Source organism: Streptomyces sennicomposti (assembly GCF_019890635.1).
Taxonomy (GTDB): Bacteria; Actinomycetota; Actinomycetes; order Streptomycetales; family Streptomycetaceae; genus Streptomyces; species Streptomyces sennicomposti.
Genome location: NZ_JAIOAB010000066.1, coordinates 1 through 41,704, shown reverse-complemented (window position 1 = coordinate 41,704; position 41,704 = coordinate 1). Strand labels below are relative to the sequence as shown.

Below are 41,704 nucleotides of genomic sequence, written 5' to 3'. Positions count from 1 at the left end.
TGCGGGGGGCGGGGGCGGGGCTCGCCGCGGGGGGCGCGCTCGGGGCGGGGTGTCCCCCCACGGGCGCCCCCCCGCCCCCCGCCGCGCCCGACGCCCCGCCCACGGGCGCCCCCGCCACCCCCACCGCCGCGGCGCGCTCCGCCGCCCCCGCCCCGCGCGCCTTCCCGCACCAGCCCCCGCAGATCGCCCACGGCCCCCGCGACCGGCCCCGCGTCGCCCTCACCTTCCACGGCCAGGGCGACCCCGCGATCGCCCGCGCCCTGCTCACCACGGCCGAGGCACACGGCGCCCGCCTCACCGTCCTCGCCGTCGGCGCCTGGCTGGACGAGCACCCGGAGCTGGCCCGCCGGGTCCTGGACGGCGGCCACGACCTCGGCAACCACACCCAGCGCCACCTCGCCGTCAACGACATGTCCGAGGCCGACGCCCGCGCCGAGATCACCGGCTGCGCCGACCGCCTGAAACGCCTCACCGGCTCGATCGGCGCCTGGTTCCGCCCCTCCCGTGCCCCGGCCGCCTCCCCGCTGGTCCAGCGGCTGGCCCGGGACGCCGGGTACCCGCACGTGCTCTCCTACGACGTCGACTCCCTCGACTACACCCGGCCCGGCGCCCCGGCCGTCGTCCGCAACGTCATGGCGGCGGCCAGGGCCGGTTCCGTGGTGAGCCTGCACTTCGGATACGCCGACACGGTCGCCGCCCTCCCCGACGTACTCGCCGAACTCGACCGCCGCGGCCTGCACGCGGTCACCACCACGGAGCTGCTGAGCTGATGCCACCCACACCACCCACACCACCCACGCCCGCGTCCCGTCCCCTGAGGGTCCTGATCGCCGGTGCCGTCTGCGCCGTGCTCGCCGCGCTGCCCGCGTGCAGCGGCACGGACTCCGCCCACCACACCGACGAGGCCCTCGGCAGCGAGGCGCCCGCCCGGCCCGAGCAGCCGGGTCGGCAGCAGGCGGATGCCCTGCCCGGCATGCCGCCCGTCCTGGACCCGAAGGACGCCTACGCCGCCGACCGCCCCGGCCGCCTCGCCGAGGCCGTCAAGGACTTCCCCACCCGGATCTACGTCCCCAACACCAACTCCAACACCGTCTCGGTGATCGACCCGAAGACGTACAAGGTCACCGAGACCATCCCGGTCGGCCGCCAGCCCCAGCACGTGGTGCCGTCCTGGGACCTGAAGACGCTGTGGGTCAACAACGACCTCGGCAACTCCCTGACCCCCATCGACCCGAAGACCGGCAAGGCGGGCAAGCCCGTCGACGTGCACGACCCGTACAACCTGTACTTCACCCCGGACGGCAAGTACGCCGTGGTGATGGCGTCCAAGGACCGCCAGCTCGTCTTCCGCGACGCGCACACCATGGACCGGGTCAAGACCGTCCCCGTCACCTGCGGCGGCGTCAACCACGCCGACTTCTCCCTGAACGGCCGCTACTTCATCGTCTCCTGCGAGTTCAGCGGCGAACTGCTCAAGGTGGACACCGCGAAGATGCGGGTCGTCGGGCAGCAGAAGCTGGACGTGCGCGGCGCGATGCCGCAGGACGTGAAGATGTCGCCCGACGGCAGGACGTTCTACATCGCCGACATGGTGGCCGACGGGCTGTGGATCCTGAACGGCGACACCTTCGCCAAGCCCCGCTTCCTGCCCACCGGCAAGGGCGCCCACGGCCTCTACGTCAGCCGCGACTCCCGCGAGATGTACGTCTCCAACCGGGGCGAGGGCACCGTCTCCGTCTTCGACTTCGCCCAGGACAAGCTCACCAAGAAGTGGCGCCTGCCCCACGGCGGCAGCCCCGACATGGGCGGCGTCTCCGCCGACGGCAAGGTGCTGTGGCTGTCCGGCCGCTACAACTCCGAGGTGTACGCCATCGACACCCGCAGCGGGAAGCAGCTCGCCCGGATCAAGGTCGGCAGCGGGCCGCACGGCCTCGCCGTCTACCCCCAGCCGGGCCGCTACTCGCTCGGCCACACCGGCATCTTCCGCTGACACCGCCCGGTGCGGGGCGCGGCAACCCGCCGGCCGGACACGCCTCCGATCAGGTGACGGTCCACCGCCCGCCGCCGCGGAACCGCGATCGTGCTGCGCATGATCACCACTCGTCCGCGGCGGCGGATCGCCGCCGCCGTCCTGTCCGTGTCGGCCGTCCTCGCGACCACGGCCGCCACCGCCCCCACGACCTCCGCCGCCACGACCTCCGCCGCTACGACCGGGGCCGCCGCCGGCCGGACCGCCTTCGCGCGGGCCGCCGCCGCGCCCGCCTGCCCGCAGTTCGCCGACAAGGTCAAGGCCGCCGCCGACCGGCGCGTGGACGTGGACCGCATCACGCCCGACCCCGCCTGGCGCACCACCTGCGGCACCCTGTGGCGCAACGACAACCGGGCCCCGGCGACCATCTTCCAGGAGGGCTTCTTCCCCCGGGACGTGCTGGACGGCCAGTACGACATCGAGAAGTACGTCCTGGTCAACCAGCCCTCCCCGTACGTGTCCACGACGTACGACCACGACCTCTACAAGACCTGGAAGTCGGCGTACAACTACTACATCGACGCCCCCGGCGGCGTGGACGTCAACAAGACCATCGGCGACACCCACAAGTGGGCCGACCAGGTCGAGGTCGCCTTCCCCGGCGGCATCGCCCGGCGGTACATCGTCGGCGCCTGCCCGGTCGACAAGGCCACGAAGACCGAGATCCTCAGCCGCTGCGAGAGCAACCCGAACTACGAGCCCTGGCACTGACCGCCGCCCGGCGTCCCCCGCCGGGCCGTACCGCCCGCACGGCCCGCCCCGCCGTGCCGTTAATCTGACCTGCGTCAGTACGACACGCAAGCCAGATCAATCGCGACACAAAAGGGGCGGACCGGTGGCGGACATCGAGGAAGCACGCAAGCAGTTCGAGCGGATCGACGCGGACGGTGACGGTTTCATCACCGCGGCCGAGTTCAAGTCGGCCCTGGCCCAGGGCGGCGACTGGAACGTCACCGACACCGTGGCGGAGGCCATCATCAAGCAGCGCGACCTCAACGGCGACAAGGTGCTGTCCTTCGACGAGTTCTGGGCGTACCTGAGCAAGTGACGCGGACGGCGAGGGGCGCCCGGCGGACACGCCGGGCGCCCCTCGCCGTACGGCCGCCGCGCGCCCGCCGGTCCCGCGTCCGCCGCCGCCCGCGCTCCTCACCCGTTCGCCGCCGCCCGGAATACCCCGCCGCGTGCGGAGGTTAGGCCTGTCCTGCACAGCCGTGACAGCACACAGGCACCGACCTCCCGGAAGAGCGAGGCGAGCACAGATGAAGATCGGCATCATCGGCGCGGGCAACATCGGCGGCAACCTCACCCGGCGGCTCACCGCCCTCGGGCACGACGTCTCCGTCGCCAACTCCCGCGGCCCCGAGACCCTGACCGCACTGGCCGAGGAGACCGGCGCGACGCCGGTACGCGTCGAGGACGCGGCGCGCGGCGCGGAGATCGTCGTCGTCACCGTGCCCCTGAAGGCGGTCCCGCACCTGCCCGCCGGGCTGCTGGACGGCGCCGCCGACGACGTGGCGGTCATCGACACCGGCAACTACTACCCCGAGCGCGACGGCCGGATCGACGCCGTCGAGGACGACGGCCTGACCGAGAGCCGCTGGACCGAGCGGCACCTCGGCCATCCGGTGATCAAGGCGTTCAACGGCACCTACGCGCAGGACATCCTGGACCGCCCCCGCCCGGCCGGCGACCCCGGGCGCCTCGCGCTCCCGGTGGCGGGCGACGACCAGGCGGCCAAGGCGAAGGTCCGGGCGCTGATCGAGGAACTCGGCTTCGACACGGTGGACTCCGGCGGCATCGACGACTCCTGGCGCCAGCAGCCGGGCACCCCGGTCTACGGCCTCCGGGAAGGCGTCGAGGCGGTCGCCAAGGCCCTCGCGGAGGCCTCCCCGGAACGCCCGGCGGACTTCCGCGCCTGACCGGTGCCCGGGACCGTCACTTCTTGGCCCACTCCCGCAGCGCGTCCGCACTGGAGAAGTTCGCGACGTTGGTGTCGTGCGGTTCGTCGGTGTACTGGTGGAAGAGCCACTTGGCCTTGATGCGGGGGTGGCCGGCCTTGACGTAGTCGGCGATCCACAGACCGTCGCCCGCGTACGAGGTGGTGTCGACGGTCAGCCAGAAGTGGCGGTTGGTGTACAGCAGCACCCGGTTGTTCGGGCGCAGCTGCTTCACCTTGCGGATGAAGCTGTCCTTCTCGGCGTTGGAGGCGTGGGTGCCCTCGGCCGTGTTCTCCCAGTCCACGGCGAGGATGTCACCCCGCTTCTCGGGGGCGTGCGCGACGAAGTACTCGGCCTGGGCGGTGATGTTGCCCGGCCACAGGAAGTGGTAGAAGCCGACGACCAGACCGGCGTCCCGGCCGTGCTTGGTCTGGGCGCTGAGTTTGGAGTTGACGTACGAGCGGCCCTCCGTCGCCTTGACGAAGACGAAGGAGAGCCCGCTCGTGCCGTAGGTCGCGGACTGGTAAGCGCTCACATCGATGCCCTTGAGCATGCAAACTCCCTGAAGGTGCCGTGGGGGAAGGAGTCGTCCCTGAATTCCTGCCCCACCCGGATACGGCCGATCCCTCCCGAGCGCTCGAACATCCGCCCTACCAGCTCACCGCCGACCGCCCCTCGGCTACCGTCGCCCACATGGAGCACGCCGACCACCGCTGGTGCTACAAGGACTTCGACGAGGACTGCCCTCGTTGCTGCTTGGACGCGATCGACGGACGGTCCCAGGAGGCCGCGGATCTCGGGCTGACCTGGGCTTTGGAAGGGCTGGTCGCGGAACACCCCAGCGTGCTCGAGAGGCACCTGCTCGGTCTGGCCGCCGACTCCCCGGAGCTCGTCTTCCCTTCGCACAGCCGGCGACTGGACATCATCGACTGGGCGGCGCAGCTACGGCACCCGGACAGATTCGCCGAGCGCCTCCCGGCTGTCACCGCTGTGCTCGTGGGCGTCGCGCGTGCCCGTGACGAGCTGAGCAGCTTTGACCGGGACGCCCGGGAGGTACTGGACGCGTTCCAAGGTCGCGCGCACCGTGTCCGGGCGGAGCTGTGGCACCACGTCGCCCTGCTCACGGTGGAGAGAACGCCGGTGGCGATCGCCGGACTGCGCGCCCGAGTGGAGGAGATCGCACGTCGCAACCCGCGAGCCTGGGCCGACTCCCTCGACTGGTTGTTCGCCGTCGGCCCTCGGCTGGACGACCTTGATGTGGTCGTCACGCTGACTCTGGCGCAGCCTCGGACCTCCGTGGGAGCCGCGCTGAAGCGGAGCTCGCGCAGTGAGGTGTCCGCGGTTCGCAGGCGCGCTGCGGGCGTCACGGCGCTCGCCGATGGCAGCAGCCCGATCGAAGAGACGCTGCTGAACGCGCTCTCGCAGTCCGTCGACGCCCGGCGCCAGGTGTTCCCGCGGCCACTCGAACATCCCTCCTCGACCTGGCTGTCCAGCTTCGAACTCGAAGACCTTGTACGTGGTGGCGTATCCGCGGCGGTCCGGGAATTCAGTGCGTTTGTGACCCAATCCGGCTCGCAGGACGAGGAGCCACTGACCGCCGGCCTGCTGCGGATGCTGGAGAAGCACCTTGCGACCGCGTCCACGGCAGGGCGGCGGCTGGCGCCCGGAGCACCGCAGGTGATGCTGGCCAGCAGGCAGGAGACGAAACACGCGGAGCGAGGCAACGGCGCCGACATCGGCATCACCCTCGACGTGGCCGCGCCAGGCCGGCTGGCGGCACGGACTGGCGACCTCGTGCAGGTCAAGAAGGCGAAGGCGCTGATCCCCAGCGCGCCGAACAGCGACAGCTGGGAGATCGACGCCGCTCAACTCACCACTCTGCTCGACCGGAGCGCCACCGCGGCCTACTGGCTGATCCCCGACAGCGGCGACGTTCGGGTCGTGCCGGCCAAGTTCCTGGCCGCGGTCCGGGATGGGAAGGCGGGGGACACCGGTTCCTTCACCGTCGGGCACACCGACATCCGCAACAGCGCCATCGGCCTGGAGCACTACCTGACGGATCTGATCACCGGTCTGTGGCTCGGTGGCGGCGGCGCGGTACTGGCCGCCGCAAGCGGCCACGATCCCCGGAACCGGCCCGCCTTCTTCCTGCGCGTCAACGTGCTGCTGCCCTTCCTGGATCCTCCGGGCCGGGGACGCCTTCTCAGGTGACTCGGCGCCGGACCCATGCCTGGCCATGCGAACGTCGACGACAGGGCGAACCGCCCGGGATTCCGCAAGGAAGCGCGGTGCTGTCGAGGAAGCCTGCGGACACGTGCGGCGGCGGCCTCAGATCGGGCCGTGCAGACCGGGAGGCGCGGCGGCGCGATCCGAAGCACCGCTGCCCGGCGAGCCCTCGGCGGGCGGTATGTCCTGGGCCCGCGTCGGCACCCCGGCGTGGCGTTCCGCCGCGACGCGGAGCAGTATCCCGCGCAGCGTTTCGCGGGTGCTGCCCCGTGTCTTCACAGCATGGCAGTTGGGGCAGAGCGCCACCATCTGACTCGGGTGGTCACGGCCCCCGTCCGCGAGTTCCACGACGTGGTCGACCTCGAGGATCGGATGGCGCCGGTCGGTCACATCGGCGGGCTGGCCCGTGCACCGCGGGTTCTCGCAGCGCCCTTCGCTGCGCCCCAGCACCAGACGGCGGGCGGTGAGCGAACGCTTGGGACTCAGCGTCGTACGCCGGACCCGGTCCCGACCGGCTTCCGCTTCCCGCTGCTCGATGAGCCGGCAGCCGCGCTCGTACTCGGCGGCCGTGATGAGCCACGGTTCCGGCTCCGCCGCGGTCGGGCCGGTGACGCCGGGCGTCTCGAGGCCGGCCAGGCCGACATCGGCGAGCAGCGGGGTGTGGTCGAGGCCGTCGAAGAAGGTGCCGACCAGTTCGTCGATCACGGCCAGGCGGGTCACCTCGGAGTCCCGGAACAGCTCGTACAGCGGCTCGGCCAGGCCGCCGACCGGCTGGTTCCCGGTGAACCAGCGGCGTACTGCGGCGTCGCCGTGCGCGCTGGGCCCGGGCCCCGTGTGGCCGTGCAACGTCCAGATCCCGACGCGGTGGAGGGCGGCGACGGGGTAGTCGGGGCGCGGCCGCTCGCCGCGCATGCCGTGCCGGGTGAGGAGGGCCGCGAGGGCCTTTTCGGTCGCGGACCAGGCAAGCAGCCGGGGCTCGCCGCGCGCGGCCCGGCCCATGGCCCACAGCAGGGTGATCGGCTGATACAGGGCGGGATGCCCGGAGGAACGGTTCACCTTGAGGTGCGTGACCCGGTGCAGGAGCTCGTCCGCGGTGGGGCCGGCCGCCGGGGGCTGTTCCGTGACCTCGAAACCGAGGGTCCTCAGCAGTCCGGCGGCGTGCGCCGCGCCGCCGGAGAAGTCGGCCGCGGTCAGCGCCCGCCGACCGGGCAGGAAGCCGTGGGCGGCGCCGACGATCGCCTTGGAGTCGTACTCCCGGCCCCCGTACGACAGCAGATAGCGGCGGGCGCGCCCGAAGCGGTAGAGGTCGAGGAAGGCGTCCCGGCCGAGCCGGTCGCACTCCTCGATCGCCTTCTCGACCTCGCGGCGCGTGATGTCGGTCAGTGCCATGGCCGAAGAGTAGGGGACGGCACTGACACGCCCCCGGGCCACCGGAACCGGGGGCCCGGAGCCCGCTCCCTCAGCACTCGATGATGTTCACCGCCAGCCCCCCGCGGGCCGTCTCCTTGTACTTGACCGACATGTCCGCGCCGGTGTCCTTCATGGTCTTGATGACCTTGTCCAGGGAGACCTTGTGGGAGCCGTCGCCGCGCAGGGCCATGCGGGCGGCGGTGACCGCCTTGACCGCGGCCATGCCGTTGCGTTCGATGCAGGGGATCTGGACGAGGCCGCCGACCGGGTCGCAGGTGAGGCCGAGGTTGTGCTCCATGCCGATCTCGGCGGCGTTCTCCACCTGCTCGGGCGTGCCGCCCATCACCTCGGCCAGGGCGCCCGCCGCCATCGAGCAGGCGGAGCCGACCTCGCCCTGGCAGCCGACCTCGGCGCCGGAGATCGAGGCGTTCTCCTTGAACAGCATGCCGATCGCGCCGGCCGCGAGCAGGAAGCGGACCACGCCGTCCTCGTCCGCGCCCGGGATGAAGTCGATGTAGTAGTGCAGGACGGCGGGGATGATGCCGGCCGCGCCGTTGGTGGGGGCGGTGACGACCCGGCCGCCGGCCGCGTTCTCCTCGTTGACCGCCATCGCGTAGAGGGTGATCCACTCCATCGAGCGGGCCGCCGCGTCGCCCTCGGCGCGCAGCTGGCGCGCGGTCATCGCGGCCCGGCGGCGCACCTTCAGGCCGCCGGGCAGGATGCCCTCGCGGCTCATGCCGCGCCCCACGCACGCCTGCATCACCCGCCAGATCTCCAGCAGGCCCGCCCGGATCTCCTCCTCGGTGCGCCAGGCCCGCTCGTTCTCCAGCATCAGCGAGGAGATCGACAGGCCGGTCTCCTTGGTCAGGCGCAGCAGCTCGTCGCCGGTGCGGAAGGGGTACTTCAGGACCGTGTCGTCGAGCTTGATCCGGTCGGCGCCCACCGCGTCCTCGTCCACGACGAAGCCGCCGCCCACCGAGTAGTAGGTCTTGGTCATGAGTTCGGCGCCCGAGGCGTCGTACGCCCACAGGGTCATGCCGTTGGCGTGGTAGGGCAGCGCCTTGCGGCGGTGCAGGACCATGTCGTCGTCGAAGGAGAAGGCGATCTCGTGCTCGCCGAGCAGGCTGAGGCGCCCGTCGGCCTTGATCTTCTCCACGCGCGCGTCGGCCGTCTCCACGTCCACCGTGCGCGGCGAGTCGCCCTCCAGGCCGAGCAGCACCGCCTTCGGGGTGCCGTGGCCGTGGCCGGTCGCGCCGAGCGAGCCGTACAGTTCCGCGCGCAGCGACGCGGTGCTCTCCAGCAGGCCCTCGCCGCGCAGCCGGCGGGCGAACATGCGGGCCGCGCGCATCGGGCCGACCGTGTGGGAGCTGGACGGGCCGATGCCGATCGAGAACAGGTCGAAGACCGAGATGGCCACGGGGGACTCCTCAAGACGGGGGTGAGGCGAGGGGGGAGGGCGGGGACACCGCGCGGGCGCCGGGATCGCCGGTGCGCGCGGTGTCCCCGGGCGACTTGCTCGTCCGGACCTGCCGGTCCTGGACCTACTTGTTCAGACCCGGGTACAGCGGGTGCTTGTCGGCCAGGGCGGTCACCCGGGCCTTGAGGGCCGCCGCGTCGTACGACGGCTTCAGCGCCTCCGCGATCACGTCCGCGACCTCGGCGAAGTCCTCGGCGGTGAAGCCGCGGGTGGCCAGGGCCGGGGTGCCGATCCGAAGGCCGGAGGTGACCATCGGGGGCCGTGGGTCGTTCGGGACGGCGTTGCGGTTGACCGTGATCCCGACCTCGTGGAGGCGGTCCTCGGCCTGCTGGCCGTCCAGCTCCGAGTCGCGCAGGTCCACCAGGACCAGGTGCACATCGGTGCCGCCGGTCAGCACGTCCACGCCGGCCGCGCGGGCGTCGTCCCGTACCAGGCGCTCGGCCAGGATGCGGGCGCCCTCCAGGGTACGCCGCTGGCGCTCCTTGAAGTCGTCGGAGGCGGCCACCTTGAAGGCCACCGCCTTCGCGGCGATCACATGCTCCAGCGGGCCGCCCTGCTGACCGGGGAAGACCGCGGAGTTGATCTTCTTGGCCAGCTCGGCCGTGGACAGGATCACACCGCCGCGCGGACCGCCGAGCGTCTTGTGGGTCGTGGTGGTGACCACGTGGGCGTGCGGCACCGGGTTGGGGTGCAGGCCCGCCGCGACCAGACCGGCGAAGTGCGCCATGTCGACCATCAGGTACGCGCCGACCTCGTCCGCGATCCGGCGGAACTCGGCGAAGTCCAGCTGCCGCGGGTAGGCCGACCAGCCGGCCACGATCAGCTTCGGCTTGGACTGCTTGGCCAGCTTCTCCACCTCGGCCATGTCGACCAGGCCGTCCTCGCCGACGTGGTAGGCGACCACGTCGTAGAGCTTGCCGGAGAAGTTGATCTTCATGCCGTGGGTCAGATGGCCGCCGTGCGCCAGGTTCAGGCCCATGATCGTGTCGCCGGGCTTGAGCAGGGCGAACATCGCGGCGGCGTTCGCCTGCGCGCCGGAGTGCGGCTGCACATTGGCGTGCTCGGCGCCGAACAGCTCCTTGACCCGGTCGATCGCGATCTGCTCGACCACGTCGACGTGCTCGCAGCCGCCGTAGTAGCGGCGGCCCGGGTAGCCCTCGGCGTACTTGTTGGTGAGGACCGAGCCCTGCGCCTCCATGACCGCGACCGGGGCGAAGTTCTCCGAGGCGATCATCTCCAGCGTGGACTGCTGGCGGCGCAGCTCGGCGTCGACCGCGGCGGCCACGTCCGGGTCCAGCTCGTGCAGGGGCGTGTTGAGAACCGTCATCGCGTCCGTCCTCAGCCCGCGTTCTGCGCGGCGTACTCGTCGGCGCTCATCAGGTCGGCCGGCTCCTCGGCGATGCGCACCTTGAACAGCCAGCCGCCCTCGAAGGGCTCGGAGTTCACCAGCGACGGGTCGTCCACCACGTCCTGGTTGATCTCCGTGACCTCGCCGCTGACCGGGGAGTACAGGTCGGACACCGACTTCGTGGACTCCAGCTCGCCGCAGGTCTCGCCCGCGGCCACCGTGGAGCCCACCTCCGGGAGCTGGGCGAAGACGACGTCGCCGAGCGCGTTGGCCGCGAACTCGGTGATGCCGACCGTCGCGACGCCGTCCTCGGCGGGCGACAGCCACTCGTGCTCCTTGCTGTAACGCAGCTGCTGGGGGTTGCTCATGGCCTGAATTCTCCTGTACGCGGGAGGGTGCTGGTGAATGAGGGACTGCGGAAGGCACGGGTGAGCAGGGGCGGGGCGCCCCTGGATCACGACGGTCCGGTTACGACGGTGTCACTTCTGCCGCTTGTAGAACGGCAGTGCCACGACCTCGTACGGCTCGTGGCTGCCCCGGATGTCCACGCCGACGCCCTCGGCGCCGGGGGCGGCGTGCGCGGCGTCGACGTACGCCATGGCGATCGGCTTGCCGAGGGTGGGGGAGGGGGCGCCGGAGGTGACCTCGCCGATCACCTCGCCGCCGGCCACCACCGGGTAGCCCGCGCGCGGGACGCGCCGGCCCTCGGCGACCAGGCCGACCAGGACCCGCGGCGGGTTCTCGGCGGCGCGCTCGGCGGCCCGACGGAGGGCCTCGCGGCCGACGAAGTCGCCCTCCTTGCCGAACTTGACGACCCGGCCGAGCCCCGCGTCGAACGGCGTCAGCGACGTCGTCAGCTCGTGCCCGTACAGCGGCATGCCCGCCTCCAGGCGCAGCGTGTCGCGGCAGGAAAGACCGCACGGGATCAGCCCGGCGTCCGCGCCGGCGTCGGTCAGCGCCTGCCACAGCTTCTCGGCGTCGGCCGGGGCGACGAACAGCTCGAAGCCGTCCTCGCCGGTGTAGCCGGTGCGCGCGATCAGCGCCTGCACGCCCGCCACCGTGCCGGGCAGACCGGCGTAGTACTTCAGGCCGGCCAGGTCGGCGTCGGTCAGCGACTGGAGGATCGCGGGGGAGGCCGGACCCTGCACGGCGAGCAGCGCGTACGCGTCGCGGTCGTCGCGGACCTCCGCGTCGAAGCCGGCCGCCCGCTCGGTCAGCGCGTCCAGCACCACCTGGGCGTTGGAGGCGTTGGCGACGACCAGGTACTCCGTCTCGGCCAGCCGGTAGACGATCAGGTCGTCCAGGATGCCGCCGTCCTCGCGGCAGATCATCGTGTACCGGGCGCGGCCCACGCCGACGGAGGCGATGTCGCCGACCAGGGCGTGGTTCAGCAGGGCGGCGGCCTCGGGGCCGGTCACCGCGATCTCGCCCATGTGGGAGAGGTCGAACAGACCGGCCCGGGTGCGCACGGCCACGTGCTCGTCGCGCTCGGAGCCGTAGCGCAGCGGCATGTCCCAGCCGGCGAAGTCGGTCATCGTCGCCCCGAGCGAGCGGTGCAGCGCGTCGAGCGCGGTGTGGCGCAGCGGATGGGAGGCGGAACTGCTCATCGGTCGGTCTCCAAGGCGAGGCGGTCTCCCCGCGCCGGCGCGCGCCGGACGTCGGGGAGGACGAGGACAGGGCTCGTGTCCTCCCCATCTGTCATCGGAACCTGAGAGGTTCGCCATGACCGCCGTCGCACGGACGGATCACGGCTTGCACCTTGGGTGGAGCCACTGCGGCAGCGGCCCGCTTTTCAGATGTGCCTCGCCCGCGCGGTAACGGGGCCTGAGAGATTCAAGGGAGGGACTTGCTCCTTCGGCGCCCCGTGCAGACATGCTGCCGGGGACTCTCCCGCGCGGATTCAAGCGGCCGGTATGCAGTTGGCGCGCCCATCATTGCACGGCTCGCCGCCGCCCGGCAGGGCCGCATCTGTAACCGGCCTGTGGCAGAACGCGTACGGAAACAACGGGGACCGCGCATTACGTTCTCTTTACCGAGGGTAGGTGAACCGTCACCACCCAGGGGAGGACGATGACGGTGAACAGGACCGTGCCGGCGTACGCCGCGACCCACGCCCCCGCGCTGCCCGCCGCGCGCACCGGCCGCGCCCGCGCGCACGGCGGGCGGGGCGGCCCCGCGCCCGCCGTCCGCGACCTGCGCGAGCGGCCCGGCCGCGGCCCGCGCGCCCTGCTCTTCGGCCCCCGCGACCTGGTCGTGGTCACCGGACTGCCCGGCAGCGGCAAGTCCACCCTGATCCACCGCGCGGCCGACGGCCTGCGCATCGACTCCCAGGACGCCCGCGACCGCTTCGAGGCCCGCCTGCCCGGCCGCCTCCCCTACGCCCTCTACCGCCCCCTGGTCCGCCTCGCCCACTACGCCGCCCTGCGCCGCGCCCTCGCCACCGGCGAGCCGGTCGTGGTGCACGACTGCGGCACCCAGACCTGGGTCCGCTCCTGGCTGGCCCGCGCCGCCCGCCGCCGCGGCGCCGCCCTCCATCTGCTGCTGCTCGACGTCACCCCCGAAGCCGCCCTCCAGGGCCAGCACCGCCGCGGCCGGGGCGTCTCCCGGCACGCCTTCGCGCGCCACCGCCGCTCGGCCGCCCGGCTGCTGCGCGCTCTCGAGCGCGGCGAGGTCCCGGCCGGCTGCGGCTCGGTGGTGCTGCTGGACCGCGCGGCGGCCGGCCGGCTGCACCGGATCGGGTTCACCGGTGAGGGCGCGGGCGGCACCCGTTAGCCTTTCGGTCACATCAGTGGTTCCCAGCAGGCGGTAGGCAGATGGACTTCCCGGCGGACTTCTCCGCGGACTTTCCGGGGGACTTCCCGGTACCGACACACCCCCAGCCGCACGGCGGCTGGCCCGGCAACGAGCTGGAGGAAGTGCTCTCGGCCTCCCTCGGCGTGCCCACGGCCGGCGCCCGGATCGTCGAGGTGCTGGGCCGCAGCTTCCTGTGGGTGCCGCTGCCCAACGGCGGCGGCCCGCACAGCGGCCCCCTCGACCTGCCCGCCCTGGAGATCGACGGCCAGGCCTACGTGCCCGTCTTCAGCTCCGAGGAACAGCTGCGCCAGGCCGCCGGCGCGCACATGGCCTACACCATCGCGCCCGCCGTCGAGTTCGCCCGCGGACTGCCCCCGCAGATCGGCCTCGCCCTCAACCCGGACGGCGTCGTCGGCATCCCGCTGCCCCCCCAGGCGGTCGCCGAGCTGTGCCGGGCCGGGCGCACCGAGCTGGACGGCCCGGCGGGCGGCGGCCGGGTCCGCCTCTTCGAACCGGACTGGCAGGACGACCCGGTGGACTTCCTCGCCGCCGCCTCGGCCGAGTTCGACCAGGCGGGCGTCGTCGTCAGCGCCCGCCGCTGCCTGGCCGCCATCGAGACGGCCGACCCGGTGATGTTCATAGGCGTCGAACTGGCCCAGTGGGAGGGCGATCTGCGCGCCCGCCCCCTGGACGCCCTCGGCCGCGCCCTGGCCAAGGCCCCGGTCAAGTGGCCGGTGAACCTGGTCCTCATGGACGTGGCCGACGACCCGGTCATCGACTGGCTGAGGGAAAAGGTCCGCCCCTTCTACCAGTACGGCCGCTGACGGCGCCGCCGGAAGGGCGCGGGGCCGTGCCGGTGCGCGGCTTCGCCGCGGGGCGCGACCGGCCGGGCACGGCCCGCACCCGCGAAACCACGACAGCCACCGAGTCAGTGGGCGGCCTTAAGCTAGACGCACAGCTCGGTGAGGAGTTTTACGAAGGGGCGGTAAAAGGGTGAGCGCCAGCGCGAGCGGCACCGCGGCCGGGCACGTGGAGCAGATGCTGCGCCAGGTGGCCCCCGGCCGCTACGACGCCTACGAATCGCTCCTCCACGCCCTCGCCGCCCCCGCCACCGGCCAGGTGTGGATGCTGCTGTGGCACGGTCAGGCCGGCGCCCCCGACGCCCAGTACGGCCACATGGAGGTCGGCGGCCACGGCTACGCGCCCTGCGTCACCTCCGCCCAGGAACTCTCGGCGAGCGGCTGGATGCGCTCGTACGAGGTGGTGGACGCCCTCGACGTCGCCCGCACCCTCTACCCCGACCGCTACGGCCTGTGGCTCAACCCGCACGCGCCGGGCGGCGGCGTCGGCATCCCCTGGCTGGACCTGCGCCGGATCGCGGCCGGACTGGACCGCCAGCCGGCCGGACCCCTCAGACTGTCCGAACCCACCATCGAGATCCCGCAGTTCTACGCCCTGCTCACCCAGAACGCCCACCGCACCCCGGCGCTGCGCTCGCTGCGCCGGGCCTGGGTGCAGCCGGCGTACGGGGCGCCCTACCTCGCCATCGGCCTGGACGTGTACGACGCCTCGCCGCCGGCCGTGGACTCGGTGCGGGCGATGATGCAGCGCTCCATCGGCGCCGTCCCCGACGGGCTGCCGGTCTCCACGGTCGCGATGTCCGACGAGTTCGACCCGGTGGCGATGTGGCTGCGCGCCAACTCCCGCCCGTTCTACGACCGCGACGCCCACGCCGCCCCGGGCGCGGCCGGCGGCTACGGTTACCCGCCGGTCGGCGGCGCTTACTGACCGCAGCGGCCCGGCGTGGCCGCTTTCCGGTTTGCACACAGGATCTTCGCACCACCGCCTCCTCTGCGCGCGTAGATTGTCGGCGATTGGACCCGAACCGCGCGGGATCGCCCTTGTGTCCTAACTGTTCAGCGTTCGGGGTGCGTTACCCACTGTTCGGATAACGGAATCCCCCGGACTGCATCACGGTTGCGCATACTTTCGCCGTCAGCTCTGGCGGGTGATCGTGACCACGCTGAAGACTCGCGAGTCAGACACGAGGTCGACGACCCCGTGTTCAAACGCGAGTTGACGTAACAGCCGGGTCACAGTGGCCGCCACCATCTGCGGCCGGAACCCGGCAACCAAGTACCAAACGCCGCGCACAGCGGCAGGCGCAAGCCGGTCACCACCGGCGAGAGGGGTCGGGTCACTGTGACCGCACCGATCGAGACCACCGGGGCGACAGCCGAAGCACAGCCCGAGGCTGTGCTCGCCGGCGCCGGTGAGGGGCGGATCGAGGGTCGTTCTCTCGGGCAGATCGCCTGGTCCCGGTTCAAGAAGGACAAGGTCGCCGTCACCGGTGGCGTCGTCGTGCTGCTGCTGATCGTCCTGGCGATCGTCTCGCGCCCCCTGCAGGCCCTGCTCGGCCTCGACCCCAACGCCTTCAACCAGGACCTGATCGACCCCAACACCTCGCTGCCCAGCGCCGGCTGGGGCGGCATGAGCCTGGACCACCCCCTCGGCGTGGACCCCAAGTTCGGCCGCGACATCGCCACCCGCATCCTCGAGGGCTCCTGGGTCTCCCTGGTGGTCGCCTTCGGCGCGACCGTCCTGTCCAACGTGATCGGCGCGATCATGGGCGTCGTCGCCGGCTACTACGGCGGCCGGGTCGACTCGGTCATCAGCCGGCTGATGGACACCTTCCTCGCCTTCCCCCTCCTGCTCTTCGCGATCGCCATCTCCGCCACCCTCCAGGGCGGCGCTTTCGGGCTCAACGGGCTGCCGCTGCACCTGAGCGTGCTGATCTTCGTGATCGGCTTCTTCAACTGGCCCTATCTGGGACGCATCGTCCGGGGCCAGACGCTCGCGCTGCGCGAGCGCGAGTTCGTGGACGCCGCCCGGGGCATGGGCGCCAAGGGCCCGTACATCCTGTTCCGGGAACTGATGCCCAACCTGGTCGGCCCGATCATCGTCTACTCGACGCTGCTCATCCCGACCAACATCCTCTTCGAGGCGTCCCTGAGCTTCCTCGGCGTCGGCATCCAGCCCCCGCAGGCCTCCTGGGGCGGCATGCTCCGGGACGCCGTCACCTACTACGAGGTCGATCCCCAGTACATGATCGTGCCCGGCCTCGCCATCTTCATCACCGTCCTCGCGTTCAACCTGCTCGGCGACGGTCTCCGCGACGCTCTCGACCCGCGCAGCCGCTGACGCCTGCAACCCCGAGAGACACGACAAGTTTCCGACAATGGAGGGGAACCCGCCCATCATGCGTAGGTCAGCGCTGGCCGCAGTTGCGGCCATCGGCTCCGTGAGCCTGCTTCTCGCAGGCTGCAGCAAGGCCGATGACAACAAGAACGACAACGGCAAATCGGCTGGGGCCAACGCCGCGACCAAGGACGTCGTCAACGCCTCCAGCAAGAAGGGCGGCACGCTCACCTACGAGCTGTCCGACGTCCCGGACTCCTTCGACCCCGGCAACACGTACTACGCGTACATGTACAACCTCAGCCGGCTGTGGGCCCGTCCGCTGATGACCTTCGAGCCCGGCCCGGGCGAGAAGGGCAACACCCTCGTCCCCGACCTCGCCGCGAGCAAGGGCGTGCCGAGCGACGGCGGCAAGACCTGGACGTACAAGCTGCGTTCGGGCCTGAAGTACCAGGACGGCACCGCGATCACCTCGAAGGACGTCAAGTACGCCGTCGAGCGGTCCAACTTCGCGCGTGACGTGCTCTCCCTCGGCCCGAACTACTTCCAGCAGTTCCTGGCGGGCGGGGACAAGTACAAGGGCCCCTACAAGGACAAGAGCGCCAAGGGCCTGTCCTCCATCGAGACGCCGGACGACACCACGATCGTCTTCCACCTGAAGCAGGCGTTCCAGGAGTTCGACTACCTCGTCGCCGCCCCGCAGACGGCCCCGGTGCCCCAGGCCAAGGACAAGGGCGTCGACTACGTCAAGAGCATCGTGTCCTCGGGCTCGTACAAGTTCCAGAGCTACGACGAGGGCAAGCAGGCCGTCCTCGTGCGCAACGAGAACTGGGACCCGAAGACCGACCCGCTGCGCAAGCAGCTGCCGGACAAGATCGTCGTCAAGCTGAAGGTCAACCCGGAGACGGTCGACCAGGACGTCCTCGCGGGCAACGCGATCGACCTCGGCGGCACGGGCGTCCAGGCGGCGACCCAGGCCAAGATCCTCAACGACTCGTCGATGAAGGCCAACACGGACAACACCTACGGTGGCCGTCTCGTGTACCTGGCGATCAACACCACGGTGAAGCCGTTCGACAACGTCGCCTGCCGCAAGGCCGTGCAGTACGCGATCGACAAGGTCTCGGTGCAGACCGCCGAGGGCGGCCCGATCCGCGGTGAGATCGCCTCCACCGTCCTCCCGCCGGACATCCCGGGCTACGCCAAGGCGGACGCCTACGCGACCGCGGGCAACAAGGGCGACGCCGCCAAGGCCAAGGAGCAGCTGAAGGCCTGCGGCAAGACGGCGATCACCACCAACATCTCCGCGCGCAGCGACCGTCCGCAGGAGATCGACGCCGCCACGGCGATCATCGCCTCGCTGAAGAAGGTCGGCATCAACGCCAACCTGAAGCAGTTCCCGTCGGGCAAGTACTTCACCGACTACGCGGGCGTCCCGAAGTTCACCCAGCAGCAGAACATCGGTCTGATGATGATGCAGTGGGGCGCCGACTGGCCGTCCGGCTACGGCTTCCTGCAGCAGATCCTCAACGGCAAGGCCATCAGCCAGTCCGGCAACACGAACCTGTCGCAGTACAACGACAAGGACGTCAACGCCCTGCTGGAGAAGGCCATCGCGACTCAGGACACCACCGAGCGCAACAGCCTCTACACCCAGATCGACAAGAAGACCATGGACGACGCCGTGATCGTCCCGCTGGCCTACTTCAAGGTCCTGCTGGCCCGCCCGCAGAACGCCACCAACGTGGTCTCCACTGCGGCCTTCAGCGGTCAGTACGACTACCTCAACATCGGCACCACGAAGTAGCAGCCCCGGAAGGCAGGTGAAGGCATTGGCGCCCGCGGGTTCGTCACCCGCGGGCGCCGGCGCCGGCCCCCGTGATCTCGTACATCCTCCGCCGGACGTTCGCGGCAGTGATCCTGCTGTTGGTCGTCTCCGCGGTCACCTTCGCCATCTTCTTCCTGCTGCCACGGCTGGCCGGCCAGACCGCCGACCAGCTGGCTACGCAGTACCTGGGCAAGAGCCCGTCGAAGGCCGACATCCTCGCGGTCAAGCACAACCTCGGTCTGGACCAGCCCCTCTACGTCCAGTACTGGCACTTCATCAAGGGGATCGTGGCCGGCGCCACCTATGACCTGGGTCCGACCACGGTGCACTGCAACGCACCGTGCTTCGGCTACTCCTTCAAGACCCACCAGGCGGTCTGGCCGGAGCTGACCTCCCGCATCCCGATCACCGGGTCGCTGGCCGCCGGCGCCGCCGTGCTGTGGCTGCTGTCGGGCGTGGCGGTCGGTGTCGTCTCCGCGCTCAAGCCCCGCTCGTTCTTCGACCGCGCGTTCATGGGCGTCGCCCTCGCCGGTGTCTCGCTGCCCATGTTCTTCACGGGCCAGCTGGCCATCCTGCTGTTCCGGGTCCAGTGGCCGATCTTCGGCCGCGACTACGTGCCGTTCACCGAGAACCCCTCGCAGTGGGCCAACACGCTGTTCCCCGCCTGGTGTTCGCTGGCGCTGCTGTACTCCGCCATCTACGCCCGGCTCACCCGCTCGGGCATGCTCGAGACGATGAACGAGGACTTCATCCGCACCGCCCGCGCCAAGGGCCTGCGCGAGCGCAAGGTCGTCGTCCGGCACGGACTGCGGGCCGCGCTCACCCCGATCATCACCGTCTTCGGCATGGACCTCGGTCTGCTGCTCGGCGGCGCCGTGATCACCGAGTACGTGTTCTCGCTGCACGGCGTGGGCGAGTACGCGGTGCAGGGCATCACCGACAACGACCTGCCCAAGATCCTCGGCGTGACCCTGCTCGCCGCCTTCTTCGTCGTCATCGCAAATCTCCTGGTGGACCTGCTCTACGCGGCCGCCGACCCGCGGGTGAGGCTCTCGTGACCGAACTCTCCAAGACCGGCGCCGCAGTGAGCGAGCCGGCCGCCACCGAGAAGGATTCCAAGGCCTTCCTCGACGTCCGCGACCTCAAGGTGCACTTCCCCACCGACGACGGCGTGGTCAAGTCCGTCGACGGGCTCAGCTTCAAGCTGGAGAAGGGCAAGACCCTCAGCGTGGTCGGCGAGTCCGGCTCCGGCAAGTCGGTCACCTCGCTGGCCGTCATGGGCCTGCACCGGCTCGGCGCCCGCGGCAAGAACGTCCGGATGTCCGGCGAGATCTGGCTGGACGGCAAGGAACTGGTCTCCGCCGGCCCGGACGAGGTGCGCAAGCTGCGCGGCCGCGAGATGGCGATGATCTTCCAGGACCCGCTGTCCGCGATGCACCCGTACTACACGGTCGGCAACCAGATCGTGGAGGCGTACCGCACCCACCACCAGGTCAGCAGGAAGGCCGCCCGGGCCCGGGCGATCGAGATGCTGGACCGGGTCGGCATCCCCGAGCCGGCCAAGCGCGCCGACTCCTACCCGCACGAGTTCTCCGGCGGTATGCGCCAGCGCGCGATGATCGCCATGGCGCTGGTCAACAACCCCGAGCTGCTGATCGCGGACGAGCCGACCACCGCCCTGGACGTGACCGTCCAGGCGCAGATCCTCGACCTGATCCGGGACCTGCAGAAGGAGTTCGGCTCCGCGGTCATCCTCATCACCCACGACCTCGGCGTCGTCGCCGAGATCGCCGACGACGTGCTGGTGATGTACGGCGGCCGGTGCGTGGAGCGCGGCCCGGTCGAGGAGATCTTCGAGCGGCCCCAGCACCCCTACACCTGGGGCCTGCTGGGCTCGATGCCGCGCATCGACCGCGAGACCTCCGAACGGCTCATCCCCGTCAAGGGCCAGCCGCCGAGCCTCATCAACGTCCCCTCGGGCTGCGCCTTCCACCCGCGCTGCCCCTACGCGGACCTCCCCAAGGGGAACGTCACCCGGACGGTGCGCCCCGAGCTGCAGCAGGTCGACGGCGGCCACTGGTCCGCCTGCCACCTCTCGCCGGAAGACCGTACGCGGATCTGGACCGAAGAGATTGCGCCGAAGCTGTGAGTGAGACGAACAAGACGGACGCCGCGGCCGAGGCCACCGCGCCGGAGCGGGGCGCGGCCGACGACCGCGAGGTGCTGCTCAAGGTCACCGGCCTGACCAAGCACTTCCCCATCAAGAAGGGCATCCTTCAGCGCCAGGTCGCCGCGGTGAAGGCGGTCGACGGCATCGACTTCGAGGTGCGCAAGGGCGAGACCCTGGGCGTCGTCGGCGAGTCGGGCTGCGGCAAGTCCACGATGGGCCGGGTGATCACCCGCCTCCAGGACCCGACCGGCGGCACGATCCACTTCGAGGGCCAGGACATCACCCGGCTGAACGCCGGTCAGATGCGCCCGCTGCGGCGGGACATCCAGATGATCTTCCAGGACCCGTACGGCTCCCTGAACCCGCGCCACACCATCGGCTCGATCGTCTCCGCGCCGTTCCGGCTCCAGGGCGTGACGCCCGAGGGCGGCGTGAAGAAGGAGGTCCAGCGGCTGCTGGAGCTGGTGGGCCTGAGCCCCGAGCACTACAACCGCTACCCGCACGAGTTCTCCGGCGGCCAGCGCCAGCGCATCGGCATCGCCCGCGCGCTCGCGCTCAAGCCGAAGCTGGTGGTGGCCGACGAGCCGGTGTCCGCGCTGGACGTGTCGATCCAGGCCCAGGTCGTGAACCTGATGGACGACCTCCAGGAGGAACTGGGCCTGACGTACGTGATCATCGCGCACGACCTGTCCGTCGTCCGGCACGTCTCGGACCGGATCGCGGTGATGTACCTCGGCAAGATCGTCGAACTTGCCGACCGGACCTCGCTGTACGAGGCGCCGATGCACCCGTACACCAAGGCGCTGATGTCGGCCGTGCCGGTGCCGGACCCGAGGCGCCGGGGGCAGAAGAGCGAGCGCATCCTGCTCAAGGGCGACGTGCCCTCGCCGATCGCCCCGCCGAGCGGCTGCCGCTTCCACACCCGGTGCTGGAAGGCGACGGAGATCTGCAGGACGACCGAGCCGCAGCTGGTGGAGCTGAAGCCGGGGCAGCGGGTGGCGTGCCACCACCCGGAGAACTTCGCCGACCAGGCCCCGCAGGACACCGTCCTGCTGTCGGCGGCGAAGGAGGCGGCGGAGCTGGTCTCGGAGGAGGCCCTGGCCAAGTCCGCCGAGACGTCGGCGGCGGTGGCCGCGGCCGAACTGACCCCGGCCGCCGAGGCGTCCCCGGCCACCGAGGCGTCCGCGACCGAGCCCGCGACCGAGGCGCCGGTCGAGGCCCCGGCCGACGACGAGGCCGAGGCCCCGGCGGAGGCCACGAAGGCTCAGGCCACGGAGAAGGCGGCGGCGGCCGAGGCCCCGGCCGGGTCCGGGGCCACCGAGGAGAAGGCCGTGGACGCCGCCAAGGCGGAAGCCGCCACCGAGGCGAAGACCGAGCCGGTGGCGGACGAGTCCGCCGACGGCGACGCCCCGGCCGGGACCCCGGCCGACAAGGCCGCGCCCGCGGCTGCGGCGCAGCCCGCCGGCGACGCCCCGGCGAAGTCGGCCGAGGCGGACGCTTCTGCCGACGCCGAACCGGAGGCGGCCCCGGCCGACGAAGCCGCGCCCGCGCCCGCGAGCGCGGCCGAGGCCACGGGCGGCGACGAGCCCGAGGCGGAGCCGGCGACCGGGACGGAGGCTGCGGACGTGGCCCCGGCCGAGGACGAGGCGAAGCCCGCCTCGGCCGTCGCCGAGCCCGAGCCCGCCGAGGCCGCGAAGAAGACCGTGGCCGAGAAGACCGCCGCCAAGAGGACCGTGGCCGGGAAGTCCGCCGCCAAGAAGACCGCCGCCGCCAAGAAGCCCGCCGCCGAGGACGCGCAGCCGGCCGAGGGCGGCGACGGAGAAGACGGCGGCAGCGCGCGTCAGGAGTGATCCTCGACTGAGGCATGACAAGTTGGCAAAGTCATGCACATGACCGAACGGGAGAGTGAAGAGTCGTCCCCGTACGTGCGATCCACCGATCGACGCACGCGCGAAGGGATGACCTCATGGCACTCTCCCGTTCGGCACGTCTGGGAGCCGTCGTCACCGCGGCGCTCTCCTTCCTGACCGTCGCCGCCTCCCGCGCCCCCATCCACGGCGCACCCGGCATCGGCGACCCCTACTTCCCCGAACTGGGCAACGGCGGCTTCGACGCCCGCCACTACGCCCTCGACATCGCCTACGACCCGGCCACCGGCCGCCTCGACGGCCGTACCACCCTCACCGCCCGCGCCACGGACGACCTCGCCTCCTTCGACCTGGACCTCCAGCAGCTCACGGTTACGAGCGTCGAGGTGGACGGCAGACGCGCGCGGTTCACCCGCGACGGCGACGAGCTGCGCGTCACCCCGCGCCAGGCGCTGCGCAAGCACCGCGACTTCGAGGTCACCGTCACCTACGGCGGGGTGCCCCAGCCGCTGAGCGGCCCCATCGTCTTCGGCTCGAAGTACGGCTGGATGAAGACCGCGGACGGCGTCTTCGTCGCCTGCGAGCCCAACGCCGCCTCCACCTGGTTCCCCTCCAGCGACCACCCCTCCGACAAGGCGACCTACGACATCCGCATCAAGGCCCCCAAGGGCCTGACCGGCGTGTCCAACGGCAAGCTGGTCTCGACGTACGACCGGGGCGGCTCGACGTACACCCACTGGCGCGAGAGCCGGCCCATGGCCACCTATCTCGCCACCGCCACCATCGGCAAGTTCGACGTGCGCACCGGGAAGACCCCCTCCGGCATACCGATCTACGTGGCCGTCGACCCCGTGCTGAAGAACAGCAACAGCGTCGACGTGTACGCCGTCACCGCCGCGGCCACCGACTACTGGTCGAAGGTGTTCGGGCCGTACCCGTTCGAGGAGACCGGCGCGATCGTCGACGACATGCCGGAGGCCGGGTTCTCCCTGGAGGTGCAGAGCAAGCCGGCGTACTCGGCGGTGCGCAGCGAGACGACCATCGTGCACGAGCTGGCCCACCAGTGGTTCGGCGACTCGGTGTCCGTCGCGCACTGGAAGGACATCTGGCTCAACGAGGGCTTCGCCACCTACGCACAGTGGCTGTGGGCCGAGCACCAGGGCGCCCGCACCGCGCACGACGCCTTCCGCGCCGCCTACGACTCCCTCCCCGCCGACAGCTCCTTCTGGCAGATCAAGGTGGCCGACCCGCAGCGGGACACGATGTTCGCCTCCGCCGTCTACAACCGCGGCGCGATGACGCTCCAGGCGCTGCGCGAACGCATCGGCGACAAGGCGTTCTTCAAGCTGCTCCCGGCCTGGACCAAGGCGCACCGCTACGGCAACGCGAACACGTCCGAGTTCGTCCGCCTCGCCGAGCGCGTCTCGGGGCAGCGGCTGGACGGCCTGTTCGACACATGGCTGTACACGACGGGCAAACCCGCGCTCTAGCCCTGTAGGCCCCACCACGCCTTGCATCGCAAGGCGCACCCCGGATCCTGAGTAAGAATGTGGGGTGCTTCAGCAACTGTTCAGCCCCTCCGTCCAGCACAGCGTGGACATGGTCGGCATCTTCGTGTTCGCCATCTCCGGCGCGCTGCTGGCCGTCCGCAAGAACTTCGACGTCTTCGGCATCGCCGTCCTCGCCGAGGTGACCGCGCTGGGCGGAGGGCTGTTCCGCGACATCGTCATCGGGGCCGTGCCCCCGGCCGCCTTCACCGACCTCGGGTACTTCCTCACGCCGCTGCTGGCCACGGCCGTGGTCTTCTTCCTGCACCCGCACGTGGAGCGCATCCAGCGGGCGGTCTACGTCTTCGACGCGGCCGGCCTCGGCCTGTTCTGCGTCTCCGGGACGACGAAGGCGTACGACTACGGGCTCAGCCTCACCTCGTCGGCCACCCTCGGCCTGGCCACCGCGGTCGGCGGCGGCGTGCTGCGCGACGTGCTCGCCAACGAGGTGCCCTCGCTGCTGCGCTGGGACCGCGACCTGTACGCGGTCCCGGCGATCGTCGGCGCGACGATGGTGGTGCTGTGCATCCACTACGACGCGCTGAGCCCGCTGACCACCGCGCTGGCGGCGGTCACCGCGTTCGTCCTGCGCCTGCTCGCGATGAAGTACCACTGGCGAGCTCCGCGGGCGTGGAACCGGCGTTCGACCGTCCGGGAGGAGTAGCCGGGCCGTGCGGTGCGGCGGGGGAGCCGGGGCCCGGGCGCGGGCCGGCCGCCCTGCCGTCCAGCACCTCGGTCAGCCAGCGGAACGCCGTCGGCACCTGCGGCCGCCACAGCGCCATGGTGTGCCCGCCGGCGCTGCGCGGCAGGAACACCGGGCGCACGGTCGTCGGGGCCTTGGCGACCTGCGCGAGGGCCACCGCGGCCTCGTAGCCGTCGCCGGCCTCGCCGGACAGGTAGAGCGCGACGCGCGGCGGGGTGCGGGCCTCGCGCAGCAGGACGTAGGGGTTGTTCGCCCGGCGCAGCGCCACGCTCTGGGCGGCCAGCGAGTCGCGCTCGCCGATCGGGTCGTTGTAGCCGGACAGGCTGATCGCGGCCCGGTAGCGGTCGGGGTGGGCGACGGCGAGCTTGGCGGCGCAGTGGGCGCCGGCCGAGTAGCCGGCGGCGGCCCAGCCGTCCGGGGCGGGCAGGGCGCGGAAGTTGTCCGTGACCATCTTGGGCACGTCGATGCTCAGCCAGCTGTCGGCGTTGACGGTGCCGGGGATGTTGGCGCAGCCGGTGTCGGCCTTGGCGATCAGGTTGGTGCGCGGGGAGACCAGGATGAAGGGGGCGACCCGGCCGGCGCGCATCAGCGGCTCCAGCTGCTCGTGCACGTGCATCGACCCGAACCAGGCCTTCGCCGAGCCGGGGTAGCCGGACAGCAGCTCGACCACCGGGAACTTCCTGTCCCGGTAGGCGGGGTCGTCGTACTGCGGCGGCAGCCAGACGTAGACCTCCGCGTCCACGCCCGAGACCCGGCCCTTGAGCCGGGTGACGCGGACCCCGCCGGCCGCGTGCATCCCGGGGCCGTCGGCCCGGCCGAAGTCCTGCCTCACCTTGGGCAGTTTCCGGTAGGCGATGCCGCCGGTGCCGTCGGCGCCGAGGTCGGCGGCCTTGCGCACATGGTCGCCGGTGCCGAGCAGGTCGGCCCAGTCGTCGTACAGGTTGTTGGCGTTGTTGACCAGGACGAAGACCAGGGTGACGGCCGTGGCCTGGGTGAACAGCAGCATCAGCGCGCGCACCGCGGCGCGCAGCGGGCGGGGGCCGCGCAGCCGCGTCCACAGCAGGAACGGCAGGGCCAGCGCGACCGCGGCCAGCGCGACGGTCGTGTACAGGAACGCGGTCCCGGTGAGGCTCATGTCCCTCCAGAGGGGATTTCGGGTCGTCCGGTCACGCGCGAGTGCGGAGACTTACCAGGACATTGCCGAAATCTCACCCGGGGCGACGGAGGTGTTCACCTGACCGCAACAAGCAAAGCTACCGCTTAGTATTTTCCTGTTGTACGGTTCGGTCATGTCACAAGCAGCCTCCGCCCCGGCCGCGCGGGCCACCGTCGGCGACAGCGAGTTCGACCGGGACACCGCGGTCGCCCGACGCGCCCCGGGCGTGTACGACATCGACCTCTCCGCCGGCTGGACGATCATCAACGCCGTCAACGGCGGCTATCTGCTCGCCGTCCTCGGCCGCGCGCTCGCGGACGCCCTGCCGCACCCGGACCCGTTCACCGTCTCGGCCCACTACCTGACCGCGTCGCGGCCCGGCCCGGCCGTCGTGCGCACCGACGTGGTCCGCACCGGCCGCACCCTCTCCACCGGCCAGGCCTCCCTCTTCCAGTACGACGACGACGGCCGGGAGGTGGAGCGCATCCGCGTCCTCGCCTCCTACGGCGACCTGGCCGCGCTGCCCGACGACGTGCGCACCACCGCCGAGCCGCCCGCGATCCCGCCGGTCGAGCAGTGCTTCGGCCCGGAGGACGGGCCCGCCCCGGTCGAGGGCAGCTCGGCCATCGCCGACCGCCTGATGCTCAAGCTGGACCCGGCCACCCTCGGCTGGGCGCTCGGCGCGCCCTCCGGCAAGGGCGAGATGCGGGCCTGGTTCGGGCTCGCCGACGGCCGCGACCCCGACCCGCTCTCCCTGCTGCTCGCGGTGGACGCGCTGCCGCCGACCGCCTTCGAACTCGGCCTCAAGGGCTGGGTGCCGACCGTCGAGCTGACCGTCCACGTCCGCTGCCGCCCGGCCCCCGGCCCGCTGCGGATCTCCATCACCACCCGCAACCTCGCCGGCGGCTTCCTGGAGGAGGACGCCGAGGTCTGGGACAGCGCCGACCGGCTGGTGGCGCAGTCCCGCCAGCTCGCCCGCGTCCGGCTCGGCCGGGACTGAACGCACGCCGGCGCCCGCGCCCCGGGCCGCGAGGACGGCTCCTCGCGGCCCGGGGCGTCAGTCGAGCCAGTGCCGGCGGCCGATGCTGATCAGCCGCAGCTGCCGGGTGGCGAGCCGCGTGACCCGCTCGCGCTCGGGCGACGGCGCGGGCGGCGCCTCCAGGAACAGCGAGGCGGTGACCAGCATCTGGTCGACGTAGAGATGGGCCAGCATGAGCAGGTCGTCCTCGCTCCAGCCCGCCGACTGCGGGTCCTTGGCCAGCTCGTCGCGCACCTCCCGGGCGAACCGGGCCAGTTGCTCCTGGATCGCCTCCCGCACCGGCTGCACCCCGCCGTGCCGCTCGCGGGCGATGAAACGCACATGGGCGGGGAACGCGTCCACATGACGGGCGATCAGCCCGACGGCGCGCGCGATGCGCTCCTCGCTGTCGTCCACCTCGGACACCGTCGTCCGGATCATCGGGTGCAGGCCGCCCAGCGCCTCCTCGACCAGCGCCACCCCCAGGTCCGCCGTGCTGTGGAAGTGCCGGTAGAAGGCGGTCGGGGCGACGCCGACGGCGCGGGTGACCTCGCGCAGACCCAGGCTGCTCAGGCTCTGCTCCTCCAGCAGGCCCAGGGCCGCGTCCAGCAGCGCCCGCCGGGTCTTCAGCTTCTGCGCCTGCCGCACGCCGAGAGTGTGACTCATGCCATGCAGTTAACAACTGTTCTCCGGAATTTCCAAGCGATCGCGCACGCTAGACTCGATAGTCAGTGAACAACTGTTACTACAAGCGTTCACCGTACGTTCCCGGGTGCGCCGCCCGCTCCCGGGAGAACGCTGGAGGGGGATTCCGTCCCATGCTGTTCCTCGTCGCCGCACTGCTGCTGTTCGGGGTGACCCTGGGCACCGTGGCCCACGCGCCGCTCGGCCTGAGCGCCGCGGCCGCCGTGGTCATCGCCGTCTGGCTGGGGATCTTCGCGCTCCGCGAGCGCCACACCCGCCGGCGCGGCCCGTCCCACTGACCCCGCGCACCGACCGACGCGGCGCCCCCGGGCGTACCGCTCCGGCGGTCCGCACCAGGGCAGACCGACCGTCCGACCGTAGGGAGCACGCACCATGCACCTCACCGCACCGGCCACCCGCAGCACCGGACTGCACGACGCCGACGGCGCCGCCGTCGCGTCCTTCGTCCTCGGCCTGCTCGGCCTGCTCGTCCTCAACGTCGTCCTCGGCCCCATCTCCATCGCGCTGGCCGCCGTCGCCCTGTGGCGCGGCACGCACCGCCGCGGCCGCGCCCTGCTCGGCCTCTCCCTCGGCGTCGCCGACCTCCTGGTCCTCGCCGCCTTCATGCACGCCGACCACACGGTGTCCTGGGGCTTCTAGGGCCTCTCGTCCGGATCGGGCCGGATCCGGACGGAAGACCCTGGCCGCCGCGTCCCCGGACCCGCGCCCGCCGCCCGGCCGCGGCCGGGGCGGCGGAGACTCGGCGCGACCGCGCCCCGGGGCCAGGGCGGGGCGCCCCGTAGAATCGGGCGCACCATGGCTTACCTCGACCACGCCGCGACCACGCCGATGCTCCCCGAGGCGGCAGAGGCGATGACCGCCGCGCTGGCCGTCACCGGCAACGCCTCCTCCCTGCACGCGTCCGGCCGCCGGGCCCGCCGAACGGTCGAGGAGTCCCGCGAGACCCTCGCCGAAGCCCTCGGCGCGCGCCCCAGCGAGATCGTCTTCACCGCCGGCGGCACCGAGGCCGACAACCTCGCCGTCAAGGGCCTGTTCTGGTCCCGCCGCGCCGCCGACCCGGCCCGCACCCGGGTCCTGGCCAGCCCCGTCGAGCACCACGCCGTCCTCGACGCCGTGCACTGGCTCGGCGAACACGAGGGCGCCACCGTCGAGTACCTCCCCGTCGACTCCTACGGCCGCGTCCACCCCGAAGCGCTGCGCGAGGCCGTCGCCCGCGACCCCGCCGACGTCGCCCTGGCCACCGTCATGTGGGCCAACAACGAGATCGGCACCGTCCAGCCGGTGCGCGAACTGGCCGAGGCCGCCGCCGAGTTCGGCGTCCCGCTGCACGCCGACGCGGTCCAGGCCGTCGGCCAGGTCCCGGTCGACTTCGCGGCCTCGGGACTCGCCGCGATGACCGTCTCCGGCCACAAGATCGGCGGCCCGTACGGCATCGGCGCCCTCGTCCTCGGCCGCGAGCACACCCCCGTGCCCGTGCTGCACGGCGGCGGCCAGGAACGGCACGTGCGCTCCGGCACCCTCGACGTGCCCGCCATCGCCGCGTTCGCCGTGGCCGGCCGGCACGCCGCCGAGCACCGCGAGCGGTTCGCCCGGGAGATCGGGGCGCTGCGCGACCAGCTGATCGCCGCCGTCCGCGACGCGGTCCCCGACGCGATCCTCAACGGCGACCCCGCACCCGGGGGACGCCTCCCGGCCAACGCCCACTTCACCTTCCCCGGCTGCGAGGGCGACTCCCTGCTGCTTCTGCTGGACGCCCAGGGCATCGAGTGCTCCACCGGCTCCGCCTGCACCGCCGGCGTCGCCCAGCCCAGCCACGTCCTCCTCGCCATCGGCACCGACCCGGACCTCGCCCGCGGCACGCTGCGCTTCTCCCTCGGCCACACCTCCACGCAGGCGGACGTGGAGGCGGTCGCCAAGGCCATCGCCCCGGCGGTGGAACGGGCCCGGGCGGCGGGGCTCAGCTGAACAGGGCCTGACCAGGTCAGACTTTGACGGGGCTCGGCACCGGCCGTCCACCCGGCGCGCTGCCGGGGGCTCGCCTCCGGGAACCGGGACTGGCGCTCACCTGCTGCGGGAAGGCTCCCGCGAGGGCGGGACCGGTCAGCCGGCGGCCTCACCGGCCCCGGCGGCCCTGCCGGGCCCCGACGGCGTCCCGGACCTCGCCCCCGAAGCCGTGCCGGCCCCCGACGGCGACGGCGTCGGGGAGTCCGGCGGCGCCGCCCGCACCAGGCGCAGATACCGGGCCCAGTCCCAGTGCGGCCCCGGGTCCGTGTGGTCCGTGCCCGGCACCTCCACGTGCCCGATGATGTGCTCCCGGTCGACGGGCATGCCGTAGCGCCGGCAGATCTGCGCGGTCAGCCGCGCCGACGCGGCGTACATCGCGTCCGTGAAGGACGACGCGTCGTCCACGTAGCCCTCGTGCTCGATGCCGACGCTGCGCTCGTTGTACGCGCGGTTGCCCGCGTGGAAGGCCACGTCCAGCTCGCGGATCATCTGCGTGATCCGCCCGTCCCGGCGCACTATGTAGTGCGCGGCGGCCCGGTGCCCCGGGTCCTGGAACGCCTTGACCGCGCTCGCGAATCCGCCCTGTGTGACATGGACGACGACCCGGTCGATCGGATAGTCGTCCGGGCGGTCCGCCTCCCGGTAGTTGGCCGGCGAGGCCGCCACCCAGCGGGCGCCGCCGAAGTCCACCGCGCCCGCGACCCGCGGCCGCTGCGCGCCGGGCAGCTTCCACCAAAGCCGCGACAGCGCGTCGTGCCCCAGCGCGACCCCGCCCGCGACCGCCGCGGCCCCGCCGACGAGCAGGGCCCTGCGCCGCACGTGCCGGTCCGGGCCGCTCCCGGCGCCCTTGTTCTCCCCCATGCGCTCTGCAACGGATAACCGGCCGCCGTCGTTCCCGCGTCCCCCGTACCCTGTAGAGGCTATGACTGAGACCTCGCAGCGCCCCCGCCCCCTCCGCGTCCTCGCCGCCATGTCGGGCGGCGTCGACTCCGCCGTCGCCGCCGCGCGCGCCGCGGAAGCCGGCCACGACGTCACCGGCGTCCACCTCGCGCTCTCCGCGAACCCGCAGTCCTTCCGCACGGGCGCGCGGGGCTGTTGCACCATCGAGGACTCGCGCGACGCCCGCCGCGCCGCCGACGTGATCGGCATCCCGTTCTACGTCTGGGACCTCGCCGACCGCTTCCGAGAGGACGTCGTCGAGGACTTCGTCGCCGAGTACGAGGCCGGCCGCACCCCCAACCCCTGCCTGCGCTGCAACGAGAAGATCAAGTTCGCCGCGCTGCTGGACAAGGCGCTCGCGCTCGGCTTCGACGCGGTGTGCACCGGCCACTACGCCAAGGTGGTCGTCGGCGAGGACGGCGTCCGCGAGCTGCACCGCGCCTCCGACATGGCCAAGGACCAGTCCTACGTCCTCGGCGTGCTGGACGAGAAGCAGCTCGCGCACGCGCTGTTCCCGCTCGGCGACACGGTCACCACCAAGGAGGAGATCCGCGCGGAGGCCGAGCGGCGCGGCCTGGCCGTCGCCAAGAAGCCCGACTCGCACGACATCTGCTTCATCGCCGACGGCGACACCCAGGGCTTCCTCGCCCGCCGCCTCGGCAAGGCGGAGGGCGACATCGTGGACGAGACCGGCGCGGTCGTTGGCACCCACGAGGGCGCGTACGGCTTCACCATCGGCCAGCGCAAGGGCCTGCGCATCGGCACCCCGGCCCCCGACGGCAAGCCCCGCTACGTCCTGGACATCTCCCCGGTCACCAACACGGTGACGGTCGGCCCGGTCGCCGCCCTCGACGTGGAGGCCCTCACCGCGATCCGGCCCCGCTGGTGCGGCGCGGCCCCCACCGGCCCCGGCGCCTACACCGCCCAGCTGCGCGCCCACGGCGGCGAGAGCGAGGTCACCGCCGAACTCGTGGACGGCGAGCTGCGCGTCACCTTCACCGAGCCGGTCCGCGGCGTCGCCCCCGGCCAGGCGATCGTCCTGTACGACGGCACCCGCGTGGTGGGCTCGGCGACGATCGCCTCGACGCGACGGGCGACGGCCGGGGCGGCCTGAGACGTGTGTTCCGGGGCGGCCTGAGACCTGTGTTCCCGGGCGGCCCGCGGCCGGTGATCAGCGGGCGGCGGTGTCCTCCGCCGCCTGCTTGATCCCGGCGAGCGTCGCCTCCATGCCCTTGCCCAGCTCGTCCAGGCGGTAGGCGACGATCGCCTCCTCGCGCTCGGGGGTGCGCTCGATGAACGCGCTCAGGCCCGAGCGGCCGGGACCGATCGTCACCGACTGGCGCAGCACGGTGCCGCCCTCGGGGGCGGGGGAGAGGGCGAAGGACCAGGCGGCCATCCGGTCCGCGGGACCCTCGGAGGCCTTGCCGAACCGTCCGTCGACGTCGAGGACGCACCAGGTGAGCGTCCGCCCGGGCACGTACTCGGTGATCTCGGAGACGGTCCGCCACTCGCCGTTGAGGGGGTGCCGGTTGTGGCCGGCGTAGCGGACGCCCACCGCCGGTCCGGTGGCCCCGTCGCACCACTCCACCCGCTCCAGCTCGGGACTCCAGCGGGTCATCGCCTCCACATCGGCCACGATCTTCCACACCCGTGCGGGATCGGCGGCGACGCGCACCTCGCGGTGGGTGGTCGGCTGGTCGGCGTAACGCATGGCGGCTCCCCGTACGGGCGCGGTCGCACGCCGCGCCCGCGCAGGAGTCTAGGGCGGCCAAGTGGGGCCGGTGGGTGTGGAGTTGGTTACAGCCCGCCCGGACCCGCCGACGCAGGGACGCTCACCGCCGTCCGCCGTCGCACGGTCGCTCACCGCCGGTCCGTCGCGCGGGGCGCCTGCCGCGCGTCCGGCGGGCGGGGGTCGGGGCGGTCCGCCGCCCGGGGCCTCCCCGGCCGGTCCGTCGCGCGGGCGCCCACGAACGGCCGCGCGCGGCCACGCACGCCCACGAGCGGCCGCCCACGAGCGCCCACGAGCGGCGCCGCGCGGGCTCCCACGCGGCGGCCGTTCACCGCGCGAAGAACTCCGCCAGCTCCGGAGCCAGGATGTCCGGATCGACCATGTGCGTCTGGTCCGCCAGGCAGCGGTACGCGCCCCCGGGGGCCGCCTCGGCCGTCGCGCGGGCCGCCTCCTGGAGCCAGGCCGGGCTCGCGCCGCCCGCCAGGGCCAGCACGGGGACCTCGATCCCGGCCAGTTCCCGGACCGGGACCCGACCGCCCGCCATCACCGCGTCGTCGTAGGCGAGGGTCGGCGCGATCGCCTCCATGTCCGGCCACATGGGCGAGGTGCGGGCGTTGGCGATGATCTCGGGGGCCAGCCCGGTCAGGGACAGGAACAGCGCCACCGCGTCCCCGCGCCGCCCCTCGCCCAGCGCCTCGGCGAGCCGCGCGGTGTACTCGGCGCGCTGCGCCGCGTCCTCGTCCGACAGCGCGAACGGGGGCTCGTACACCGCGACCCGCGTCACCGGCAGCCCGCTCGCCGCCGCCCGCAGGACGAGCGCGGCGCCCGACGAGACGCCGTACAGCGCCGCCCTGCCGCCCGCCGCCTCCACCAGCGCCGCGAGGTCCTCCACCTCGCGCTCGACCGCGTACGGCGCCGTGTCGCCGCTCGCACCGCGCCCCCGGCGGTCGGGGACCAGGACGTCGAAGCGGTCGGCGAGGCGCGCGGCCAGCGGCGCCAGCGTCGCGCCCGTGGACATCGCCCCGCTCACCAGGACGACCGCGGGACCGTCGCCGCCGCGGGTGTACGCGAGGGGCGTGCCGTCGCGTGAGGTGACCTTCTTCTCCATGGCCGTCTCCCTGCCCTTCTCCGTCTCCGGGCAGACTGCCACGCCGGGCCGGACTCATCGGGGAGGCGGCGAGGGGCCGGGCGCACGGGTCCCGGCATACGGGGCCGGGGCGCCCGGATTCAGCCGCTCGCGCGGCCTCGGCGGTCGCTCGCACCGCCTCCGCGGTCGCTCATATCGCCTCCGCCGTCGCTCACACCACTTCCGTGTCGTAGAAGCACAGGTGGTCCTTGATCGCCGCCACGTCCGGCTTCGGCTCGGGGTACGCCCACACCAGGTCCGGCGCGTCCGGCAGCGACCAGTAGGACGCGTCGCCCTTGAAGGGGCAGTGGGTGTGCGTCCCGGAGGGCGTCAGCAGATCGAGGCGGACGTCCTCGGGCGGCAGGTAGTAGCGCGGCGGACAGCCGGTCTCGCGCAGCACGAGGGGGCGGCGGCTCTCCGCCAGGACCTGCCCGTCGCGCACCACGCGCACGTGCTCGTCGCTCGGCTCGACGGTGATCGTGTGTCCTCGGGTCTCTCGGGTCATACCAGGGGCAGCACCGGCCGGCCCCCGCATCTTCCCGTGTGCCGTACACCTACCCGCCCCGCGTACCGTGGCCGCATGAACATCTGCGTCTTCCTCTCCGCCGCCGACCTCGACGACCGCTACACCCGCCCCGCGCGCGACTTCGCCCGGCTGCTCGGCAAGGGCGGGCACACCCTGGTGTGGGGCGGCTCCGACAGCGGGCTGATGAAGGTCGTCGCGGACGGCGTGCAGGAGGCGGGCGGGCGGCTCGTCGGCGTGTCGGTGGAGTTCCTGTCGGCCAAGGCGCGGCCCGGCGCCGACGAGATGGTCATCGCACCGGACCTCGCCGAGCGCAAGCGGCTGCTGCTGGAGAAGGCCGACGCGGTGGTGATCATGGTGGGCGGCACCGGCACCCTGGACGAGGCCACCGAGATCCTGGAGCTGAAGAAGCACGGCCGGACCGAGAAGCCGGTGGTGCTGCTGAACACCGCGGGCTTCTACGACGGCCTGCGCGAGCAGTTCCGCCGGATGGAGGAGGAGGGCTTCCTGCCCCGCCCCCTGGCCGAGCTGGTGTTCTTCGCCGACGAGCCGGCCGCCGCCCTCGCCTACCTGGAGGAGTCCCTGAACGCCGCCTGAGGCGCGGGTGCGAGCATGGCGGCATGGCTACACACGTGATCACCGGAGCCGGCTCCGGCATCGGCGCGGCCGTCGCCCGCCGCCTGCACGCGCGCGGGGACGCACTCGTGCTGCACGCGCGCGACGCGGGCCGCGCCAAGGAACTGGCGGCCGAGTTCCCCGGCGCGCGCACCCTCGTCGGCGACCTCGCCGACCCGGACCGGCTCAGCTGGGCCTTCTCCCACCAGACGCTCCCCGAGCGGGTCGACTCCCTGCTGCACATCGCGGGCGTGGTGGACCTCGGCCCGGTCGGCGAGCTGACCCCCAAGGCGTGGCGCCACCAGCTCAACGTCAACCTGATCGCGCCCGCCGAGCTGACCCGCCACTTCCTGCCCCAGCTGCGCGCCGCACGCGGCCACGTCCTCTTCGTCAACTCCGGCGCCGGCCTGAACGCCAGCCCCGACTGGTCCGCGTACGCGGCCTCCAAGCACGGCCTGAAGGCGCTGGCCGACTCCCTGCGCCAGGAGGAGCACGGCAACGGCGTGCGCGTCACCTCCGTCTACCCGGGCCGCACCGCCAGCCCCATGCAGGCCAAGGTGCACCAGCAGGAGGGCAAGGAGTACGACCCGGACCGCTGGATCGACCCCGAGTCGGTGGCGACGACGATCCTGATGGCCCTCGACCTGCCGCGCGACGCGGAGGTCAACGACCTCACGGTCCGGCCGGGGCGCTGACCCGGACCCGGGGCTGCGTAGGCTGCCCCGGTGAGCGAAAACAGCCAGTTCCAGTTCGGCGCCGCGACCGGGGTCGGCTCGATGCCCGGCGGCGACGCCCGGGAGGCCGTCAAGACGGCCGCCGGGACGTTCGAGGACTTCCCCTTCCTGCCGGAGCTGCCCGCCCGCGGGCCCGGCGCCGACATGATCGGGCGCACCGCCGGAATGCTCGTCGAGCTGTACGCGCGCGTGGAGCCCAGCGGATGGCGGCTCGGCGACCGGCCGGGCCGGGACACCAAGCGGGCCCGCTCCTGGCTGGGGGAGGACCTGGACGCCCTGGAGGAGTTCACCCAGGGCCACCAGGGGCCGCTGAAGGTGCAGGCCGTCGGCCCCTGGACGCTCGCCGCCCACCTCGAACTGAGGAACGGCGAGGCCGCCCTCTCCGACGCCGGCGCCTGCCGCGACCTCGCCGCCTCCCTCGCCGAGGGCCTGCGGCTGCACCTGGCCGAGGTACGGCGGCGGGTGCCCGGCGCGCACGTCGTCCTGCAACTGGACGAGCCCTCCCTCACCGCCGTCCTGCGCGGCCAGGTCCGCACCGCCAGCGGTTACCGCACCCACCGCGCCGTGGACCGGCAGGTGGTCGAGGCGACGCTGCGCGACGTCGTCGGCGTGCACGACGGGGGGCCGGTCGTGGTCCACTCCTGCGCGCCGGACGTCCCCTTCGCGCTGCTGCGCCGGGCCGGCGCGGCGGGCGTCTCCTTCGACCTCTCGCTCGTCACCGAGCGCGACGACGAGGCGATCGGGGAGGCCGTGGAAGCCGGTACGCGGCTGTTCGCCGGTGTCGTCCCGGCCACGGACGGCCCGTTGTCAGACCCTGCCGGTAGCGTCATGGGTGTCAGGACGTTGTGGCGCAGGCTGGGGCTGCGACCGGGGCTTCTCGCGGAGACGGTGACGGTCACCCCGACGTGCGGTCTCGCGGGCGCTTCCCCCGCGTACGCGCGCGAGGCGCTCGCCCACTGCGTCCGGGCGGCGAGATCCCTCGCGGACAACCCAGAGTAACGGGAGGACGACACGGTGGCCGGCGACAAGCAGCAAGCGGAGACAGCGGTGCCCGCCGAGGCCCGCGAGGAGCACGCGCGGCTCGCGGAGCAGGTCGAGGAGCACCGCTTCCGGTACTACGTCAAGGACGCGCCGGTCATCAGCGACGCCGACTTCGACCGCCTCCTGCGCTCCCTGGAGGCCCTGGAGGAGCGCTACCCCGAGCTGCGCACGCCCGACTCGCCGACCCAGAAGGTCGCCGGGTCGTACGAGACGGAGTTCACCGCGGTCGAGCACCGCGAGCGGATGCTCTCCCTGGACAACACGTTCAACGACGAGGATCTCGCCGCCTGGGTCGACCGGATCGCCCGGGAGCTGGGCGAGCAGGAGTACCACTTCCTGTGCGAGCTGAAGGTCGACGGCCTCGCCGTCAACCTGACGTACGAGCACGGCCGGCTGACCCGCGCGGCCACCCGCGGCGACGGCCGCACCGGCGAGGACATCACGCCCAACGTCCGCACCATCGCCGAGATCCCCGACCGGCTGCACGGCGACAAGGTGCCCGACCTGGTCGAGATCCGCGGCGAGGTCTACTTCCCGATGGCGGGGTTCGAGGAGCTGAACGCCCGTCTGGTCGAGGCCGGCGACAAGCCCTTCGCCAACCCGCGTAACGCGGCGGCCGGTTCGCTGCGCCAGAAGGACCCGCGCGTCACCGCCACCCGCCCCCTGCACATGGTCGTCCACGGCATCGGCGCCCTGGAGGGGTACGAAGGCCTGACCCGCCTGTCCGAGGCGTACGACCTGCTGAGCACCTGGGGCCTGCCCACCTCCCCGCACAACCGGGTGGTGGACGGCCTCGACGGCATCCGCGACTTCATCGCCTATTACGGCGAGCACCGGCACTCCGTGGAGCACGAGATCGACGGCGTCGTCGTCAAGCTCGACGAGATCCGCCTCCAGGGCCGCCTCGGCTCCACCGCGCGCGCCCCGCGCTGGGCCATCGCCTACAAGTACGCGCCCGAGGAGGTCAACACCAAGCTCCTCAACATCCGCGTGGGCGTCGGCCGCACGGGCCGCGTCACGCCGTACGCGCAGGTCGAGCCGGTCACCGTCGCCGGCTCGGAGGTCGAGTTCGCCACCCTGCACAACCAGGACGTCGTCAAGGCCAAGGGCGTCCTCATCGGCGACACCGTCGTGCTGCGCAAGGCCGGCGACGTCATCCCGGAGATCCTCGGTCCGGTGGCCGACCTGCGCGACGGCAGCGAGCGCGAGTTCGTGATGCCGGGCGAGTGCCCCGAGTGCGGGACGCCGCTGCGGCCCATGAAGGAGGGCGACGTCGACCTGCGCTGCCCCAACGCCCGCACCTGCCCGGCCCAGTTGCGCGAGCGCCTGTTCTACCTCGCGGGCCGCAAGGCGCTCGACATCGAGCACTTCGGCTACGTCGCCGCCGCCGCCCTCACCAAGCCGCTGGAGCCCGCCGAACCGCCGCTGCGGGACGAGGGCGACCTGTTCGACCTCACCGTCGAGCAGTTGCTGCCCATCAAGGCGTACGTCCTCGACCAGGACAGCGGGCTGCCCAAGCGCGACCCGAAGACCGGCGAGGAGAAGATCGCCACCGTCTTCGCCAACCAGCAGGGCGAGCCCAAGAAGAACGCCCTGGCGATGCTGGAGAACATCGCCGCCGCCAAGCAGCGCCCGCTGGCCCGCGTGCTCACCGGCCTGTCGATCCGTCATGTCGGCCCGGTCGCCGCCGAGGCGCTGGCCCGCGAGTTCCGCTCCATCGACCGCATCGAGCAGGCGAGCGAGGAGGAACTGGCGAACACCGAGGGCGTGGGCCAGATCATCGCGGCCTCCCTCAAGGAGTGGTTCGCCGAGGAGTGGCACCAGGAGATCATCCGCAAGTGGCGGGCCGCGGGCGTGCGCATGGAGGAGGAGGGCCCCGGCGAGGACGAGGGGCCGCGCCCGCTGGAGGGCCTCACCGTCGTGGTCACCGGCACCCTGGAGCACTTCACCCGGGACGGCGCCAAGGCGGCGCTGCAGAGCCTGGGCGCGAAGGTGACCGGCTCGGTGTCCAAGAAGACGTCCTTCGTGGTCGTCGGCGACAACCCCGGCTCCAAGTACGACAAGGCGATGCAGCTGAAGGTGCCCGTCCTGGACGAGACGGGTTTCGGCGTCCTGCTGGACCAGGGCCCGGACGCGGCGGCGCAGGCCGCGCTGCCGGCCGAGGAGCAGGGGGAGCAGGCGGAGCAAGGGGAGTAAGGGGGCGCGGCGGGCGCCCGGCCGGGGAGCGACGAGAGTCGTGCAACCGGCCGCGGAGCGAAGGGAGTTGCCCTCCCGGCCGGGCGAAGCCGGTCGTGCTCCCGGGTGGGCGGCGGCCGGTGTCGCGCCTCCGGCCGGAGGCGGAGTCACACGTGCGGCCGGCCCGGTGGCGGTGTCCGACGTCATACGTGCCGCCGGGACGGTGTCCTGAGTCACCGCCGGGCGACGGCGTCCCAGGTCATACGTGCGGCCGCGGCCTCGGCGGCCGGCTCCGTACGCACCGCCCCCGAGGTGGCCGAAGTCGTACCCCGTGACCGGCGGGTAGCGGTTGAAGGCCACGCGTACGGCGCATATCAGATGCATACGGGTGGCCGGGGCGCATTCGGGCAACCGTCGACGACCGCTGCCCGTGGAAGCCTTCCGCGGCCTACTGTTGAGGTGTGCGCCCGCCGTGTCCGGCCGCGGTCGGGGCATCCCCGTGCTCCGACGAGCGCGTGGAAGGGTTTTTCCGGCGCGGTGCCGGTGCGGGCCGAAGGGGCGCCGCACCGGGGCCGCGTGGTGTGGGCACCGCCGGCTGTGAGAGGGACGGGAATGGAACCGACCGAGAGCGCCGCCCCGCACTCACGGCTGCGCCGGGTGACCGGCGCATGGCGAGGGTGCCTGAGGCGGACGGGGGAGCGTTCGGGCGCCGACCAGCACACGGGGCGCGCGGTCCTGCCCGCACGCCCCGCCGCGCACCACACCGTCGCGGAGACACGGCCCCGCCCGGCGCCGGCCCGCGCGACGGCCGCCGGTCCGCCCGGCGCCGGCCCCCGGCCCGGACGGCGTGCGCCGCGGGCCGCACTGCCCCCGGCGGTCGTCACCGCGGCCGCCCTCGTCCTCGGCGCCGGCGTCCTCAGGTCGTTCACCGGCGCGCACGCCCTCTTCCCGTCCGGCGCCGTCGGCTGGTCGCTGGCCGTGCTCACCGGCGTCATCGTCGGCCACCTCGTCATGCTCGGCCGCGCCCGCTGGTCGGGCGGCACCGGCTCCGGCGCCGCCCTCACCCTCGCCGTGCTCCTGCTCTACGGCTGGGTACCCGCCGCGCTGGTCAGCCTCGCCGTCGTCGTGCTGGTCGGCATCGCCCGGCGCGGCCGCTGGCGGCCCGGCGTCCTCAACGGCGCCGCGGACATCCTCGGCATCGGCGCCGCCGCCCTCGTCCTCGGCGCCTGCGGCCGGGTGCCGACCGTGGAGCGGCCCTGGGACCCGGGGGACTGGACCGCGTCCACCGCCCCCGAGGTGGTGCTGGTCGCCGCCGTCTACCTCGCCGTCACCCGGCTGCTGATCTGGTGCCTGCACGCGCCGCGCACCGGCCCCCTGCCCACCGTCGCCCGCCCCGCCCTCATCCGGCAGGGCCTCCTCGCGGTCGCCCTGCTCGGCATCGCGCCCCTGGTGTGCGTGGTCGCCGTCGCCGAACCGGTTCTGCTGCCGCTGTTCGCCATCCCGCTCATCACGCTCGACTCCACCCTGTGGATCGCCCGCGCCCGGGCGGAGGAGCAGTTGCGCGACCCGCTGACCGGGCTGCCCAACCGGCAGTGGCTGCTGGAACGCATCTGGACCGCCCTCGACGACCCCGAACGCGCCGGCGGCCGGGCCGCCCTGCTGCTGATCGACCTGGACCGGTTCCGCTCGGTCAACGACACCCTCGGCCATCTCGCCGGCGACCGGCTGCTGCTCCAGATCGCCGACCGGCTGCGGCAGGCGCTGCCGCGCGGGGCGGAGGCCGCGCGGCTCGGCGGCGACGAGTTCGCCGTGTTACTGCCCGTCGCCGACTCCACCACGTCCGCGACCCGTATCGCCCGCCAGCTCGTCACCGCGCTCAGCTCGCCGCTCGACCTCGACGGCCTCACCCTCGTCCTGGAGGCCAGCGCCGGGGTCGCCGTCTTCCCCGACCACGCCCTCGACGCCGAAGGCCTGCTGCGCCGCGCGGACGTGGCGATGTACCAGGCCAAACGGGACCGCACGGGGGTGGAGGTCTACGAGTCCAAGCGGGACTCCAACACCCCCGACCGGCTCGGCCTCCTCGGCGATCTGCGCCGCGCCCTGGACGCCCACGAGGTCCAGCTGCACTACCAGCCCAAGGTCCGCTTCGACGGCCAGGTCGCCGGCCTGGAGGCGCTGGTGCGCTGGGTGCACCCGGAGCGGGGCAAGGTCCCGCCGGACGAGTTCATAGCGATCGCCGAGTCCTCGGGGCTGATGCCCCATCTGACGGAGTACGTGCTGGAGACCGCCCTCGGCCAGGTCGCCCGGTGGCGCGCCCAGGGCCTGTTCACACCGGTCGCCGTCAACGTCTCGCCGCGCGACGTCCACACCCCCGGCTTCGCCGGCTCGGTCGCCGCCCGGCTCGCCCGGCACGGCGTCCCGGCCGGCGCGCTCCAGCTGGAGATCACCGAGCATGTGCTGCTGGAGGACCCGCAGCGGGCCGCCGACACGCTGGCCGGGCTCACCGCGCACGGCGTCAAGATGTCGCTGGACGACTTCGGCACCGGCTACTCCTCGCTGGTGCATCTGCGCCGCCTGCCGGTGAGCGAGCTGAAGATCGACCGCTCCTTCGTGGCCCGCCTCGCGGTGGACGCGGAGGACGCGGAGATCGTGCGCTGCACCGTCGACCTGGCCCACTCCCTCGGGCTGCTGGTCGTCGCGGAGGGCGTCGAGGACGACGAGACCTGGGAGCGGCTGCGGGACCTGCGCTGCGACGCGGTGCAGGGCTGGCTGGTCGCCGCCGCGATGCCGCCCGAGGAGACCACCGCGTGGCTGCGCGCCCGCGGCTCGCGCGGCTGGGTCCGCCCGGCGGCGGCCCTGCCGGCGGCGGCGACGGACGAGTAACCGCTCGGCCGGCGGCCGCGAGGGGGCGCGGGGCGCCTTCCGTCGGCCGCCGCGACGGCCGGGCGCCGGGCGCCGGGCGCCGGTGGCGTCCGCCGCGACGGCTGGGCGCCGGTCGCTTCGGCCTCGACGAATGGTCGACTTGGGCCACCGGGCCCTGGCCAGGCCGTGGTCGCCTCGTGCGTGTGGCCCGGATTCACCATCGGTCCGTAGCACCGAGCCGCCCCCACCCACCGGCGGCGAGCCGAAGCCCCGCCCCACCCACCGGCACCTCACGAGCCGAACGCCCCCCCCGCTCACCGCACCCGAGACGACCCGCACCCGGCCCCACACCCGCACCTGGCCCGGACCCGCACCCAGCCCCCCGGCACCCCACCCGGCCCGGATCCGCACCCGGCCCGGACCTGGCCCGCACCCAGCCCCCCGGCACCCCACCCGGTCCGGCCCCGGCTCCCCGGACCCGCACCCGTCCCGCCCCCGCTCGGCGCACCGGCTCCGGCCCCGGCCCCGCCCCCGGCCCGGACC

At 72.8% G+C, this 41,704-nt stretch carries 37 protein-coding genes, 1 pseudogene and 2 riboswitches; of the genes and pseudogenes, 26 read left to right on the top strand and 12 right to left on the bottom strand.

From position 1 onward, the window contains the following. The 5 genes from K7787_RS27130 to K7787_RS27110 form a co-directional block, all read left to right on the top strand. Positions 1 to 770: polysaccharide deacetylase family protein (locus K7787_RS27130; RefSeq protein WP_223003266.1), on the top strand; the 770-nt coding region annotated here is incomplete at its 5' end. After that, positions 770 to 1,990 (top strand): YncE family protein, encoded by a 1,221-nt coding sequence (locus tag K7787_RS27125; RefSeq protein WP_050790768.1) that lies wholly within the window; start codon positions 770 to 772, stop codon positions 1,988 to 1,990. The genes K7787_RS27130 and K7787_RS27125, both read left to right, overlap by 1 nt. A 99-nt stretch (positions 1,991 to 2,089) precedes the next feature. Then, positions 2,090 to 2,740, top strand: a complete 651-nt coding sequence (locus tag K7787_RS27120; protein ID WP_223003265.1) for an ADP-ribosyltransferase — start codon at positions 2,090 to 2,092, stop codon at positions 2,738 to 2,740. A 124-nt stretch (positions 2,741 to 2,864) separates the two neighbouring features. Further along, a complete protein-coding gene (locus K7787_RS27115; protein WP_009190723.1) occupies positions 2,865 to 3,077 on the top strand; it encodes an EF-hand domain-containing protein in 213 nt (70 codons plus the stop codon). Between the two features lie 163 nt (positions 3,078 to 3,240). Then, the gene (locus K7787_RS27110) at positions 3,241 to 3,948 is read left to right on the top strand and encodes an NADPH-dependent F420 reductase (protein WP_308036482.1); all 708 of its coding nucleotides are present in this window, start codon (positions 3,241 to 3,243) and stop codon (positions 3,946 to 3,948) included. 16 nt (positions 3,949 to 3,964) lie between these two features. Here the strand turns inward: K7787_RS27110 and K7787_RS27105 are convergent, their stop codons facing one another. Beyond that, a complete protein-coding gene (locus K7787_RS27105) occupies positions 3,965 to 4,519 on the bottom strand; it encodes a GH25 family lysozyme (protein ID WP_009190725.1) in 555 nt (184 codons plus the stop codon). Positions 4,520 to 4,659: 140 nt separating this feature from the next. Here K7787_RS27105 and K7787_RS27100 point away from each other — a divergent pair, with 140 nt between their 5' ends. Then, positions 4,660 to 6,177 carry a hypothetical protein gene (locus K7787_RS27100; RefSeq protein WP_223003264.1) on the top strand — a complete coding sequence of 506 codons (1,518 nt, stop codon included), beginning with the start codon at positions 4,660 to 4,662 and terminating at the stop codon, positions 6,175 to 6,177. Positions 6,178 to 6,294: 117 nt separating this feature from the next. Here the strand turns inward: K7787_RS27100 and K7787_RS27095 are convergent, their stop codons facing one another. The 5 genes from K7787_RS27095 to gcvT all read right to left on the bottom strand — a co-directional run bounded on the left by K7787_RS27095 (position 6,295) and on the right by gcvT (position 12,034). After that, positions 6,295 to 7,581 (bottom strand): HNH endonuclease, encoded by a 1,287-nt coding sequence (locus K7787_RS27095; protein ID WP_223003263.1) that lies wholly within the window; start codon positions 7,579 to 7,581, stop codon positions 6,295 to 6,297. A 70-nt stretch (positions 7,582 to 7,651) separates the two neighbouring features. Next, complete coding sequence (locus K7787_RS27090) at positions 7,652 to 9,019, bottom strand: L-serine ammonia-lyase (RefSeq protein ID WP_009190728.1); 1,368 nt, start codon at positions 9,017 to 9,019, stop codon at positions 7,652 to 7,654. Between the two features lie 124 nt (positions 9,020 to 9,143). Beyond that, positions 9,144 to 10,406, bottom strand: a complete 1,263-nt coding sequence (gene glyA, locus K7787_RS27085) for a serine hydroxymethyltransferase (protein ID WP_009190729.1) — start codon at positions 10,404 to 10,406, stop codon at positions 9,144 to 9,146. A gap of 11 nt (positions 10,407 to 10,417) precedes the next feature. Further along, on the bottom strand, positions 10,418 to 10,795 hold the full coding sequence (gcvH, locus tag K7787_RS27080) for a glycine cleavage system protein GcvH (protein ID WP_009190730.1): 378 nt from the start codon (positions 10,793 to 10,795) through the stop codon (positions 10,418 to 10,420). Positions 10,796 to 10,906: 111 nt separating this feature from the next. Next, positions 10,907 to 12,034 (bottom strand): glycine cleavage system aminomethyltransferase GcvT, encoded by a 1,128-nt coding sequence (gene gcvT, locus K7787_RS27075; RefSeq protein ID WP_009190731.1) that lies wholly within the window; start codon positions 12,032 to 12,034, stop codon positions 10,907 to 10,909. A gap of 78 nt (positions 12,035 to 12,112) precedes the next feature. Continuing rightward, positions 12,113 to 12,229: riboswitch (glycine riboswitch) on the bottom strand. After that, positions 12,230 to 12,330, bottom strand: a riboswitch (glycine riboswitch). Between the two features lie 167 nt (positions 12,331 to 12,497). On the opposite strand from gcvT, the gene K7787_RS27070 reads away from it, so the two are divergent. The 10 genes and pseudogenes from K7787_RS27070 (at position 12,498) to K7787_RS27025 (ending at position 24,495) form a co-directional block, all read left to right on the top strand. Continuing rightward, positions 12,498 to 13,199 carry an AAA family ATPase gene (locus K7787_RS27070; RefSeq protein WP_223003262.1) on the top strand — a complete coding sequence of 234 codons (702 nt, stop codon included), beginning with the start codon at positions 12,498 to 12,500 and terminating at the stop codon, positions 13,197 to 13,199. A 41-nt stretch (positions 13,200 to 13,240) separates the two neighbouring features. After that, entirely contained in the window at positions 13,241 to 14,044 is an 804-nt protein-coding gene (locus K7787_RS27065) for an enhanced serine sensitivity protein SseB (RefSeq protein WP_164387951.1), read from the top strand. Positions 14,045 to 14,213: 169 nt separating this feature from the next. After that, the gene (locus K7787_RS27060; protein ID WP_009190734.1) at positions 14,214 to 15,008 is read left to right on the top strand and encodes an enhanced serine sensitivity protein SseB C-terminal domain-containing protein; all 795 of its coding nucleotides are present in this window, start codon (positions 14,214 to 14,216) and stop codon (positions 15,006 to 15,008) included. 414 nt (positions 15,009 to 15,422) lie between these two features. Continuing rightward, positions 15,423 to 16,421: an ABC transporter permease gene (locus K7787_RS27055; RefSeq protein WP_009190735.1), complete on the top strand. Its 999-nt coding sequence runs from the start codon at positions 15,423 to 15,425 to the stop codon at positions 16,419 to 16,421. Between the two features lie 58 nt (positions 16,422 to 16,479). Further along, complete coding sequence (locus K7787_RS27050) at positions 16,480 to 18,225, top strand: ABC transporter substrate-binding protein (RefSeq protein WP_106434054.1); 1,746 nt, start codon at positions 16,480 to 16,482, stop codon at positions 18,223 to 18,225. 71 nt (positions 18,226 to 18,296) lie between these two features. Continuing rightward, positions 18,297 to 19,304, top strand: coding sequence for an ABC transporter permease (locus K7787_RS27045; RefSeq protein ID WP_009190737.1), 1,008 nt, complete (start codon positions 18,297 to 18,299; stop codon positions 19,302 to 19,304). Continuing rightward, positions 19,301 to 20,395: an ABC transporter ATP-binding protein gene (locus K7787_RS27040; RefSeq protein WP_009190738.1), complete on the top strand. Its 1,095-nt coding sequence runs from the start codon at positions 19,301 to 19,303 to the stop codon at positions 20,393 to 20,395. Before K7787_RS27045 ends, K7787_RS27040 begins: the two co-directional genes overlap by 4 nt. Further along, positions 20,392 to 21,592, top strand: a pseudogene (locus tag K7787_RS32490) (ABC transporter ATP-binding protein); the annotation flags it as partial. The gene K7787_RS27040 and the pseudogene K7787_RS32490, both read left to right, overlap by 4 nt. A 790-nt stretch (positions 21,593 to 22,382) precedes the next feature. Continuing rightward, entirely contained in the window at positions 22,383 to 23,774 is a 1,392-nt protein-coding gene (locus tag K7787_RS27030) for a M1 family metallopeptidase (protein WP_223003261.1), read from the top strand. 64 nt (positions 23,775 to 23,838) lie between these two features. Beyond that, positions 23,839 to 24,495, top strand: coding sequence for a trimeric intracellular cation channel family protein (locus K7787_RS27025; RefSeq protein ID WP_164389022.1), 657 nt, complete (start codon positions 23,839 to 23,841; stop codon positions 24,493 to 24,495). Here the strand turns inward: K7787_RS27025 and K7787_RS27020 are convergent. Continuing rightward, positions 24,404 to 25,669, bottom strand: coding sequence for an alpha/beta hydrolase (locus K7787_RS27020; RefSeq protein WP_223003260.1), 1,266 nt, complete (start codon positions 25,667 to 25,669; stop codon positions 24,404 to 24,406). The two genes, K7787_RS27025 and K7787_RS27020, sit on opposite strands and share 92 nt — an antisense overlap. A 154-nt stretch (positions 25,670 to 25,823) precedes the next feature. On the opposite strand from K7787_RS27020, the gene K7787_RS27015 reads away from it, so the two are divergent. After that, positions 25,824 to 26,690 (top strand): thioesterase family protein, encoded by an 867-nt coding sequence (locus tag K7787_RS27015; protein WP_169435566.1) that lies wholly within the window; start codon positions 25,824 to 25,826, stop codon positions 26,688 to 26,690. A 57-nt stretch (positions 26,691 to 26,747) separates the two neighbouring features. Here the strand turns inward: K7787_RS27015 and K7787_RS27010 are convergent, their stop codons facing one another. Next, a complete protein-coding gene (locus K7787_RS27010; protein WP_009190744.1) occupies positions 26,748 to 27,374 on the bottom strand; it encodes a TetR family transcriptional regulator in 627 nt (208 codons plus the stop codon). A gap of 152 nt (positions 27,375 to 27,526) precedes the next feature. Here K7787_RS27010 and K7787_RS27005 point away from each other — a divergent pair, with 152 nt between their 5' ends. The 3 genes from K7787_RS27005 (at position 27,527) to K7787_RS26995 (ending at position 29,378) form a co-directional block, all read left to right on the top strand. Further along, positions 27,527 to 27,691, top strand: a complete 165-nt coding sequence (locus K7787_RS27005) for a hypothetical protein (RefSeq protein WP_043261318.1) — start codon at positions 27,527 to 27,529, stop codon at positions 27,689 to 27,691. A 94-nt stretch (positions 27,692 to 27,785) separates the two neighbouring features. Beyond that, positions 27,786 to 28,052, top strand: coding sequence for a hypothetical protein (locus K7787_RS27000; RefSeq protein ID WP_009190746.1), 267 nt, complete (start codon positions 27,786 to 27,788; stop codon positions 28,050 to 28,052). Positions 28,053 to 28,208: 156 nt separating this feature from the next. Next, a complete protein-coding gene (locus K7787_RS26995) occupies positions 28,209 to 29,378 on the top strand; it encodes a cysteine desulfurase family protein (RefSeq protein ID WP_223003259.1) in 1,170 nt (389 codons plus the stop codon). A 135-nt stretch (positions 29,379 to 29,513) separates the two neighbouring features. Here K7787_RS26995 and K7787_RS26990 read toward each other — a convergent pair whose 3' ends face one another. Beyond that, complete coding sequence (locus K7787_RS26990; protein ID WP_223003258.1) at positions 29,514 to 30,278, bottom strand: N-acetylmuramoyl-L-alanine amidase; 765 nt, start codon at positions 30,276 to 30,278, stop codon at positions 29,514 to 29,516. Between the two features lie 61 nt (positions 30,279 to 30,339). Between K7787_RS26990 and mnmA the strand changes: the two genes are divergently transcribed. Next, entirely contained in the window at positions 30,340 to 31,470 is a 1,131-nt protein-coding gene (gene mnmA, locus K7787_RS26985) for a tRNA 2-thiouridine(34) synthase MnmA (protein ID WP_223003257.1), read from the top strand. 57 nt (positions 31,471 to 31,527) lie between these two features. Here the strand turns inward: mnmA and K7787_RS26980 are convergent, their stop codons facing one another. The 3 genes from K7787_RS26980 to K7787_RS26970 all read right to left on the bottom strand — a co-directional run bounded on the left by K7787_RS26980 (position 31,528) and on the right by K7787_RS26970 (position 33,716). Then, positions 31,528 to 32,067, bottom strand: coding sequence for an SRPBCC family protein (locus K7787_RS26980; RefSeq protein WP_223003256.1), 540 nt, complete (start codon positions 32,065 to 32,067; stop codon positions 31,528 to 31,530). 346 nt (positions 32,068 to 32,413) lie between these two features. Continuing rightward, positions 32,414 to 33,193, bottom strand: coding sequence for an alpha/beta fold hydrolase (locus K7787_RS26975; RefSeq protein ID WP_223003255.1), 780 nt, complete (start codon positions 33,191 to 33,193; stop codon positions 32,414 to 32,416). A 190-nt stretch (positions 33,194 to 33,383) separates the two neighbouring features. Beyond that, positions 33,384 to 33,716: a DUF427 domain-containing protein gene (locus K7787_RS26970; RefSeq protein WP_164388116.1), complete on the bottom strand. Its 333-nt coding sequence runs from the start codon at positions 33,714 to 33,716 to the stop codon at positions 33,384 to 33,386. A 75-nt stretch (positions 33,717 to 33,791) separates the two neighbouring features. Between K7787_RS26970 and K7787_RS26965 the strand changes: the two genes are divergently transcribed. The 5 genes from K7787_RS26965 to K7787_RS26945 all read left to right on the top strand — a co-directional run bounded on the left by K7787_RS26965 (position 33,792) and on the right by K7787_RS26945 (position 41,182). Beyond that, complete coding sequence (locus K7787_RS26965) at positions 33,792 to 34,331, top strand: LOG family protein (protein WP_009190754.1); 540 nt, start codon at positions 33,792 to 33,794, stop codon at positions 34,329 to 34,331. 23 nt (positions 34,332 to 34,354) lie between these two features. After that, positions 34,355 to 35,044, top strand: coding sequence for an SDR family oxidoreductase (locus K7787_RS26960; protein ID WP_009190755.1), 690 nt, complete (start codon positions 34,355 to 34,357; stop codon positions 35,042 to 35,044). A gap of 30 nt (positions 35,045 to 35,074) precedes the next feature. Continuing rightward, positions 35,075 to 36,082: a methionine synthase gene (locus K7787_RS26955; protein WP_009190756.1), complete on the top strand. Its 1,008-nt coding sequence runs from the start codon at positions 35,075 to 35,077 to the stop codon at positions 36,080 to 36,082. A gap of 15 nt (positions 36,083 to 36,097) precedes the next feature. After that, positions 36,098 to 38,320 (top strand): NAD-dependent DNA ligase LigA, encoded by a 2,223-nt coding sequence (gene ligA, locus K7787_RS26950; RefSeq protein WP_223003254.1) that lies wholly within the window; start codon positions 36,098 to 36,100, stop codon positions 38,318 to 38,320. A 591-nt stretch (positions 38,321 to 38,911) separates the two neighbouring features. Further along, positions 38,912 to 41,182: a putative bifunctional diguanylate cyclase/phosphodiesterase gene (locus K7787_RS26945; RefSeq protein ID WP_223003253.1), complete on the top strand. Its 2,271-nt coding sequence runs from the start codon at positions 38,912 to 38,914 to the stop codon at positions 41,180 to 41,182. The last annotated feature ends 522 nt before the right edge of the window (positions 41,183 to 41,704 follow it).

Bases quoted from the DNA above. Each gene is read 5' to 3' on its own strand.
- K7787_RS27125 (WP_050790768.1), top strand. From the start codon at position 770: ATGCCACCCACACCACCCACACCACCCACGCCCGCGTCCCGTCCCCTG.
- K7787_RS27120 (WP_223003265.1), top strand. From the start codon at position 2,090: ATGATCACCACTCGTCCGCGGCGGCGGATCGCCGCCGCCGTCCTGTCC.
- K7787_RS27105 (WP_009190725.1), bottom strand. From the start codon at position 4,519: ATGCTCAAGGGCATCGATGTGAGCGCTTACCAGTCCGCGACCTACGGC.
- K7787_RS27100 (WP_223003264.1), top strand. From the start codon at position 4,660: ATGGAGCACGCCGACCACCGCTGGTGCTACAAGGACTTCGACGAGGAC.
- K7787_RS27095 (WP_223003263.1), bottom strand. From the start codon at position 7,581: ATGGCACTGACCGACATCACGCGCCGCGAGGTCGAGAAGGCGATCGAG.
- glyA (WP_009190729.1), bottom strand. From the start codon at position 10,406: ATGACGGTTCTCAACACGCCCCTGCACGAGCTGGACCCGGACGTGGCC.
- gcvH (WP_009190730.1), bottom strand. From the start codon at position 10,795: ATGAGCAACCCCCAGCAGCTGCGTTACAGCAAGGAGCACGAGTGGCTG.
- gcvT (WP_009190731.1), bottom strand. From the start codon at position 12,034: ATGAGCAGTTCCGCCTCCCATCCGCTGCGCCACACCGCGCTCGACGCG.
- K7787_RS27070 (WP_223003262.1), top strand. From the start codon at position 12,498: ATGACGGTGAACAGGACCGTGCCGGCGTACGCCGCGACCCACGCCCCC.
- K7787_RS27065 (WP_164387951.1), top strand. From the start codon at position 13,241: ATGGACTTCCCGGCGGACTTCTCCGCGGACTTTCCGGGGGACTTCCCG.
- K7787_RS27050 (WP_106434054.1), top strand. From the start codon at position 16,480: ATGCGTAGGTCAGCGCTGGCCGCAGTTGCGGCCATCGGCTCCGTGAGC.
- K7787_RS27030 (WP_223003261.1), top strand. From the start codon at position 22,383: ATGGCACTCTCCCGTTCGGCACGTCTGGGAGCCGTCGTCACCGCGGCG.
- K7787_RS27020 (WP_223003260.1), bottom strand. From the start codon at position 25,669: ATGAGCCTCACCGGGACCGCGTTCCTGTACACGACCGTCGCGCTGGCC.
- K7787_RS27015 (WP_169435566.1), top strand. From the start codon at position 25,824: ATGTCACAAGCAGCCTCCGCCCCGGCCGCGCGGGCCACCGTCGGCGAC.
- K7787_RS27010 (WP_009190744.1), bottom strand. From the start codon at position 27,374: ATGAGTCACACTCTCGGCGTGCGGCAGGCGCAGAAGCTGAAGACCCGG.
- K7787_RS27005 (WP_043261318.1), top strand. From the start codon at position 27,527: ATGCTGTTCCTCGTCGCCGCACTGCTGCTGTTCGGGGTGACCCTGGGC.
- K7787_RS27000 (WP_009190746.1), top strand. From the start codon at position 27,786: ATGCACCTCACCGCACCGGCCACCCGCAGCACCGGACTGCACGACGCC.
- K7787_RS26995 (WP_223003259.1), top strand. From the start codon at position 28,209: ATGGCTTACCTCGACCACGCCGCGACCACGCCGATGCTCCCCGAGGCG.
- K7787_RS26990 (WP_223003258.1), bottom strand. From the start codon at position 30,278: ATGGGGGAGAACAAGGGCGCCGGGAGCGGCCCGGACCGGCACGTGCGG.
- mnmA (WP_223003257.1), top strand. From the start codon at position 30,340: ATGACTGAGACCTCGCAGCGCCCCCGCCCCCTCCGCGTCCTCGCCGCC.
- K7787_RS26980 (WP_223003256.1), bottom strand. From the start codon at position 32,067: ATGCGTTACGCCGACCAGCCGACCACCCACCGCGAGGTGCGCGTCGCC.
- K7787_RS26975 (WP_223003255.1), bottom strand. From the start codon at position 33,193: ATGGAGAAGAAGGTCACCTCACGCGACGGCACGCCCCTCGCGTACACC.
- K7787_RS26970 (WP_164388116.1), bottom strand. From the start codon at position 33,716: ATGACCCGAGAGACCCGAGGACACACGATCACCGTCGAGCCGAGCGAC.
- K7787_RS26965 (WP_009190754.1), top strand. From the start codon at position 33,792: ATGAACATCTGCGTCTTCCTCTCCGCCGCCGACCTCGACGACCGCTAC.
- K7787_RS26960 (WP_009190755.1), top strand. From the start codon at position 34,355: ATGGCTACACACGTGATCACCGGAGCCGGCTCCGGCATCGGCGCGGCC.
- K7787_RS26945 (WP_223003253.1), top strand. From the start codon at position 38,912: ATGGAACCGACCGAGAGCGCCGCCCCGCACTCACGGCTGCGCCGGGTG.